The organism is Pseudomonas baetica (assembly GCF_051216495.1).
Taxonomy (GTDB): domain Bacteria; phylum Pseudomonadota; class Gammaproteobacteria; order Pseudomonadales; family Pseudomonadaceae; genus Aquipseudomonas; species Aquipseudomonas baetica_B.
Map to the genome: position 1 here is coordinate 1 of NZ_JBPKAM010000035.1, position 57,671 is coordinate 57,671.

Sequence of the window (57,671 nt, forward strand, 5' to 3'; positions counted from 1 at the left end):
CCCACAGGGGCTGCGCCAAACACATATCCAATGTGGGAGCGAGCCTGCTCGCGAAGGGGGCCGAAAGTACACCCCCATAAACAACAGACAAAAAAAAGGCCCGCATCGCTGCGGGCCTTCTTGTCTACTTCTGAGCTATTCAGCCCCGACGACGCGCCAGTGCGTCGATACGCTCTTCCAGCGGAGGGTGGCTCATGAACATGCGAGCAAACCCTTGCTTGATGCCACCGTTGATGCCAAAGGCATTCAGGGTGTCGGGCATGTGCACCGGCAGCCCCTGTTCGGCGCGCAGGCGCTGCAAGGCACCAATCATCGCGGCAGTACCGGCCAGGTTTGCCCCGGCTTCGTCGGCACGGAATTCCCGTTTGCGCGAGAACCACATGACGATGGCGCTGGCCAGGATACCCAGAACCAGTTCGGCGAAGATGGTCGCCACGTAGTAAGCGATGCCCTGGCCTTCTTCGTTCTTGAAGATCACCTTGTCGACAAAGTTGCCGATGATCCGTGCGAAGAACATGACGAAGGTGTTCACTACGCCCTGGATCAACGCCAGGGTCACCATGTCGCCATTGGCGACGTGGCCGATTTCGTGGGCCAGAACGGCTTTCACTTCATCCGGCGAGAAACGCTCGAGCAAGCCCTGGCTGACCGCGACCAGCGCGTCGTTCTTGTTCCAGCCGGTGGCGAAGGCGTTCGCCTCGTAGGCTGGGAAAATCCCGACTTCGGGCATCTTGATCCCGGCTTCGCGGGACAGTTGCTCGACGGTTTGCAGCAGCCATTGCTCGTGGCGAGTCCGTGGCTGGGTGATGATCTGGGTGCTGGTGCTCATCTTCGCCATCCACTTGGAGATGAATAGCGAGAACAGGGAACCGGCAAAACCAAAGACCGCACAGAAAATCAGCAGCTGATTGAGGTTGAGATCAACCCCGTTGGCCGCCATGAACCCGTTGAAGCCGAAAAGGCTCAGGGTGATGCTGGCAATCAGCACGACCGCCAGGTTAGTGGCCAAAAACAGCAGGATGCGCATCATGGTTGTAGAAATCTCCTTATGCTAAAGATGTAGCGTACTGCGGGGTATATAAGGTGCTGCACCGGGGTATTCAACCGAGTGACTATTTCAAACTGTGTCCTACGGCAATAGCTTAGCTGCTTGAAGGGCATTTCCGATATTGAATAGGGAAGTGTTTGTAAGACGCGATGGGCGTTGTAGGCCCCGCCGTTGTTGGGCGAGAACATGGTCTGTGTGATCGGTCGGTTGGTGGAGCGGTAAGTCCCGGCGGGGCACGAACATGTGTTGCTGAATGAATCACCGTGCAACGCGCGTTGGCGTTGCACGGTGACAGATCGCTTACTGACGATAGGACTTGAGGAAATTTCCGATGCGTCCGATCGCCATGTCCAGGTCATCGACACGCGGCAGGGTCACAACGCGGAAGTGGTCCGGCCATGGCCAGTTGAAAGCCGTGCCTTGCACCACCAGCAGTTTCTCGGAGAGCAGCAGGTCCAGGACGAATTTCTCGTCGTTATGGATCGGACAGACTTTCGGGTCGATGCGCGGGAACGCATACAGTGCGCCCATCGGCTTGACGCAGCTCACGCCCGGGATGTCGTTGAGCAGTTCCCAGGTGCGGTTGCGCTGTTCCAGCAAGCGTCCTGGCGGTAACACCAGATCGTTGATGCTCTGATAGCCACCGAGTGCAGTCTGGATGGCGTGCTGGCTCGGGACGTTGGCACACAGGCGCATGTTGGCCAGCATGTCGATGCCTTCGATGTAGCTCTGGGCGTGGTGTTTCGGGCCGGAAATGGCGATCCAGCCGGAGCGGAAACCGGCGACGCGATAGGACTTGGACAGGCCGTTGAAGGTCAGGCATAGCAAGTCCGGCGCGAGGGATGCGGTGCAGATGTGCACGGCATCGTCGTACAGGATCTTGTCGTAGATCTCATCGGAGAACACCACCAGGTTGTGCTGGCGGGCCAGTTCCAGCATACCTAGCAAAACTTCCTTGGAGTACACCGCACCGGTCGGGTTGTTCGGGTTGATGATCACCAGCGCCTTGGTGTTCGGGGTGATCTTGGCCTTTATGTCGGCCAGGTCCGGCCACCAGTTGGCCTGCTCGTCGCACAGGTAATGCACGGGATTACCACCCGACAGACTCACGGCTGCGGTCCATAGCGGATAGTCCGGGGCCGGCACCAGTACTTCGTCGCCGTTGTTGAGCAGGGCCTGCATCGACATCACGATCAGCTCGGAAACGCCGTTGCCCAGGTAGATGTCTTCAATCCCGACACCTTCCACCTGTTTTTGCTGGTAGTACTGCATGACGGCCTTGCGCGCGCTGAACAGACCCTTGGAATCGCTGTAACCCTGTGCGGTCGGCAGGTTGCGGATCACGTCCTGGAGGATTTCGTCCGGCGCTTCGAAACCAAAGGGTGCCGGGTTGCCGATGTTCAGCTTGAGGATGCGATGACCTTCCTCTTCCAGGCGTTTGGCGTGCTTGAGCACCGGGCCGCGAATGTCATAGCAGACGTTGGCGAGCTTGTTCGATTTGCTGACCTGCATGGCGATGTGTTCCCGAAAATGAACGATCCAGGCGGCGTATGAACAACCGTACTGGGAATCCTGCGTAATCACACAGGCCTGACGCCTTGAGAGCAGCACCCATAAATCCGTTTGAATGCGCGTGGCCTGGCTGCCAGACTGGCGTTTGACGAGGCGCAATCATACGTGCCGCCCGATCCTTGGAAAAGGTACAGATCGGGCTTTTTCAGCCGCCGAGGTGTGATGATGGAAAAGTTGGAAAAAACCCTGGAAGAATGGAAAGCCATGCTCGATCCCGAGCAGTACAACGTGTGCCGTCTCAAGGGCACCGAGCGCCCGTTCTCCGGCAAATATAACGACAGCAAGGTCGACGGTGTTTACCACTGCATCTGCTGCAGCGAGCCGCTGTTTGACTCCAAAACCAAATTTGATTCCGGTTGCGGCTGGCCGAGCTTCTACGCGCCGATCGGCGACAGTGCCATGGTCGAGATCCGCGACACCAGCCACGGCATGATCCGTACCGAAGTGGTTTGCGCCAAATGCGATGCGCACTTGGGGCATGTGTTCCCGGATGGTCCGCCGCCTACCGGTCTGCGTTACTGCATCAACTCGGTGTGCCTGGATCTGGTTCCACGCGGATAAAAAGCCCTCTGTAGGAGCGAGCTCTGCTCGCGATGGGCTTGGGGGCAGCGCGGGGCATCAGGTTTCCCGCGTTATCGTTCACGACCATCGCGAGCAGAGCTCGCTCCTACAGTGGGTCGGTGCCCGATAATTTAAATTGCACGCAATTCAATTGCTCGCTATGTTTGGCTTATCTTCCTGAATCTGGAGCCTTCACCATGAGCGACAATCTGCTAAGCATTCCGTGCACCACGATCAAGGGCGAGCAAAAGACCCTGGCAGACTTCGCCGGCAAAGCGGTGTTGGTGGTCAATACCGCCAGCAAATGCGGTTTTACCCCGCAGTACAAGGGCCTCGAGGAGCTGTGGCAGACCTACAAGGATCAGGGCCTCGTGGTGCTGGGCTTTCCCTGCAATCAATTCGGCAAGCAGGAGCCGGGTAATGAAGGGGCGATCAGCGAGTTCTGCGAGCTGAACTACGGCGTCAGTTTCCCGCTGTTCAAAAAGATCGAGGTCAATGGCGCGGACGCCCATCCGCTGTTCGTGCAGTTGAAAAAACGTGCACCGGGCGTGCTCGGTTCCCAGGGCATCAAGTGGAACTTCACCAAGTTCCTGATCGGTAAGGACGGCCAGTTGGTCAAGCGTTTCGCGCCGGCGACCAAGCCGCAGGACCTGACCCGCGAGATCGAAGCCCTGCTCAAATGAACACGTCCGTCGACTCCCTGAATCTTGACAGTCAGCTCTGCTTCAAGCTGTATGCCGCTTCCCGTGCGGTGATCCGGGCGTACAAGCCGATGCTTGACCAGCTCGGCCTGACTTACCCGCAATACCTGGCGATGCTGGTGTTATGGGAGTGGCAGGAAACCGCGCCGGAGCAGCCGACCGTCAAGGCCTTGGGCGAGCGACTGGCGCTGGACTCCGGCACGCTGACGCCGTTGCTCAAGCGTCTTGAGCAACTGCAACTGGTACAGCGTCAGCGTTCGGCTCGGGATGAGCGCGAGGTGCATTTGAGCCTGTCACCAACGGGGCTGGCGTTGCGCGATCAGGTCGGGCCGTTGAAAGCTCGGCTGTTGTGCGACAGTGGTGTAGACCTGGATCGCCTGAATGAACTGCGCAATGGCCTGGATCATCTGTTGGGGCAAATCAAGGCACTGTCGTAACGGGTATCCAGATATCCAGCAGGGCAGCCAGTTCTTCTCGTCGAAACGGTTTGGCCAGGTAATCGTTCATGCCCGCGGCACGGCAGCGTTCGCGCTCTTCGGACATGGCGTTGGCGGTCAGGGCGACGATGGGCAGTTCCGGCCAGCGTCCGCTGCGGCGGATTTGCCGACTGGCTTCGTAGCCATCCATCACGGGCATGTTGCAGTCCATCAGTACCAGATCGAAATCGCTGCTTTCCAGTTGATCCAGTGCCTCTACACCATGAGCGGCGACAATCACGTCGCATCCGAGTTTGCCGAGCATGCCCTTGGCCACCAGTTGATTGACCGGGTTGTCTTCGACCAGTAGCACCCGTGCGCGGCGTTGCGGCGATTGGGTATCGATCCGGATATCGTCGATGACAGCGATTTCCGGTTGCAGGATGCGCCGCAAGGTCTGGTGCAACGCATTGCGTGCCAAAGGGCGCGCCTGCTGCTGCAAGGGGGCGAGGGCGTTGACTTGTTCAACGGGCATGAAACTGCCGTATGCGGTCACCAGCAAAATCGGTGCGGTGAAGGTGGGGCGCAGGTTGAACAAGCATTCGGGACAATCGGTAATCAACACATCGGGATCCAGACCGATCAATGGCTCGTCAATGGCGCGCTGCTGATACTCCAACCCCCAACCGGGCAGCGCGCTACCCAGCAATTCCGCCAGGCCGCTGCTGGCGGCGGTGATGGCGATGACTTTGCCTTGCAAGGCCGGCGGCGGAAGTGCCCGGGTATGGCGGGGCAGCGGTAATTGCGCACAGAACTGACTGCCAAAACCCGCTTCGGAACTGATGGTCAGGCGCCCTCGCATGGCTTCGCAAAGGTTATAGGTCAGGGCCAGCCCCAGCCCGGTGCCGCCAAACTGTCGGGTAATCCCGGCACCGGCCTGGGTGAAGGGCTGGAAGATCTTGACCTGGGCGTCCTGGGGAATGCCGATGCCTGTGTCGCAGACCTCGATTCTGACACCGTCGCCGAAGGTCGACAGGCGCACATCGACCCGTCCGAAACGGGTGAACTTGAGTGCGTTGGACAGCAGATTGCTGACGATCTGCCGAACCCGGGTCGGATCGCCGAGCACTAATGCCGGGAAATGTGGATCGATCAAGCAGGTCAGTTCGACACTCGGCGCCGCATTCTGCGACAGCAGGTTGGCGGTGTCTTCGACCAGTGCGCCGAGGTCGAAGGGGATGTGTTCGAGCTCGAGCTGACCGGCATCGAATTTCGACAGATCGAGAATATCGTTGAGCAATTCCACCAGCACCTTGCCCGAGTCATGGGCGATGGACAGTTGTTGCTGCTGCTCGGCAGTCAGCGGCCCGTCGAGCGACAGGGCGATCATCCCCAGCAGGCCATTGAGTGGCGTGCGGATTTCATGGCTCATGTTGGCCAGGAACACCGAGCGCGCCTCGGCCATGTCCAGGGCGGTGCTTCGGGCCACTTCCAGCTCCTGGTTGGATTGGCTGAGGCGGGCGTTGATGGCCTTGAGTTCGGCGGTACGTGCCGAGACGATGTTTTCCAGTTGGCTCAGGTAATCGGTGAGGCGATTTTCCGCGTTGCGTCGTTGGTGGATTTCGGTGGCGACATTTTCGAATTGCTGGTTGGCGACTTTCACCAGCACGCCGATTTCATCGTTGGCGTGGCCGGCCGGACATTCCAGGGTGGTCGGTTCAATGCTGCGTGAATCGCGACCGCTGAGTTCGCGGATAACACGTACCAATGGTTTGGTCAGCATCACATAGAACAGCGCCAGCAGGATGCCGGTCAGGATCAGGCTGCGGGCGAAGCCGTTGAGCAAGGTCACTTCGGCGCGACGCAGGAACCGGTACCCGAATGAGTAGGTGTCGACGTCCAGTTGCAGCGTGCCGAGGGATTCGTTGGGCAGGTGGTCCAGATAGAGGCGGTCTTCGAATTGCCGGTTGGCGCCGAACAGCAGGTCACTGAGCACGCGATAGCCGCTTTGCAGGCCCGGTCGCTTGACGTTGGCCAGCACGTTGCCGTTGTTATCGCTCAGTTTCGCGCCAATGATTGCAGGCGAACGCAGCAGGCCCAGGGTCAGCTCCTGAGCGAGTTCGGCGTCGATGTTATAGGCGATGCGTGAAGCCGGGTTGTGGCTGATTTCCAGCAAAGACAGGATTTCACGGTTGATGGAGGCGTCTTCACTGGCATAATCGATGCCTATTTGCAGCAGGCTGAGCAGCGTGCCCAGAATGAAACCGACCAGCACGGTAAGCCGGGCTTGCTTGTAAGACAGCCGGTTGGTGAACTTGATATCCATGGGGTGCTGGACCACTTCCGTTTCCCTTCGCTGCTCAAGCATAGCCGATCATGCATGGAAGCCGATGCTCTCGCGAGCCCTTGTAGAGGGGCTTGGTCCGGACATCGAACGCTGTGTTCTGTCGCTGTATCGCCATCATTACTGTGAACGTGCCCGAGGAGAAGACGTGGATTCCCGATTGAATGCTTTTCTTGAACGCGCCGATGCCGTTCTGGCCCGTATCGAACCGCTGCTGCCCACCCCTCGACAAGCGATCGACTGGACAACCTGCCTGGCGGCACGCTGGCAGCGCGAAGGGCGCAGCGGTTATCTGCTACCGCTGGAAGTCAGTCTCGACATGCGTCTGTCCGACTTGATCGGCGTCGACCGCCAGGTGGAGCAGCTGGGTCGCAACACCCAACAATTTCTGGACGGCATGCCGGCTAACCACGCCTTGCTCTGGGGCTCGCGCGGTACCGGTAAATCGTCGCTGATCCGCGCCTTGCTCGCCGAGCATGCCCAGGCAGGTTTGCGCTTGATCGAGATCGAGCGCGACCACTTGGCAGACTTACCACGGGTCGTCGAGCAGATCGCAAAATTGCCGCAACGATTCGTGGTGTTCTGCGATGACCTGTCATTTGAGTCGGGCGAGGGCGATTATCGCGTCCTCAAGAGCGTGCTCGACGGGTCCCTGGAACAGGCGCCGGACAACGTGTTGCTGTACGCAACTTCCAACCGTCGCCACCTGGTGCCGGAAAAGGAAAGCGATAACGAAAACTGGAAACGGGTCGATGGCGAATTGCACCCCAGCGAGGCGGTGGAAGACAAGATCGCCCTGTCGGATCGCTTTGGTTTGTGGCTGTCGTTCTACCCGTTTACCCAGGAACACTTTCTCAACGTTGTCGAGCACTGGATCGGACAACTGGCCCACAAGGCCGGCCTGAAGTGGCAGCGTACCGAAGAGCTGGACATCCTCGCGGTGCGCTGGGCCACGGGACGCGGCAATCGTAACGGACGTTGCGCGTATCAATTTGCCCGCTATTGGGTTGGGCTGAAACTGTTGGAGCACAAGGCATGATCGATTTACAAAAGAGCGGCCAGGGCCTCGAAGGCTATGGCATGCTGCACGCGCAGCTGGAGTCGCTGCTGGCGGACGAGCGGGACTTCATCGCCAACGCCGCGCAGTTTTCGGCGTTTCTGTTCAATCAGCTTGAAGACCTGAACTGGGCCGGCTTCTACCTCAATCGCAACGAGGAACTGGTGTTGGGCCCGTTCCAGGGACAGATCGCCTGCGTGCGGATTCCGTTCGGTCGGGGCGTGTGCGGGACTGCGGCGGCGACGTTGCAGACGCAATTGGTCGAAGACGTGCATGCGTTTCCCGGGCATATCGCCTGTGACAGTGCCTCGAACAGCGAGCTGGTGGTGCCCTTGGTCAAGGACGGTCGCCTGATTGGCGTGCTGGACCTCGATAGCCCGAAACTGGCGCGTTTCAATGCGCAGGATCAGGCTGGAATCGAGCACCTGGCGGCCATTTTCCTGCGCTTGACCGATTGCTGAATATTGGTCAAACCGTCAGACCAGCCTTGATCAGCAAGCTTGTCGGGTCTACCACATCGATCTGCTGCGGGTCGAGGAACCGCTCGGCATACTGAAGATAGATGTGCGTCTTGATGAACAACCCGAACAACTCCGGGTCGATGTGGGCATCCCGGCACATGGTAGCCATGATGCCCAGCGCTTCGCTCAATGACTTGGCTTTCTTGTAGGGGCGGTCGGAAGCCGTCAGCGCTTCGAAAATATCGGCAATCGCCATCATCCGCGCCGGCAGGCTCATCTCCTCGCGTTTCAAGCGTTTTGGATAACCGGTGCCGTCCATTTTTTCGTGATGGCCACCGGCGATTTCCGCAATGTTGCTCAGGTAACCGGGGAAGGGCAGGTGGTTGAGCATCAGGATCGTCTGCACGATGTGGTGATTGATGATGTAGCGTTCTTCGTTCGTCAGGGTGCCGCGGCGAATGCTCAGGTTATAGAGTTCGCCGCGGTTGTACTTGTAGTGCGGTACATCGAGTTTGAACCCCAAGGGATTATCCGGGGCGATCAGTTCGGTTTCGGGGCGTTCGAACAGATGCTCGGGCTTGTCTGCCAGCAGTGGCTCGGTGACTGGCAATGTCGGTGCAGGATTGCGCGCCTGACGCCGGTTCTCTTCCCAGGAAACGCCCAGCCGATCATCCAGGGTTCGCATCCAGGTACGCTGGCCGATGCTGCGCAGACGTTGCAGGTCTCCATCATCCATCGCCTCGCCACCCAGGTTGCAGCGGGCAATAAAGGCGAAGTCATCGTCGAGACCGGTCAGCGTGGCATCACGCAACTGCGCCAGAGGCTGCTCGTCGCCACCGGCGGCGACCGCTTGCCAGTAGCTGATCCAGGCATCGCGCTTGAGCACTTCGAAGCGGGTACGGATTTCGTGGATGCGGTCGTAAAGGGTTTCCAGTTTCGTGGCTTTATCGACCACGTATTCCGGGGTGGTGATCTTGCCGCAGTCGTGGAGCCAGGCAGCGATGTTTAGCGCCTCCCATTCATCATCGGTGGGCTGATAGCCACTGAAGACTGGATCTTGGCTCGTCGCGGCAGCTTGCGCGAGCATCAGGGTCAGGGCCGGCACGCGCTGACAATGGCCGCCGGTGTAGGGACTTTTGGCGTCAATTGCACCGGCCAACAACTTGATGAACGCATCCAGCAATTGTTTTTGTCGGTTTTGCAGGCGCTGGCTTTCAATACTCACTGCAGCCGCGCCGGATACGGCTTGCAAGAACGCAATGCGGTCCGGTCGAAGTTTTTCCAGATCACTCTGATTGCCGCTGTCGGCCAGCAGAAAGACCAGCAGGCCCACGGTTTCGTTATGTCGATTGTGCAAGCGGATGCCGATCAGATGAACCCTGGGACATTTCAGTGCCAGCAGTACTTTCTGCAAGTCCCCGGCCTGTTCGAAGCCGAGGTTACTGACGACATTGTCGGCGGACGACAATTGTCGCAGCCAGTCAGGGCTCTGCGGGTTTTTAAGTTCGTGGGACCCTATGTCGAATGACGACAGAGCCTGTGCCGTGTCGTTGATGACCAGGCCGTGGGGCTCCATGCGATCGCCGTCACCTTCACGCAGGTAGATCAGACCGGCCTGGGCCTGGCCGATTTTCACGGTTTCAAACAGCACGCGTTGCAGCAACGGGGCAAATCGGGTTTCGGCGCTCAGGCTGTCGGTGATCTGGAAGAAGCTCGCCAGGGTATCTTTCATGCGGGCCATTGATACGCTCAGTTGATCGATTTCGAGCACCGGCGAGCGACGCGATAGCGGAAAATTGAAATCGAAACTGCGAATCGCATCCGCTTCGCGCACCAGTGCGCGCAGGGGGGTGACCAGAATCCGCGAGGTCAACCAGCCCAGCGGCACGCACAACAGTAGCGTCGCCAGCGTAATCAACGCACCTTGCCAGCGCATACGATAGGCATCGACGAGCAATTCATCTTCCGGCACCAACATCGCCAGTTGCAGTCCCTGCGGGCCACCTTCCTGCATGCTGCTGCGGGCCACGATCCATTGGCGTCCCCCGGCATTCAGGCGATTACCTTCAGGAGGAGGGCTGTTGAGCAATGCGCCCAGGCTGGGACTCAGGTCAGCCGCCTTGATCAGGCGAGCCGTCTGATCGTCGATGATCAGGCGACTGGCATCGGGGTAGGCAACGGCATTGCCCTGGGTATCAAACAGCACGATTTCGGTGGCGGGTGTCACCACATGTTTGGCCAGGGTGGCACTGAGTTCGGCCAGGGTCAGGTCCGCGCCCATCACGACTCGCTCACCACTGCGCCGGGCCAGTGTGGTGCCGACGTTGCGGGTGGAGAAAAAGATATAAGGCTCGGTGGTGATCTGATCGTTGTCGCGGCTGGCGCTTGTAAACCACGCGCGACTGCGCGGGTCGTAAGGGTCGTCGGGGTTGTCTTGTCGACTGATGAAGGTCAGGTTCTGGTCGAAGAACAGGGATTGGGAGTGCGCCCGGTCGCTGCTGTCGCGCTCGATACTCCAGACTTGATAAACCGCGCTCTCCGGGGCTTTGAGCAGCGACTTCAGGGCGGCGTTTCGCAGTGGCCGAACCATGAAGAAATCACCGTTGCCGTAGCCCAGATACAGTGACGCCAGGTCAGGGTTGTCAGTGAGCGACTGGCTGAAGGGTCTGAGCAGCGCCAGGCGATGCTCAAGGTCCGGTGCCTGGACCGCAGGGTTGACGACTTGCAGGCTTAGCAGATGGCGGATCGGTTCATAGGTCGCCTTCAAATCGAGGCGCACGTCCTGCTCTATGCGATTGAAGAGTTTTTCGCTGCTGGACAGGATGATCTGTGTGGTATGCCGATAATGGAAAATGCCTAGCACCACGCCGGTCAGCAACAGCAGGCAGGTAAACATCACGCTGATATGAACGTGCAAGGAAAATCGCCGTTGATCCGGACGCAGTGGGTTGGGCATACAGGTCACTCCGTGATGGTTAACACACTGCACAGCGTCCAAGCATAGTTAAGCCAATGTCATTCTGCTTTTGTCGTTTTTCGGATCTGTTGCAACAAGGCCTGATCGAGTTCCAGCAAGGCGCGCTCCACGGCCGCACAGCAGTCGGCGACTTTGCGCGGATGGAATGGGGCGCGGCAGGTTGTTTCGAGCAATTCGCAGCTTTCAATCAATCGAGCGGCCTGAGCGATTCGCGCGGCTCCCTTGATTTTATGGGCCATGTCGAGGAATGCCTGCGGGTCGGTAGAGCCGCAGAGCGCCAGCAGGCCCTGGCGATCCTGACGATTGCTGTTCAACAGTTCAGTCAACAGGCGCTGGTTCAACACCGGGTTGCCACCGGTCAACTGATGCAATCCTTCCAGGCTGAAAGCCGGTGTGATTGAGGTTGGCGCAATGCCTCCAACCCATTGGCTCAGGGCGCTTAGCGTCAGGGGTTTGAACAGACAGTCGTCCATACCTGCAAGCTTGCAGCGTTGAATCTCTTCAGGTTGTGCATTGGCGGTGAACCCCAGGATGGTGCATCGCGGTCGGCGCGTTTGTTTTTCGTGCAGACGAATGTCTCGGACCAGCTCGTAGCCATTCATGACCGGCATGTTGCAGTCAGCGATCACCAGATCGAACACATCGGTTTTCCATGCCTCGAATCCTGCCTGACCGTCCTCCGCGACGCTGTATCGATGACCCAGAAACTCCAGTTGCTGGCACATGAGCAAGCGATTGGCCGCGTGATCATCGACCACCAGGACGTTCAATGGGGTTGCGGCGAGGTGGATCCTTGCATTGGCTCTTTCCATTCCGGACTCTTGTGTCAACGCTGGTAGACACAGCGACATCCGTACTTGAGTGCCGGCACCCGGCTGACTGCTCAGTTGCAGGCTTCCGCCCATGATTTCGCATAGACTGCGGCTGATCACCAGGCCAAGTCCGGTACCGCCTCGGGCTGTTTGTCCAGCATTATCGGCCTGAGCAAAGGGCTCGAACAGGCGCTGCTGATCCTGTGCGCTGATTCCTATGCCACTGTCCCGGACTTGCAGTTGCATCTGCACCTGACCGGGCTCGGTGGTTGGGCGCAGGTCGACGGTAATGCTGACTTCTCCCTGTTCGGTAAACTTGATGGCGTTACTGACCAGATTGGACAGCACCTGCTTGAAGCGCATCGGGTCCAGCAGAACATCGATGGGTGGATTGTCCTGATTGAAATTCAAATTGAGTGCAAGCCCTTTCTGTCGGGCCAGGCCGTCGAAAATACGTACCACCGACGCCACGATTTCTCGCGGATTGACACGTTCCGGGCTCATGCTCAGGTGTCCGGATTCGATGCGTGCGATGTCGAGAATGTCGCCAATCAGTTCCAGCAGATCCTTCGCCGAGTGATACGCCACATCAATGGCCGGACGATCGGGATGTTGGTGTTCGATGCGCTGGAGCGTCAGTTCGAGCAGGCCGATGACCGCATTCATCGGCGTGCGGATCTCGTGGCTCATGGTGGCCAGAAAGGTGCTTTTGGCCCGGTTGGCTTCATCGGCACGCTCTTTTGCGCAACGCAGGTCATCGAGCAGTTGCCGGCGTTCGCTGATGTCTATCCAGCCACCGATGATGCCTTGCACTTCACCGCTTGAGTCACGGTAGGGCAGTATCCAGTGGTAGATCGTCAAGCGGCGACCGCCAATATGCAACGGACGGTCGAGTATCAACGGTCTGCCCTTGGCCACGACTCGCTCGTAGTCGGCCTGATATTCACGGGCTTCAAAGGCGTTGCTCAGGGAGCCCTGAATGACGCTTTTGCCGATGACATCTTCACGTTTCGCGTTGAAAGCTTGCAGGTAGCTGTCATTGCAGCTTTGCAGCAGGCCCTGGCGATCCCTGACATAGATGGGATGTGGCGTGCCGTTGACCAGCGAGCGCATGAATTCGAACTGATCGTTCAATGCGCGCTCGGCGGCCTTGCGTTGATTGATCTGGCGGCGCATGTAAGCGTTCCAGGCCACGGAAATCAGTAACAACACACCGGCACCAATGACGATCTGGTAAAACAGCCGGTGATAGTTGCGCCAGGTGCTTTGCGAGGACGCCGAATAGCCCCGCCAGCGGCTGTTGATGATGCCCAGCTCCTCCGGTGCGATGCTCAGGAGTGCCTTGTTGAGAATGTCATGGAGTTCCTTGGCTCCCTGATTCGTCGCCAGGGAAAAGGCAGCTTGCTCGGTACCGATGGTGGTACTGATCTGCAGGGTGTGCTCGAACAGCCGCGATGAAATGAAATAGTTTGCAATCACCAATGAACTCACCACACCTTCTGCCTGCCCCTCGGCCAGCATCTCCACGGCACTGAATGTATCCGGGGTTTCGATCAGCTTTGTCTTCGGGAATTCGCTGCGCAGATAAGGCAACAACGGATGACCTTGGGCGAGGGCCAGACGTTTGCCTTGAAGCTGCGCAAGATTGGTCGGGCTGTCCGGGGCCTTGCGCGTCAACAGGACAAAGGAGTTTTGCAAGTAGGGGCGACTGAAGTTCAACAGGGTGTCACGTTGAGCGCTGGGCAGCACTGCGGCGATCAGGTCGGCCTGATCATCCTTTACTCGCTGGATCATTTCGCTATCGCTTCGGCTGCGCTGGATGTCGAAACGCAGGCCGGTGCGCAATCTGATCAGCTCAAGCAAATCCGCGGCAACGCCGCGAAAGTTGCCGGCACTGTCGAAAAACGTCAGCGGTGCCAACGCTTCATTGACCACCACGCGCACTACCGGATGCTGTGCAAGCCATCGTTCCTCGCTGTAACTGAGCTCCAGTTTGTGATCCGTGAGCAGAATGTCACTGCCGGCGCTCCAGCGTTTGGCGATGTTTTCTCGAACGCTGACGGGGATGGCCGTGAGCATGGCATTGATGATGCCGAGCAGTTGCGGGTTGTCTTTATGCACCGCGAAACTGAAACCGTGTGCCTCGTGTTTGCCGAAGTTGGCCATGCGGATGTTGTTCAGGTAGCCCTTGTTGATCATGTAATGGGTAGAAATGGTGTCACCGAGAAACACATCGGCCTGATCGAAAGCGACGGCATTGATTGCATTCTGATAGGACGGGTAGGACGTGATAATCGCCTTGGGGTACAGGGCCTTGACTTCCTCCATCGGCAGGTAGTGATACACCATGCTCAGGCGCATGCCGGCCAGGCCATCGGTCAAGGATCGGGTTTCGCCTTCACGGGTCACTAGAACAGGCTGGTCCACGGCATAGGGCGCTGACAATACGATGTCGGGATTACGGGCCTCGAATCCATTGGCTGTACCCAACAGGTCGACTTCGTTGTTTTCAAGCGCTTCAATGGCCGCTCCCCGGGATGCAAAGCGCTGAATCCTGATGGGCAGGCCGATAGCCTTGCCGAGAATACCCGCGTAATCAGCAGTGAAACCTTCATAGTCGCGACCGCTAAGAGTCAGGTCGAAGGGCGGATAATCCGGTGCGGAGGTGCCAAGGATCAGTTCCTGCTTGTTCCTGAGCCACTGCCGTTGTGAGTTGTCGAGCTGGATCTCCAGGTGCCCGACCTCCGAGCGACTCAGCAACGCGTAGTTATCACTGCTGTGTGTTGCGAGCGAGGAGGTGCTCAGGCATAGGCCCATGGTCATCAGTATCAGATAGTCCTTTAAACGAATGGGCATCCTGTCTCTCACACCAATGCGTTGCGTTTTGCCATTTCGATGAGTTCAACCAACGACTTGGCCTTGAGTTTTTGCATGAGGCGTTTTTTATAAGTGCTGACAGTCTTGTTGCTCAGAAACATGCCTTTGGCGATTTCCTTGTTGGTGCGACCTTGAGCAAATAGTTGCAATACCATCAGTTCCCGATCGTTGACAGACTTGAATAGTTCCAGTTCGGCGCAACGCGCTTCGTCACCACGAACCGGGTTCAATGCTTCGCTTGGGAAATAGTTGTAACCCGAAAGTACGGCTTTGATGGCACTGACCAGTTCGCTGAGATCCTCCTGCTTGCAGACATATCCCGAAGCGCCGGATTGCATGCAGCGGATACCAAAAAGTGTCGGGCATTGCGCTGTCAGTACCAATGTTTTCAGAGGCGTACTCATCGCGTTGAAACGGGCCAGGACTTCCAGTCCGTCCAGTTTGGGAATACTGATGTCGAGAATGACCAGGTCGGGCATGCATTCGCGAACCATCTGCATGGCGTCGACTCCGTTGTCAGTTTCACCGACGACTTTGTAGCCTTCGTGTTCAAGCAACATACGAACGGCAAGTCGGATGACAGGGTGATCGTCGACAATAAAAACGGAGTTCATAATCAAATCCCATGCGAACTGAATAAAGCGCGCACCTTAGCTCAGATAGTTGAGGTGGCGTATGAACTGACGTACCTGTAGCAGCAATATAGGAATGTTCCTACAAGAAAAAAGGAATGGGCTTACGCATCAACTAGGATTTTTATGAGGAATAGTGCGAGTTATTTTTTTAATTGAAGTTTTGATATATCGATTTGTGAGATTTTTATTGTTTTTCGTGTGTTGAATTATGGCTGCTTAATTTCGGTGTTGAGGTCAGCATTTGTATGAACTCGGTCTGTTTCAAAGGTTTTGTCAAGCAACCCAGTAATGGAAGCTCATGGGTGTTGGCCACGCATTCAAGTCCGTCCAGTTCGGTGAGCGTCAGGCTACTTAGCAGGATGGCTTGTTTGATCATGCCGTGGCGACTGGCGAACTTGACCAAATCAATCCCGGAAACATCGGGTAGGCACTGATCGCACAAAAGAATATCGAAAGGTTGCTCGGCACCCAGCAAATATTGCAAGGCCCCTTGGGCGCAATTGGTGGTGGTCAAACGGGTGAAGCCGAAACTCTCGAGCAGATATTGTGTTGCCCGAAGTTGAAAGGGGTGATCTTCCACCAGCAAGATGTGCAGATTGTCTTTGATCATATTATTCACGCTTCTTTTATTGAACAAAGGAGGCGTGATTGTTTCGCGCGAATATCGGCCAATCGATCAGTTCACTCGACATCCGTTGTAGGGGAATTCAGCGAGCATTGAATGCACTTGGTTTTTTGGGGCTGATCGGCCATTACGGATGGCGTAATGGCTGACCAACCGTTATCTCTCAGTGACTTGAGCGCCCCGTCATTTCCAGCGCCATGTCGCTCGCATAGCTGTCCGTCATTCCGGCAATGAAATCGATCATTCGCAGAAACGAGGTGTGTAACGAGCCATGCGGATCGGGTGCGTTGTTACCCAACAGGTCGAGCGTTCGCCGGCTCTTGAAGGATGGCGTACGACCGTTGTGTTGTTCCAGGGCTGCGCCGCAAAAAGTGTTGAGCAGGATTTCCAGGGTGGTGTAGGCGCCGATTTCGTGCAGGGTTTTGCGTTTGTCCTGGAAGATTTTTTTGCGAGCCATGTCTTTTGCATTCAGGACACAGCGTTTGGCCGGGCCGTGCATGTGTTCCACCAGATCGCCCGGCAGTGTACCGGCCAGTAATGTGTCCTGCTGCTCGACAAAGGCCCGTGCGGCGGCATTGGTCAGGTGCTCGATGGCTTTGCCACGCAGGATGGCCAGTTTACGTCGGCGAGAATCCCCCGGCCCGAGTTGACGATAGGTTTCCGGCAAATCGTCACCCACCAGATCCAGCAGCAGCGATTCGACTTCAGCGTAATCCAGCAACTCCATTTCCAGGCCGTCTTCGAGGTCGATCAACGCGTAGCAGATATCATCGGCGGCCTCCATCAGGTACACCAGCGGGTGACGCGCCCAGCGCTGTTCTTCGAGTTGCGGCAGGCCAAGTTTCTGGGCGATCTGTTCAAGCAGCGGCAGTTCGCTCTGGTAGCAACCGAACTTGTGTTTCTTGTACCCAAGCGAATCGGCGTGTCTGGCCGTCCATGGGTATTTCAGATAAGTGCCGAGGGTGGCATAGGTCAGTCGCGTGCCGCCGTCGAACTTGTGGTACTCCAGTTGGGTCAGTACCCGAAAACCCTGGGCGTTGCCTTCGAAATTGAGAAAATCATTGCGCTCGGCCTCGCTCATTGCATCGAGCCAGCCGCGACCGGCGGCTTGCTGGAACCAATGACGGATCGCATCTTCCCCGGAGTGGCCGAACGGTGGATTGCCAATGTCATGGGCCAGGCAGGCCGACTGCACCACCATCCCCAGGTCGCTGGGCTCGCACCAGTCGGGCAGGGCGTTGCGGATGGTTTCACCGACGCGCATACCCAGCGAACGGCCGACACAACTGACTTCCAACGAGTGGGTCAGGCGCGTGTGAATATGGTCGTTACTGGAGACCGGATGCACCTGGGTCTTGCGTCCGAGCCGGCGAAAAGCCCCGGAGAAAATGATGCGGTCATGGTCTTTGTGAAATGGACTGCGGCCGAGCTCTTGCGAGCTGTGCAGAGGCTTTCCGAGGCGTTCGCGGGTAAGCAGGGTATGCCAATCCAAGGCGGGTTCTCTCCGTCGGGTGACTTGAGTCTCTAGCTTCCCGTTTCGCACCGGGACCTGCAAGTGGAAACGCCCGCCTAGAGCCCGACGGCATCGATATCGATAAGCAGCAACCGCTCGCCGTTGTCGAAAAACTGCCCGGCGGTGAGGCAATACTGATTGCTGGTGGCGTCGCGATAGGTGTTTGAGAGGGTCAGGCGTCGTTCATCCCAGCCCTCTGCCAGCAAGTGATAGAAGTAGGGGCGCCAGGACCAGTTATGGCCCAGATAGCGATTGTCAGCGACCCAGCTGCTGTTGCGCCACTCCAGGTTCGGCGTCAACTGTGTGCCGTGACGGTCGCATTGATAGAAGCGCAACAGCCAGGGGAAGGCATCGAGTCGGGGCAAGGCACTGAGCGGGGCACGAGCCTGGGCCCAGGCTTGCAGGATCGTCATCAGTTCGCCGAGTTGCTGGCGCATGAGCATCAGGCGGCCGCGCTCTGCCAGTTTCTGCTGAACATAGCGCTGACGCAGTTGTGCAAAGCGCTCGACGAAGGCGTCGCTGGAAAAGAAGTCTTCCCGTGCCTCGGCGAACAGAAAACCCTGCACATAGCGCGAGCCGCACTCCAATGCAAAATTGAGCTGAGTATCGGTTTCCACGCCCTCGGCGATGATCCAGCAGCCGGTTTTTTCTGCCATCTGCGCCAGGGCCTTGACCACGTCGCTGCTCGGCCCACCCAATGCCGCGGCCTGAAACAAGCGCATGTCGAGTTTGAGAATGTCCGGTTGCAGTGCCAGCACACGATCGAGCTGGGAGTAGCCTGCACCGAAGTCATCGATGGCGATCCGTGCACCGGCCAAACGGTAACGTGCCACCACTTGGGCAAGGCGCTGGATGTCACCACCCAGTTCGGTGATCTCGAAGACGATTCTCCGTGGGTCGACATCGTATGTGTTCAGTTGCCTTAGGCTTGGCAGCGGTTGGTCCGGGCGCAAGCGGCTGATCCAGCGCGGAGAAATATTCAGGCTGAGAAACCAGTCGGAAGGTGCCTGGTGCAGACGGCTCAATGCGTCCTCGCGCAGTTGGCGATCCAGGCGGCGCAGGGCCATGGCGTTCGTGCTCGAGTCGGTGAACAAAGGTCCCACCGATGCCAATTGACCGTCTGCCTGACGCAGTCGACCCAACGCCTCCACGCCCGCGATTCGGCCGGTAGCGGTATCGATGAATGGCTGAAAACAGGCGACCGGTTGCCCGTCGATCACAAAGCCTCCTTGGTTGATCTTGTTTTTGGATTAAACCTGATGGCCGGCTAATGCCTGATCGCCACGCAGGATTGAACCTCTCGAAAAAGAGGTTCATCCCGTGGGTGTTGCAAGAATGTAGCCAGAAGTGACAGCTCAGGGTTTGCGCGAGGAGCCTTGCATCACCAGTTTGATCAAGGGTCCCAGCGTGGCGCCAAGCTGAAGCAAGCGAGTCAGGCTACTGATGCCGCCGCCCCTGGCACCCTTGCCGGTCAGAAACCCCAGCAACGTTACCGCCGCCACGCCCCAGAGTGGAGCGTGCTTGATACCGAAGCCTTCCTGCAGGTTTTTCGTCATCCCGCGAACACGCTGCAGGGGTTGCAGCAGATGCGCGGATTCGTGGCGGATTTCCTGGCGGTGCATTTCCATGCGCAGACGGATCAACGTCTTGCGCATTTCCGCGCGCGAGCTGTTGCGAGGCAGTTCAGGCAGGTTCATGGCAGCAGGCGCTCCCTGTCGTTGGCCAGTTCTTCCAGGGTGCCATGGAAGGGTGAGGACTCATCGAAAATCGCCGCTCTCAAGCGAATGCCGCAGAAGACTGCCGCCAAGGCATAGAACACGCAAAGACCAATGATGGCCGCGAGGCGATAAGTGTCCCAAAACAGGATCAGCACCAGCGTCGACAACCCCACCAGCAATAACAGGGCAAACACCAATGCCAGTCCTGCAAACAGCAGCAGGCTGACGGTGCGTGCCTTTTGTTCCTGCAACTCGATGCCGAACAATTCGACATGGCTGTGAAGCAATCCCAGTACGGCGGCGCCCAGGCGCCGCGATGAGGAGCTTGCGCCTGTCATGGACGCGTCAAAATCTTCGGTCGCCATAATCAGCGCCGGGAGGCCAGCAGACCGATAAGAAAACCCACGCCGGCGGCAATGCCGACCGATTGCCATGGGTTGGCCTGTACATAATCTTCGGTGGCGGTGACGGCAGCCTTGCCGCGTTCGCGCAGGGAGTCTTCGGTCAGCTTCAAGGTTTCCCGGGCACGCAGCAGGCTGTCGTGGATCTGCTCGCGCAACTCATCGGCCTGATCACCCGCCAGGGAAGCGGTGTGTTCCAGCAACCGCTCAGTGTCGCTGACCAGTGTCTGAAAGTCGTTCATCAGGATCTCTTGAGCAGTCTTTGCCTTGGTGCTGGCCATTGGTGATCTCCATAGGTGGCGTCTGAATCGTTCGAGTATGAGCCTTGTGCGAAGGTTCAGTACAAATGACTGGTACAACTTTTGCTGTGTCCTGGTGCGCCAGCCTGCGCCACTGCGCTGTTGCTGGGCATGATTTGCGTAAAACTTTAACCCAAACAATCAAAACCCGAGCAATTGTCCCGGTCGTGACTGGCCTTGACGAATCCCGTGCGCCAAAGCGGTTCATCGGGAGTGACGCGCTCGATTGATGGCGTCACAACTTGGTGCATGGATTGCCCGCGCGAACTGCTTTGGTGCTTTTTTCAGCCTTAAGGTCTGCCTAATCCATGGAAAATCTGCAAAGCGCTGTGGACAGCCTGGTCCATAGCTCCAATACGTTGTTCATTCTGATCGGGGCGGTCATGGTGCTGGCCATGCACGCCGGTTTCGCCTTTCTGGAAGTCGGTACGGTTCGGCAAAAAAACCAAGTCAACGCATTGTCGAAGATCCTCAGCGACTTCGCTGTTTCGACCCTGGCTTACTTCTTTATAGGCTATTGGATTTCCTATGGAGTGACCTTTATGCAACCGGCGGCAGTGATCAATGCCGATCACGGTTACGGGTTGGTGAAGTTTTTCTTTTTGCTGACCTTTGCCGCGGCGATCCCGGCGATCATTTCCGGAGGCATCGCCGAGCGTGCGCGATTCGTTCCGCAACTGTGCGCGACCGCGCTGATCGTTGCGTTCATCTATCCCTTCTTCGAAGGCATGATCTGGAACGGCAACTTTGGCTTGCAGGCCTGGTTGCAGGAAAGCTTTGGTGCTGGCTTCCACGATTTTGCCGGCTCGGTCGTTGTGCATGCGATGGGGGGCTGGTTGGCACTGGCGGCAGTTCTGTTGCTCGGGCCACGCAATGGTCGATACCGCGAAGGCCGCCTGGTGGCTTTCGCCCCCTCGAGCATTCCGTTCCTGGCGTTGGGGTCGTGGATTTTGATCGTCGGCTGGTTCGGCTTCAACGTGATGAGTGCGCAAACCCTGCAAGGGGTCAGCGGATTGGTGGCGGTGAACTCGCTGATGGCCATGGTCGGTGGCACGGCGGCGGCGCTGGTTGTCGGACGCAATGACCCGGGCTTTCTGCACAACGGCCCGCTGGCCGGGTTGGTGGCGATCTGTGCCGGCTCCGACCTGATGCACCCTGTGGGCGCGCTGGTGACCGGGGCGATTGCCGGGGCACTGTTTGTCTGGTGCTTTACCGCCGCTCAAGGCAAATGGCACATCGACGATGTGCTGGGTGTCTGGCCGTTGCATGGTCTATGTGGCGTATGGGGCGGGATTGCCTGCGGCATCTTCGGCCAGAATGCATTGGGAGGACTGGGCGGGGTGAGCCTGATCAGCCAGTTGATCGGTACGGCACTGGGCGTGTTGGTGGCATTGGCCGGTGGTTTCGCGGTGTATGGCGCAATCAAGGCTCTCCACGGTCTGCGTTTAAGTCAGGAAGAAGAGTATTACGGGGCGGATTTGTCAGTGCACAAGATCGGCGCGGTCAGTCAGGACTGAGTTCCAGTCTGCTGCGCCGGGCAATGGTTGCCAGGGCGCTCGACGGTTTTTTGGGGCAGGCCTAGAATAGTCACTCAAATTTTTCCGGTTGAGCCCTCATGCTTCCTGAATGTCAGCTGTTCGGCACCCTCGGGTGCCATCTCTGTGAAGTGGCTGAGGCCATGTTGATGCCCTTCGTCGAGCACGGCCTGCTGGTGGAACTGGTGGACATCGCAGACGACGAAAAATGGTTCGCAGATTACAGCTTGCGTATTCCAGTATTACGCCGGGTCGATACGGGGGCTGAGCTGGGTTGGCCGTTCGGCTCCGACGATGTCGTGGCTTTCTTGCGTTAAAGGTTTTTTGTGTTGGCGGCTTCCGCCGGTCGTGCTTTTCGATTGATCCCTTGGCTTAAAGGCTGTGACTCGGGTACTGTATGTGTATACAGTTATCTGGGTTGTTGCACTGCTGTCCCTGATTCAGGGTTGTGCCGTCATATCCGGGAGTGAGAGGGATGAATCGTGGTCAATGTCGAACAATTGAAGGGCAGCGTGAACCGCATGTCGGTGGACGTGGTAAGTGAGGCGGTCCTCGAATTGCGTCTGGACGGGCTGGTAACGGAAGGGAAAACCCCTTTCAACAAACTGCATTTCAATACCTGTTTCGCTGAAATCGAAGCCTTGTTCCAGCGCGCAGGCTATCACCGGCAGCTGGACGTCGTGGGTTACCAGGGTTTGCTGTACGCGTTGTATGACCCCAGTCGTTGGGAAGCGGTCGATGTACTGCGCTGGCTCAAGGAGTACACCGAAGCGGCGGCGCGCACGCCGATACCGGCATGAAAATTCTCCACTAGGTTCGTTCCCGGCGCTGTTGGATAATGTCGCCCTGTATCGAGGGTTAGAGTTTTCGCATGTCCAGTTCATCTTTTTCTGCTGCACACAGTCAGGCCAGCACGCTCTACTTGCCGCCTGGCTCGTGGCAGACCGTTTTCGATTGCTTATGCGAGCATTTCAGCGCCATCAGTCGTGAACAGTGGCTGGACCGAATCGCCCGTGGACGTGTTCTCGACGGGCAAGGCACGCCCATCGCCCTCGATTTGCCTTACAGGGAAGGTCTGCGCATTCACTATTTCCGTGAAGTACCGGACGAAAAGCCGATCCCGGTGGTCGAGTCGATTCTGTACGCGGACGAACATCTGGTAGTGGCGGACAAGCCGCATTTTCTGCCGGTAACACCGGCAGGTGAATACGTTGAACAGACCCTGCTCAGGCGGTTGATCCGTCGCCTGGACAACCCGCACCTGGTGCCATTGCATCGCATCGACCGGCATACGGCGGGACTGGTGTTGTTTTCCGCCAATCCCCGGAGTCGCTCGGCGTATCAGTCGCTGTTTCCTTCGCGGCAGATCGAGAAACGCTACGAGGCCATTGCCCGGGCATTGCCTGAGCTTTCGTTTCCACGGGTTCATAAAAGCCGAATGATCGATGGCGAGCCGTTCTTCCGCATGCAGGAAGGACCGGGTATCCCAAATACTGAAACGGCTGTCGAGGTCAAAGAAAAAAATGGTGATCTCTGGCGTTATGGTCTTTACCCGGTGACGGGCAAGAAGCATCAGCTGCGGGTCCATATGACTGCGTTGGGCGCAAGCATTTGCAACGATCCGTTTTATCCACAGGTACTCAAGGATGTGGAGGACGACTACGCCAATCCGTTGAAACTCCTGGCACAAGGGCTGAAGTTTGTGGACCCGGTCACGGGCCAGGAAAGAGAGTTCGAGAGCACGATCACCCTGAAATGGTGATGTAGCGGATTAGCGTCCGATTCAGTGCGATGTTTGGAAAAATCGAATTTATGGGGTGGTTTGCAGTCATTTGAACAGGCTCCACGAACGTGGCGTTCAAAGACCTCGGAGTCGCAGGGAGATCAGCCGGCGGATCCCAGACTTTCCATGCAAGGAGATACCCATGAAACGTACCGTTTTCGCTGGAATGTTCATTTGCGCTGCAATGTTGGCCTCTCCGGTATTCGCTGCAGGGGAACATGACCTTTGCACGATCAAGCTTCAGGAACTCAGAGATAAGGTGACCACCCTGCCGGCCACGCCTGAAAATACCGCCATGGAAGTCAAACGCATGCAGGCCAGTGCGGAAGCGGCGAACTCGGCGAATGATGACAAGAAATGCATTACCGAAGCCACGCAGGCATTGACGCGCGTGAACACGCTTGCGAAAGAACCGAACCCCTAGGTGACTGTGTCAGAAAAGAAAATGCCCCGATAGGTCGGGGCATTTTTGTATCCGGTAGTCGCCGCGCAGATTACAACTCTTTAACGGTGCGAACCTGATCCTTGTTGATGCGGGTTTGCTTGCCATCCAGTTGTTCGAATTCGTAGAAACCCGAATCCTTGTCATAGTGTGGCGTGTCGACGGCCTGGATTTCGCGACCGTCATTCAAGGTGATCACTGTTGGCGATGCGCAACCGGCGAGGGTAGCGAGGCCTAGTGCAAGCATGAAAGTGGCCAGCGTCCGTTGAGTCATGGGTGTGTCTCCGAAATTGAATACTTTTGGTTACTGAGCGTCAGACGTATGCAATACGTGCAAGTTCCTCGGGTGCAGTCAGTCTGACACAGTGTTGTGCGCGCTTAACAGTTCCGGTGTATTGAGATTGGCCAAGCGCGGGTCGCTGTCTGGACACTGTAGCGCAGTTGCGCCCAGCTTTCGCATGAGTCGTCCCGGGCTACGTTCACCTTCGTTCCAGGCACTGTCGAATTCGCTGCGAAGTGCCACGGGAATCACGCACAGCAGCGGTTCCCAGTGACCATCATGACGCAGCATCAACGGTTTTTCGGGATGTTGGCAGGCAGTTTCGCGCATGCTGGTGAGCAGGGCCTCATCGATGCGCGGCACATCGCATGGCAGGACCAGCAGATGCGTGTGGCGAGCTGCTTTCAGGCCCGCGAGAATACCGGCCAGTGGTCCTGGGAAATCGCCTTCGTCATCATGAACCAGTTGATCGGCATAAGGCGCGTACTTTTCCATATTGCGGTTGCAAGAGATGATCAGATCATCGCTCATCGGGCGCGTTTTTCGATGCAGATGTGCAATCAACGGTTCACCGTGCCATTGCACCAGCCCTTTATCCTGCCCACCCATGCGCTGGCCGCGACCACCCGCCAGGAGCAGAATGGAGCACGGCGGTAAATCTGAAATTGAAGTCATGGCGACTCTCCATGGGGGCGGCGGAAAAATGGGGCGCTGTGATATAACACCGGGCTGTTTCTCCTACAACTGGATGAGCCTATGAAAGCCAAGGCTGATGTACCGTTCGCGCCGCTAAACATTGCAGTGCTGACGGTCAGCGACACCCGTACCCTTGAAACCGATACCTCAGGACAGGTCTTTGTCGATCGCTTGACGGCTGCCGGTCACAACCTGGCCTGCCGGGTGTTGCTCAAAGATGATCTCTACAAAATTCGCGCGCAAGTCGCCAACTGGATTGCCGATGATGTCGTACAGGTGGTGCTGATCACTGGCGGCACCGGTTTCACCGGACGCGATAGTACGCCGGAAGCGGTAAGCTGCCTGCTGGATAAACAAGTCGATGGGTTTGGTGAACTGTTCCGGCAGATCTCGGTGGCGGACATCGGTACGTCGACTGTTCAATCCCGGGCTCTGGCTGGGCTTGCCAATGGTACGCTGGTTTGCTGTTTGCCGGGTTCGACCAATGCTGTACGCACCGGTTGGGACGGTATTCTGGGCGAGCAACTGGATTCGCGGCATCGCCCCTGCAATTTCGTCACTCATCTGAAACAGGCGGCTCCCTGTGAATCCCGCGGGTAAGCCAGGCAAGACCGGCAGCCTGATGCCGGTCGAAGTCGCATTGGCGCGCTTACTGGAAATGGCTGACGCCTCAAGGATTGTCGACCGAGAGCGTTTGCCGTTGGCACAGGTTGAGGGGCGTGTGCTAGCCGATGATCTGGTATCGACGCTGGATCTTCCGCCGTGGCCCAACAGCGCCATGGACGGTTATGCCCTGCGCATGGCCGACTGGAGCGGAGAGCCGCTGGCCGTGAGCCAGAAGATATTTGCCGGGCAGGCACCGACCCCCTTGCAGCCCGGAACCTGTGCTCGAATCTTCACTGGGGCGCCTGTTCCAGCCGGCGCCGACTGTGTCGAAATGCAGGAAAACGCCGAAGTTCAGGCCGATGAGCGAGTACGTTTCACCGAAACATTGACCATCGGACAAAACATTCGTCCACAAGGCCAGGAAACCACGGTTGGTGAACTGATTCTGTCGGCGGGTACGCGATTGGGGCCAATTGAACTGGGTCTGGCCGCTTCGCTCGGCTGCGCCGAACTGGACGTGGTTCGCAAGGTACGCGTTGCGGTTCTGTCGACCGGGGATGAACTGATTGAACCTGGACAGGCGCTAGGGCCAGGACAGATCTATAACAGCAATCGTGTATTGCTCTGTAGCTGGTTGCAGCGTTTAGGCTGTGATGTCATTGACGCTGGAATTCTTCCAGATGATCTGGCTGCTACGCGTACGCGGCTTGGCGAACTGAACAATGTCGATCTGATTCTTTCAACCGGTGGCGTGTCGGTGGGTGAGGCTGATTTCCTGGGCGTTGCCTTAAGGGAGGAGGGGGAGTTGAGTTTGTGGAAACTCGCCATCAAACCTGGCAAACCGCTGACATTCGGCCATTTTCGCGGCGTACCGGTCATCGGCCTGCCCGGCAATCCTGCATCGACGCTGGTGACCTTTGCCTTGTTGGCCAGGCCTTATCTTTTGCGTCGCCAGGGCGTCAAACAAGTGGAGCCGCTGAAGGTGCAAGTGCCTGCAGGGTTTGATTGGCCTGTGGCCGGCAATCGACGTGAGTACTTGCGCGGTCGCCTGGAAAACGGACGGGCCATCATCTACAGGAATCAGAGTTCCGGGGTGTTGCGCAGTGCTGCCTGGGCCGATGGGTTAGTAGAGGTGCTGGAAGATCGGACGCTGGCAGCTGGAGAGGGTGTGTACTTCATTCCGTTGAGTGAAGTCATCGGTTAACCCGTTCGGTAGAGTTGCCCCACAAAACCCGGTTAATAGAGCCGGGTTTTGTGTTCATGGTGGATCAGTGAGCCAGGAGGAGGGTCACGAGCTGGTCGAAACGGCTGTTGGCGATCCAGCCAAGTAGCCCGAGTACCACCACTGCGCCGCCAGCGGCGTAAGCAAGCCTGTGCTTGATGGATTTGACGTCACTGCGAACTTCTTCCATGTCTTTGCGGATGTATTTGAGGTGGGTCTCCAGCTCAACGACACGAGGTTCCATATCGACTTCTCCATTGGGTTTAACGCTGTTTTCGTATTCAGCCTGATGATTGGCCCGTTGCCCTGCGAGCGATGCGACGGGAAATACCGGTAGCTTGAGGTCATCACTGTGCATGGCACGTCCTTGTGTTTGTCCTGCTGATGGCTGAGAACCACAGGCACCAAAGTGTACCAATCACACTTTTTGGTCAATTGAGCCGATTCCTCACGTTTTGTAAGAAAAATCCCGTCGCATAGGACTAACGAATGCTCGACTCAAAATAATCCGATCTCCCGCGAATTTTTATCGAGTCCTGCGCGGTCAACATCTCCCATACGCCATTCAATCCCGGGAGTGACACCTATGAGCGATCGCAAGGCGCTATTGATTCTGCATGGCAAGCAGGCACTCAACGAGGAGGTTCGTGTGGCGGTCGAAAGGCGGCGCGAACAAGGTTGGGAGTTGGCGGTTCGATTGACCTGGGAAGCCGGCGATGCTCAGCGTCTGGTGGGCGAAGCATTGGCCGCAGGCTTCAAGCAGATCATCGCCGGTGGTGGTGACGGCACCCTGCGTGATGTTGCCGAGGCCATGGCTGCACATTCGATGCAGGCCAGCCTGGTACTAATGCCGCTGGGAACCGCCAACGATTTCGCGCGCGCTGCCGGGGTGCCCCTGGAACCGGACAAGGCTCTGGATCTGTTGGACGTGACGCCGAGCGCCGTTGATCTGGGGGAAGTCGGCGGGCAAGTGTTCTTGAACATGGCCACGGGCGGTTTTGGCAGCCAAGTGACGGCCAATACCTCCGAGGAGCTGAAAAAGGTGCTTGGCGGCGCTGCTTATCTGTTCACAGGCCTGTCACGCTTCAGTGAGTTGCACGCCGCTTACGGCGAGCTGCACGGCCCGGACTTTCATTGGTGTGGCGACTTGTTGGCGCTGGGCATCGGCAATGGCCGGCAAGCTGGCGGGGGTCATGTGTTATGCCCGCAGGCACGGGTTGACGACGGGTTGCTCGATATCAGCATTTTGCCGGCCCCGCAGGAAGTGGTCGGCACTTTGAAAAATCTCCTGGCCGATGGCTTCGGGATCGATAGCCTGTTCGTGCGGGCTCGCCTGCCGTGGGTCGAGATCAAGTCGAGTGAAGGCCTCTGCATTAACCTCGACGGCGAACCGCTGGAGGGTAACAGTTTGCGCTTCACGGCGAAGCCGGCAGCGCTTCTGGTGCACTTGCCCGAGGCCTCGCCGCTGTTGGAGACGGCAGACTCTATCAGTCATCCAGACTGATGATCTGCTCGCGTACGGCGAACAGCACCAAGCCAGCCACATCAAAGATCTGCAAGCGCTTCATGATTTGCGAGCGATGGGTTTCAACGGTCTTGACGCTCAGGCCCAGGCCGTTGGCGATTTCCCGGGTGGATTTCCCGCGAACAATCAATCGCAGGATTTCCAGCTGACGCGCCGTCAGATTGTGCGAGTCCCCGGGCTCAGGGTGTTTCTGGTTGCGGGTCAGTGCCTGTGTAATGACGGTGTGGGCAATGGCCGGGCTCAGGTAGCGTTCGTTGTTACGCAAAGCTTCCAGCGCATGTTCCAGTTCGGTGGCCGTGGTGTCCTTGAGTAAATAGCCATGAGCTCCGGACTCCAGCGCCTGCATGATCAGTGCCGGGTCGGTGTGCATCGACAGGATCAGCACCTTGCTTTGTGGACGGATCCGCTTGAGTTGCTGCAAGGCTTCAAGACCACCGGTCTGCTTCATGGAAATATCCAGCAGAACGATATCCGGGGACAAATGCTCGACCATTTCCAGCAATTGCGAGCCGTCATTGGCCTCACCAATAACCGCGTATCCAGGAAGGTCCAGCACCAGGGCGCGCACGCCTGCCCTGATCAGCGAGTGGTCATCCACCAGAAGTAAGTTACAAGTCAATGCATAACCTTATTGGTACTGGCCCGTTCGAGCGCGCGGGGCGCCCAGGGGAAGAGTGCTTCGATTTGAGTGCCTTTGCCCGGTTCGCTGGTTACGGTCAGCGTACCGCCCAGTTGATTAATCCGCTCCGACATACCGGCCATTCCTCGCTGTCCCTCACGGCCCGGGTCTGTGGCGGGGGCGAATCCCCGCCCGTCGTCACGGATCGACAGTGACAGGCCCTGTGGCAAACGTTGCAGGCAGACCAGAAGATTCTCTGCGTGGGCATGCCGCAGCATGTTGGTGACGGCTTCCTGGGTAATGCGAAAGGCGGCCACGGCCATTTCTTCCGGTATCCCGGTCAGGCGTTGACGGCATTCCAGGCTCCAGTGCACGGGGGTATTGGCTAGCGTCTTGAGCAAATGTGCACGCAGACTCGCCTCCAATCCAAGGCTGGTCAATTGCCGGGGATTGAGGATGGCCGACACGTCGCGGACTTTGGCGAGGGTTTCTTCCAGCGTGTCGCAAAGGACGGAGCATTGCCCCTGAAGTTCTTCAGGCATGCGGCGTTTGAGCCAGTCGCTTTGGAGCTTGGCAGCCGTCAGTAACTGGCCGATGTCGTCATGCAGTTCCCGACTGAGCCGGTGGCGTTCGTTTTCCTGGACTTCGAGCAAACGATCGGCCAGCTCCTGCGGTTGAAACTTGATCGACTTGCGCGACAGGCGATATTGCACCCATACACAAACCAAAGCCACCATATTGAGCGCCAGCAACCCCAGTGGCAGGCGGATGGAAAGGGTATATACCAGCAGGCTGCCGAGCGTTGAGCAGGCGCACATCGCCAGCGTGAACCGGCGCGCGTTTTCTCGGGAAGGTGGCCACGTGGCGATTGACTTGAAGCTGGCGTACATAGCGGATGGAGCCAATGAATGTTCGCTGCGGGAAGACCGGTCATGCTCGCTGACAGGCCTCTGTTGTGTAATGTTGTACATTGAAATCAATGACGCATGGTTTCTGTACAAGAAATTCAGCTTGAAACTTGATCGGACTGCAGTCATGGCAATCATATTGCCATTAATTGACGTCAACTAATGGGCGGCATAGTACCACTTAAGATACCGTTGGTCGCGTATCCGATATATGTCCACGGAGTCAGGAAGCAGGGCGTTCCGGGCGTCAGTCCCACATGGGGAAAGTGTACTTGCCGGCTCCGCGAAGAAATCGATTAACGATGGGTCTTTGCCTTTTCATACCAGGCAAAACCCTATTCATGACAGGCATTCAATTGCCCGGAGGAATGGATATTTATTCGAGTTTGTCGTTAATGGGTATGTATTAATCAATTGCGACATGAGTGTGTTCAAGTTACAGCACAATCTTGGTTATAAAATGTGAAGTCCGACACGGTTTCGTGGATTTAAGCCTGACGTTCCAGATAGGGAACGAGGGTGAACGCTTTGGAATTAACCGGGAGTCGGAACTGACTTTGTCCGACCTGGAAGGCAAACGCTTCGATCAAGGTCGTCTGCTCGGTTTCATCGAGGCTCAGTTGACCGGTTTTCTGGTCAATCAGCTCAAGTTGCCAGGCGATCAATGTCAGGCAATCTTTCAGGGCACTCAGGGCCTCGTCGTGCAGTTCCATGTGATTGTGCGCGTGGTTCAGCAAGCCATGAATGTGCAGCGAAAATTCCGAAACGGCTGCCAGTGCAAGGGCGTCCGCCTTGCTCGCCAGTTTGAGCAGGGTGCTGAGCATGCAGTCGATGGCGTCCTTGTCATTGCTGATCAGTTGCAGATGACTCAGGCATTCTTCGGTTTTGGCCAGGAGTGATTCGGCTTCGACAAGAAACTCCGGGACCCGCTTTGCCCATTCTTTACGATTGTCCGGCATGTTTATCTCCACAACGTCATGACTAATGAGGGGATGTCGTGTGTGTCGACGAGGACGATAGTCGTCCCGACGTAACCGTTTCGTCGTGAGATCGCGTTCCGGTCGGCCTGAATCCAGGCTTGGGAACTACTTGAGAGGGTGGTTGGCCACTGACCTGCGATCGCACACAAAAGCCTGACTCCATTCATGCAATGAGAATGGCGTCACATTAATGGCTATTGGATATCGCGAATATCAGGTTGTGCCTGATTGTTGCTCAGGGAATCCCTTACGCAGCGGAACCTATGGCGCAAACAGTGGTCGCGCCGAAGAAATGTAGCAGATGAAAATCACAGCGCCAGTAAAGCATGATGTTAATGTGACATCAATCTTTGAGCGCAGCATTTCACGAGGGGTCAAGATCTGGCAATGACAGCCGATAACCCTTCACTAAGTAGTGAATTCATCAGTACAAGCCCAGGAGTCATTGATGGCTGGCATTCTCGATACGGTAGACCAACGTACGCAACTGGTGGGTGAGAATCGCCTGGAAATTCTCATGTTCCGGCTTGCCGGCCGGCAATTGTTCGCGATCAACGTGTTTAAGGTGCAGGAAGTCCTGCAACTGCCAAAGCTGACACTGATGCCTCAACGTCATCCGTTCGTTTGCGGCGTAGTCAATCTGCGTGGCCAGACCCTGCCGGTGATCGACCTGTCCCAGGCCATTGGCATGCGTCCCCTGGTGCCGGGGCCGAACAGCACGATTATCGTCACCGAGTACAACCGCTCCGTGCAGGCGTTCCTGGTGGGGGGCGTGGACCGTATCGTCAATATGAACTGGGAAGCCATTCTGCCACCGCCGGGCAGCGCCGGTCGCCAGCATTACCTCACGGCCATCAGTAAGGTCGACGATCAGTTGGTTGAAATCATCGACGTGGAAAAAGTCCTGGCGGAAATCGTCCCCTACAACGCCAAGGTGTCCCGCGAAAAACTGGCCGACCCGGTGCTGGAGCGTGCCCGTGGCCGTGAAGTGCTGTTGGTGGATGACTCCAATGTGGCATTGGCGCAATTGCGCGACACCCTGGGTCAGTTGGGCGTGAAAATGCACATCGCCAGTGATGGCTTGAAGGCACTGAACATGCTCAAGGCCTGGGCCGATACCGGCGTGCACATGACCGATAAACTGCTGATGGTCTTCACCGACGCGGAAATGCCGGAGATGGATGGTTATCGCCTGACCACGGAAATCCGCAACGACCCGCGCCTGCGTGGCCTGTATGTGGTGCTGCACACGTCCTTGTCCGGCAGCTTCAACGACTCGATGGTCAAGAAGGTCGGCTGCGACAACTTCCTTTCCAAGTTCCAGCCGGACAAACTGGTCGACGTGGTGCGTCAGCGTCTGATGCTGGACGCGGTGCCCGCCTGATCACGGCACTGATCTTATGGGGGGCTTTGTGGCGAGGGGATTTATCCCCGTTAGGTCGCGAAGCGATCTTGAACCTGTGATTACGGTGTCTCAGATAAGCCGCATTCACCGGGTTTGCGACTGCTTCGCAGCCGAACGGGGATAAATCCCCTCGCCACACAGGCTCGCTCCCACAGTTTTTTCTACGCTTTGATTCGGTGATCAAGCTCGTATAGGGTGACGTTTTTGCCCACAGGGAGCTGGCCATGCTGCGTCTGAGCGCGCTTTACCGTTATCCGTTGAAATCCGGCAAGGGCGAAACCTTGCAGCAGGTTGGCCTGGACAAGCTGGGGCTGGATGGCGATCGGCGCTGGATGCTGGTGGACGAGGCCTGCGGGCGCTTCCTGACCCAGCGGGCAGTGGCACAGATGAGCCAACTGTCCGCGTTGTGGAATGCCGAGGGTGGTCTGACCCTCGATGCGCCCGGCCATTCACCGATCGATATTGCTTTGCCTGGCAACGACGCTCAGCTGCGCGGCGTGACCATCTGGCGCGACACCTTGCGCGTGCCCGATGCTGGCGACGCGGCGGGTGCCTGGGTCAGCGAATTCATCGGCAAGCCGACGCGTCTGGTGCATGTACCCTTGGATCGTGCACGGATGACCGAGGCCGGCTATGGCAAGGACGACGATCAGGTGGCGTTCGCCGATGGTTTCCCCTTGTTGCTGATCGGCCAGGCATCGCTGGAGGATCTGTCGCAACGGGTTGGCCGCCCATTGGAAATGCTGCGTTTTCGCCCGAACCTGGTGATCGAGGGCAGTGCGGCGTATGCCGAGGATGGCTGGAAACGCATTCGCATCGGTGATGTGGAGTTCCGGGTGGTCAAGTCGTGCTCACGCTGCATCCTGACCACCATCGATCCGAAAACCGGTGTGCGCAGCGAAGATCGTGAACCCTTGGCCACCTTGCAGCAGTACCGTGCCGAGGCCGATGGCGCGATGTTTGGCCAGAATCTGGTGAATGATGGCAATGGCCGGCTTGAAGTCGGTATGCCGGTGACGATCCTGGAATGATCGCCCGGAAATGAAAAACGCCCGTGTCTCAAGGACGCGGGCGTTTTTTTGTCGCCGTGAGAACCCGAGGGTTTAACCGCGGTATTCGCACAGGTAAGCGGTGTCGACGGCCACTTTCAGCTGGAACTTGCTGTTGGCTGGCACATTGAACTGGCTGCCGGCGGCGAAGGTTTCCCAGTCGCTGCTGTCCGGCAGTTTGACGGTCAGGGCACCGGACACCACGTGCATGATTTCACGCTGGCTGGTGCCGAATTCGTATTCGCCCGGAGCCATGACGCCGATGGTCGCCGGACCTTCAGCGGTGCCAAAGGCGATCGACTTGACGGTGCCGTCGAAGTACTCGTTGACTTTAAACATGGGCGATTCCTCGAAAAGGGCTAAAAAGGGCCGGCCAGTATGCACAAGGGGGCCGGTGTCGTCACCTCTCCAGAGGAGGGAGAATCTGCGGCAAGAGCCGAGCGGTATTGCGCGCATCCTCCAGTGCCCGGTGCTGCTGCCCGGTAAATTGCAGGCCGGCCAGTTGCAGCGCGCCATTGAGCCCCAGCGGACGCTCCAGTCGGCGGGCCTTGGCAAAGCGTTGCTTGAGGTTGATGTGCGGTACACGGCTCAGGAGGCTGTCGAGTTGCAGATGCTGCCATTCCTGGATTAACTGCTGGCGATCGTAATCGCCCCAACTGACCCAGCCCTCCAGTTGCGAATGGTATCGCCCGAGCCATTGCTCGAATGCCGGCCAGATCTCCTCCAGTGTCCGCGCCGTATCGACATCGGCCTGGGTAATGTGGGTCAGTTGTCGACAAAACGGCGTCAGCAGCGGCCGTCGCAAGGGCCGCACAAAGCACTGGAAGTGATCCACTTCGCGCCCTTTGCGGTCCACCAGGGTGGCGCCGATTTCGATGATTTCCATTTCCGTTACTGGCCACCCACCCTCATCGGTGGTGGCTTCCAGATCAATGACCAGCCATTGAGGCATTGCAGGGTTCCTGGTATCCGCGCCTTGATAGGTTTTGAGCGTAGCCAAACCCGGCGGTTCCGCCTAGCGGCTTATTCAACCTCCAACAAAACCTGACGATTCTTGACCTGATCGCCAACCTGCACCTGCAAGCGCTTGAGTACGCCATCGATGCCAGACTTGAGCGGATGCTCCATTTTCATGGCCTCCAGCACCACCAGCAGTTGACCCTTGCTGACCGGGCTGCCTTCGCTGACCAGCACATCGACGATGGCGCCGTCCATTGGCGCCTTGAGGGTGCCGGAGCTGACACTGGTCTGGCTGTTGACCATGGCCTGGGTCCGGTTCTCCAGTCGCAGGCTTCCCGGACGGGTAAACAGCTGGATTTGCCCGGCATGCAGTCGGTAGGCATGGCGTTGACGGATGCCGTCGATGTCCAGGGTTGCCCAATGTCCATCGCAGTCAATGATCCTCAGTGCCAGGCTGCGGCTGTCGACTTGAATCCGATATGCCTCGCCTTGCATGGCGTTCAATTTTACCGACCACTCCTGATCCTCTACGCCAAGGCGATAGTGCAGCGGGACGCTGGCGTTGTTGCGCCAACCGGCCAACGGGCCGCGATGGGCCTGTGCCGATGCCTGATAGAGCAGGGCGGCGGCAATCGCCAGTTCTTCAGCGCTGGGCACATGAGGATGCAGGCACGGATGATCGGCAAAATGCTGCGCAATGAACCCGGTGCTGAATTGCCCGCTGATGAATTGCGAGTGTTGCAACAGGCTGGCGAGCAGGCGCTGATTACTCTGCACGCCCAGCAATACGCTGTCCTGCACGGCCCGCAACAGCTTGCGCCGGGCTTCTTCACGGGTGGCGCCATGGGCAATGATCTTGCCCAGCATCGGATCATAGAACGGGCTGACATACCGGCCTTCCATCAGGCCATGGTCGATCCGCACACCTGCTTGCAGCGCTGGCTCCCAGGCGTCGATGTGCCCGGTTTGTGGTAGGAAACCGTGGGTTGGGTCTTCGGCATACAGGCGCACTTCCATGGCATGGCCATTGAGTTGTACCTGCTCCTGACGCAGCGGCAGCGGTTGTCCTTCGGCGATGTTCAGTTGCCAGGCCACCAGGTCCAGGCCGGTGATCAGTTCGGTGACCGGGTGCTCCACCTGCAGGCGGGTGTTCATCTCCAGGAAGTAAAACTGTCCCCGTGCATCGAGCAGGAATTCCACGGTGCCCGCGCCCACATAGTTCACGGCGCGACCGGCCTTGAGCGCAGCCTCGCCCATGGCCTCACGCAATGCTGTGGTCATGACCGGGCACGGTGCTTCCTCGATGACTTTCTGATGGCGGCGCTGGATCGAACAATCACGTTCGCCGAGGTAGATCAGGTTACCGTGCTGGTCACCAAACAGTTGAACCTCGACATGCCGTGGCTCGATCAACGCTTGTTCGAGGATCAGCTCGTCGCTGCCAAAACCGTGCAGGGCCTCGGAGCGTGCCGTGCGAATCTGTTCCAGCAGTTCGGCGGCATCGTGCACCAGTCGCATGCCGCGGCCACCACCGCCGGCACTGGCCTTGATCATCAGCGGATAACCAATGCGTTCGGCTTCGCGGCTTAGGGTCGCGTCATCCTGAGCGGCACCCTGGTAGCCCTGAATGCACGGCACTCCGGCCTCGATCATGGCCATTTTCGACAGGCGTTTGCTGCCCATCAGTTCGATGGCTTCGGGGCAGGGGCCAATGAAGGTGATGCCGGCCTCCTGGCAGGCACGGGCGAAACCGGCGTTTTCCGAGAGAAAACCGTAACCTGGATGGATGGCGTCAGCACCCGTGCGGCGGGCCGCGTCGATGATTGCCGGGATGTTCAGGTAAGACTGTTGCACCGGTGCCGGACCGATGTGTACGGCTTCGTCGGCCATTTGCACGTGCAGCGCGTCGGCATCGGCGTCGCTGAACACGGCGACGGTGCGGTAGCCCAGGGCCAGGGCAGTGCGCTGGATGCGGCAGGCGATTTCGCCTCGGTTGGCGATTAGGATTTTTGTGAGGGCGGGCATGTCTTCTCTCTCTCTGGTTGTGCGGTGGCAGTGATGGCCTCTTCGCGAGCAGGCTCGCTCCCACAGGGGGAACGCATTTCAACTGTGGGAGCGAGCCTGCTCGCGAAGCTTTTAAGGCGCCCACCCCGGTTTGCGCTTCTGCACAAAAGCCATGGTCCCCTCGACGCCTTCCTCCCCGATCACCGCTTCGCTAAACCATTGCGCCGCCTGATCCAGCAACTCACTTGAAGGCTGCACCGCACTCGCCAACAACAACTTCTTGGTCGCCGCATTCGCCCCCGGCGCACAGCACAGCACATGGGCCAATACTTCATCGAGGCGCTCAGCCAAAGCCTGCGGATCCTGTTCGACAAAATGCACCAGGCCCATTCGCCGCGCCTGAGTGCCATCGAACCGTGCTGCCGTCAGGGCCAGGCGCCTGGCCTGGGTCAGGCCGATGCGCTGGACCACGAACGGCGCGATCTGCGCCGGCAACAGGCCAAGGCTGGTCTCCGGCAGGCCGAATTGCGCCTGATGATCGGCGATGGCGATATCGCTGACGCAAGCCAGGCCAAAACCACCGCCCAGTACTGCGCCTTGCAGCACGGTGATCACCACTTGCGGTGCCTGTTGGGCTTCCTCCAGCAAGGCACCGAAGGCACGGTTCAGTTCGCGGTACGCCGTCGCGCCCTGGGCGCGGGCGTTGGCCATGTCCTTGATATCGCCGCCAGAACAGAAGTGCCCGCCGGCACCGCCGATCACCAGGGCGCGAACAGCACGGTCTTCGCGCACGGTCGCCAGCACCGCGCGCAGTTCGGCGACCATCTGCAAGCTCATGGCATTGCGGCTGTCCGGGCGATTGAGGGTGATGTGCATTACGCCGTTATGCGGCTCCAGCAACAGCGTCTGGCAATCCGGCAGGCGGCTCATTTCTTTTTCCCCGGCAGGATGCCCATGAGTTTGCAGATGATCCCCAGCATGATTTCGTCGGCCCCGCCGCCGATCGACACCAGCCGCACGTCGCGATAAGCGCGGGCCACCGGGTTATCCCACATGAAGCCCATGCCGCCCCAATACTGCAGGCAGCTGTCGCTGACTTCGCGACCCAGGCGACCGGCCTTGAGTTTGGCCATGGAAGCGAGGCGGGTGACGTCCTGGCCTTTGACGTATTGCTCGGTGGCTTGATAGACCAGCGCCCGCAGGCATTCGATTTCGGTCTGCAATTCGGCCAGGCGGAAGTGAATGACCTGGTTGTCGATCAGCGCACTGCCGAAGGTCTTGCGCTCCTTGCAGTACTCGATGGTGCTGTCGACGCAGTACTCCAGGCCCTTGATCATGTTCGCCGCGCCGAACAGGCGTTCCTCCTGGAACTGCAGCATCTGCATCATGAACCCTGCGCCTTCATGGCCGATGCGGTTGCGTTGCGGTACACGCACATTGTCGAAAAACACCTGGGCGGTTTCCGAACTGCGCATGCCGAGCTTGTCCAGGTGCGAACTGAGGCTGATGCCCGGGGCGTTCATCGGCACCAAGATCAGCGACTTGTTGATGTGCGGCTTGTCGTCCGAGGTGTTGGCCAGCAGGCAGATGAAGTCGGCGCTCGGCGAGTTGGTGATCCACATCTTGCTGCCGTTGATCACGTAGTCGTCGCCATCCTTGCGTGCGGTGGTTTTCAGCCCAGCCACGTCGGAACCGGCGCCTACCTCGGAAACGCCGATACAGCCGACCTGTTCGCCACTGATCGCCGGACGCAGAAACTCGTCGCGCAGTTCATCGGAGCCGAACCGCGCCAGGGCCGGGGTGCACATGTCGGTCTGCACGCCGATGGACATCGGAATGCCACCGCAATGGATGGTGCCGAACTCTTCGGCGGCGACGATCGAGTAGCTGTAGTCCAGACCCATGCCGCCGAATTTTTCCGGTTTGGAAATGCCCAGCAGGCCAAGGTCGCCCGCCTTGCGAAAGATCTCGTGAATTGGAAAGCGCCCGGCTTTTTCCCACTCCTCGACGTAGGGGTTGATCTCGTGATCGACGAATTGGCGGACGGTGCGGCGCAGTGCTTCGTGCTCCTGGGTGAAGATCATTTTTATTGTTCTCCTTTTTAGTCGTGGGCCTGGAACCGTCGACTTAGAAACGTCGACTTAGATACGGGCTATGCCAAAACTGTTGGCTTGCAGTGGCCGCACCTCGGCCTCGTGACAGATATCCAGCAGGTAACCGAGCAGGGTCCGGGTATCCCGTGGATCGATCAAGCCGTCGTCCCACAGGTTGGCACTGCCGTAGAGCGCGGTGGATTGGCTGTCGAGTTTCTGCGCGGTGACCTGCTCCAGCATGTCGAGCATTTTCGGGTCAGGCACCAGCCCGTCCTTGGCCTGTTTGGCCTCGGTGACGATGCGCAGCACCTTGCCGGCCTGGGTGCCGCCCATCACCGCAGTACGGCTGTTGGGCCAGGCGAAGATGAAACGCGGATCGAGGCCGCGGCCACACATCGCGTAGTTGCCGGCGCCATAGGAACCGCCGACCACGATCGTGAGTTTCGGTACCCGGGCATTGGCCACCGCCTGGATCATCTTGGCACCGTGCTTGATCACGCCTTGTTGTTCCGATTCGGTGCCGACCATGAAACCGGTGGTGTTGTGGAAAAACAGCAAGGGTGTCTGGCTCTGGTCGCACAGTTGAATGAACTGTGCCGCCTTACTCGCCCCCTTGGGGGTGATCGGGCCGTTGTTGCCGATGAAGCCGCAGGTGCGCCCCTGGATTTTCAGATGACCGCAGATGGTTTGCTGATCGAACTCGACCTTGAAGTCTAGGAAGTTCGAACCATCGGCGACCCGAGCGATGATTTCGCGAACGTCATACGGTTTTTTCGGGTCATCCGGGATCAGCCCCAGCAGCTCGTCGATGGGGTAGTGGGGTTCTTCCCACTGCGGTTCAGGGCGCCACGGCAACTGATCGTTCCATGACAGCAGGCTGACGATCTCGCGCACCTGGCGCACGCCATCGGCATCGTTTTCGGCCAGGTATTCGGCAGTACCGGCTGTTTGCGCGTGCATTTCGGCGCCGCCCAGTTCTTCGTCGGTGGCGACTTCACCGGTGGCCGCTTTCAACAGCGGAGGGCCTGCAAGAAACAGCTTGGCCTTGCCGCGCACCACCACCACGTAGTCCGACAAGCCCGGCTGATAAGCACCGCCCGCCGTGGCCGAACCGTGCACCACGGTAATCTGCGGCAGGCCCATGGCCGACATCCGCGCTTGATTGGCAAAGCTGCGCGCGCCTTCGACGAAAATCTCCGCCGCGTAGTTGAGGTTGGCGCCGCCGCTTTCGGCGAGGGTGACCACCGGCAGTTTGTTTTCCATGGCGATCTGCTGCAAGCGCAGGGACTTTTTCAGGCCGCTGGGGGAAATGGTCCCGCCCTTGATCGCGCTGTTGTTCGCCACCACCAGCACCCGTACGCCGGACACATAACCGATGCCAGCGATCAGGCCACCGCCGGCTGAGCTGCCATCCTTGTCATCATGGAGTTTGTAGCCGGCCAGGCTCGCCAGTTCGAGGAAGGGTGCCCCGGGGTCCAGCAGCAGATTGAGGCGCTCGCGGGGCAGCAACTGCCCGCGTTTTTCGAATTTGGCCTTGGCCTCGGCAGCCTTGTTCAACAGGTTCTGCTCAAGTGCCTGGACCTGTTCGATCGCACTGAGCATCGCCGCGCGATTGCGGGCGAACGGTTCGCTGTGGGGATCGAGTTGCGACTGAATCACCGGCATGGGTTATTCCTTGTCCTTGAGCACGTCGGGAAGGTAGGCACGGTGGAAGCCGTTATACGACTCGCTGTTGGTCGCCTTGTGAATCGGCCACGCCCGCCCGCCGAGGCTGGCCGCACCATCGATTCGCAAAGTGCTGCCGCTGATGAACGCGGCCGCCGGACTGAGCAGGAAAACGATCGCCGCGCTGACTTCCGATTCGGTGCCAATGCGCTTGAGCGGCACATGTTCGCGCAGGGTCGGGATCACAGCCTTGAAGGCGCCTTCGTAGGTGTCCATGCCGCTGGACGCGATCCAGCCCGGCGCCACCGCGTTGACCCGCACCCCGGCATAACCCCATTCGAAGGCCGCCGTCTTGGTCAGGTTGTCCATGCCCGAGCGCGCGGCACCGGAGTGGCCCATGCCGGGCATGCCGCCCCACATGTCGGCCAGCATGTTGACGATGGCGCCGCCGTGCTTGCTCATGGACTGGTTGAACACTTCCCGGGCCATCAGGAAACCGCCCACCAGATTGGTGCGCATCACGGTTTCGAAACCCTTCTGGTTGATCGAGGCCAGCGGTGACGGAAACTGCCCGCCGGCATTGTTGACCAGGCCATGAATCGGGCCGTGCTTTTTGATCAAGTCGCTGACACGATCCTTGACTGCATCTTCGTCACGGATATCACAGACGATCCAGTCCGCCTGGCCACCGTCTTCGGCAATTTCGACGGCGACGCTTTTCAGTTTGTCGGCCTTGCGCCCGACCAGCAGCACGTGGGCGCCGAGGGCTGCCAGTTCATGGGCGGTGCAGCGACCGATACCGCTACCGCCGCCGGTGACGATGATGGTCTGGCCCGCAAACAGGTCGGCTTTGAAAATCGAATCGTAAGCCATGACAGCAGTCCTCTAAATGAGCTGGTCGGCGATGCGTTTCGGCACCGGAATCTGGATCTCCAGCAGTTGCTGGGCGAAGGCCTTGCCTTGCGGATCGATGCGCAGGCTGGCGACACCTCCACCGCCGAGGGCGTTTTCCAGGAGGAAATTCAAGCTGTGGGTGGCGGGTAAATACCAGCGTTCGACGCGCCCGTGGATAGGGTCGAGGACATGGCTCATCCAGTCGACGATCACTTCCGGGGTCAACGCCTCGGCGATCCATGGCAAATACTCGGGCCGGCGAGCCATGACCCCGATATTGCTGTGATTGCCTTTATCACCGGAGCGGGCCACGGCGAGTTTGATCAGCGCCACGCTGGCGTCGGCCCGCCCTTCCGGTTTGGGCGGTTCGAACGGCGTGGGCAAATCGTGGGTATCGAGTACATCCAGGGCCGGGAGGGCGCAAGGGTGGCGCTCGCCGGCCAGTTCGATCTCCAAGGTGCAGGCGCTTTTGTCGATGAGGAACGAGAACAGGCGGATCAGCGGATACACCGTCGGCCGTCCGCCGACGATGCCGGTCAGCCCCGGCGCCATGCCGGTGGCGGCCTGGGCGATTTCCCGAGAGAACATGATCAGGGCCTGTTTGTTCGGATGGCGCACGGCGAGCTTGATCACCACTTCACGGCTGTCCTGGCGCTGGCCGTGGGGGCCGTAGGTGGCTTCGCTGCCGAGCAGTTCAACGCTGACATCACTGTAGGGCGCCCAGCCACGGCGAGCGAATATTTCCGACGTCTTGTTGATGATCGCTTCACTGACACGTCGGGCCTTGTCGACCGCATCGATACCGGCGATCAAACAACTGGCGGTGCAGCGGAAACCCTCCGGATAGGTGGCGCTGACCTTGTACTGATCGGTCGGCGGCAACCCTTTCGCACCGTGCACCTGCACGGCGTTTTTGCCTTGTTGCACCAGTTTGACTTGAGAGAAATCACACACCACATCGGGCAGCAGATAGGCCTGCGGGTCGCCAATCTCATAGAGCATCTGTTCACCCACCGTGAGCGGTGTGATCAAACCACCGGAGCCTTCGGGTTTGCTGACGATGAACTGGCTGTCGGCGCTGACTTCGACGATGGGAAAACCGATGTGCTCGTAGTCGGGCACGTCGCGCCAATCGGTGAAATTGCCCCCGGTGCACTGCGCGCCACACTCGATGATGTGTCCGGCCAGCGCCGCCTGGGCCAGTTTGTCGTAGTCGTGCCACGACCAGTTGAACTCATGCATCAGCGCGGCGCTGACCACGGCGCTGTCGACGACGCGTCCGGTGATCACGATGTCCGCGCCCAGGCGCAGGGCTTCGACGATCCCGGGTGCGCCGAGGTAGGCGTTGGTCGAGACGCACATCGGGGGTAGCGGGGCGCCGCTGAACATTTCATGAATGCCGCGAGTGGTGAGTTGCTTGAATTGCGGTTGTAGGTCATCTCCCAGCAGCACAGCGATCTTCAAGGCGACCCCGGCCTTGTCGCAGGCTGCTTGCAGGGCGGCAGCGCACGCCTGCGGATTGACCCCGCCGGCATTGCTGATGACGCGAATATTTTGCTCGGCGAGCTGTGTGAGCAGCGGGCTCAGGACTTCGACAAAGTCGCTGGCGTAACCGGCCTGGGGATCTTTCATCCGTGCACCGGCCATGATCGACATCGTGATTTCGGCCAGGTAATCGAAGACCAGATAATCCAGACGCCCGCCGTCCACCAATTGTGCGGCAGCGGTCGAGGTGTCGCCCCAGAACGCGCTGGCGCAGCCGATGCGAATAGTTTTGGGTGCAGTCGAATCCATAACCACCTCCAGCAGTTGTGTACCGAGACTACCAAGCAAGCGCTTGGTTTGTAAATGACTGAAAATATCTTCGGCCCGAGCGCTTGCTTGGTTGCCAATGCCAGCTTAAATTGCCCGCGCAACCGTACGAAACTGTAGGAGCGAGCTCGCTCCTGCATGATGAGTGGCGTATAGATTGATCGACTGTAGGAGAGAACGGGTGGACGAGCAAAAAGCCCTGAGGGTCATGCGTGAATTGGTCGACGACGGCCAGTTGACCGATCCGGACAGCGCCCGTGGCAAGCTGCTGCAAGTGGCGGCCCACCTGTTTCGCAACAAAGGCTACGAGCGCACCACTGTGCGCGATCTGGCCGGTGCCGTGGGCATTCAGTCGGGCAGTATCTTCCATCACTTCAAAAGCAAGGACGAGATCCTGCGAGCGGTGATGGAAGAAACGATCCGCTACAACACCGCATTGATGCGCGCGGCCATTGCCGAGGCGGGTAACGTGCGCGAACGGGTGCTGGCACTGATCCGCTGCGAATTGCAGTCGATCATGGGCGGCAGTGGCGAAGCCATGGCGGTACTGGTCTACGAGTGGCGCTCGCTGTCCGAGGAAGGGCAGGCAAAAGTCCTGGCGTTGCGCGACATCTATGAAGACATCTGGCTGCAGGTGCTGGGTGAGGCCAAGAGCGCCGGTTTAATACGCGGTGATGTGTTCATCACCCGTCGATTCCTTACCGGTGCACTGTCCTGGACCACCACCTGGTTTCGTGCCGAAGGCAGCATGAGCCTCGAGCAGTTGGCCAACGAGGCACTGATTCTGGTGCTGGAGGAAAAACAATAGGATTGTGTTGGTCGGCAGGAAACTGGCTAACTGGGCGAAACCGCCTAGCTTGAATGCATTGATGCAGTATTTTTGGGGAGTGGCTTGTTTTGATGTCTTCGCCCATTCGGACGGCTTCACGGCTTTTGCTTACAGCGTTAGCGGCGTTATGGCTGATTCCGTCCCAGGCTGCACAACTGGTGCGCATCGGTGCCGCACACTTCCCGCCCTATACCGTGCGCCCGGAAAACGGGGCCGACACGGGGTTGTTGCCGCAATTGGTCGAAGCGCTCAACGCCCTGCAAAGCGACTATCAATTTGTGTTGGTGCCCACCTCCATTCCCCGGCGTTTCGGCGACTTCAAGCAGGGCCGGATCGACATGGCCATCTTCGAAAACCCCGCCTGGGGCTGGAAGGAGATTCCGCACGCCGATGTCGACATGGGCCTGGAAGACGCCGAGATTTTTGTCGCGCAACGCCAACCTGAAAGCCAGCCCGTTCGCCAGCAAGACTATTTTGCGGACCTTGCGGGCAAGCGTCTGGCATTGTTCAGCGGTTATCACTACGAATTCGCCAACTTCAATGCCGAACCCAAGTACCTCGCCACCCATTACAACGCCACGTTGACCTATTCCCATGACAGTAACCTGCTGATGGTGTTGCGGGGCCGTGCCGACATTGCCCTGGTCACGCGCTCCTATTTGAGCGACTACTTTCTGCGCAATCTGCAAGTCGCCGATCAGTTGCTGATCTCCGATCGCATCGATCAGGTTTATCACCATTACGCCATCCTGCGCCCAGCCGCGCCGATCACGGGTGAGGCATTCGGCAAACTGCTGCAAGGGCTGCGAGACAATGGCCAGATGCTGAAGATTTTCGACCCGTACAAGATTGCTGTCGTGCCGGTTGCGCACTGACCGATCCAACTCATGTGGGAGCGGTTTCTCTTAAATTTCCTGCTTCGGCTCACGTCACATCGTAGAACTGTCGACGATTATCGTGAGCCCGACCCATGTCCAATCTGAATGACCTGACGGCCCTGGCCTTACCCACAGGCGGCCGACTTGTAGCCGATGAAACCGAAAACCGGCTGAGCCTCAGCCTCGACGATCAACCGCTGATCCAGTTGCGGTTGAACCGCGGACCTGAGCTGCAAGTGCACCCGGAGCAGCGCTTTGGCCCCCCTGACAGCCTGGCGTTCTGGGCCGCCTGTTACTGGCTGTTCGCCCGTGACCCGGCCTGCCAGCACCTGACCTGGCAACTTGATGAGGTCCCGACCCAAGCACTGCTCAGCGGCCTGTTGATTCCAACGCAAACGGCTGGTCAGTATCGCTGCGAACGCACCTTGTTCTGGCAACTGCCGCAGCCTTGGCTTGGGCAGGCGCTGACCGGCAGTTATCCACAGCAGATGATCATCAGCGGCGGCAAGCGTCATCCGCTACGGCCAGTGAAGCCTCGGGGCGAGGTCTATCGACGGTTCGATACACGCTTGGGGATGTGGATTTCCCTGCGTACCGTGGACATCGATCTGGATCTGAGCCGTTTCAACCGTTGGCAGAACAGTCCACGGGTCGCCAGTTTCTGGCAGGAAGAGGGCAGCCTCGAACAGCACCGCGAGTACCTGAGCAAACTCGAAGCTGATCCCCACACCGTGACATTGATCGGTTGCTTCGATGATCAGCCGTTTGCCTATTTCGAAGCCTATTGGGCCAAGGAAGATCGCATCGCACCGTTCTACGAGGCTGGTGATTACGACCGTGGCATTCACATGCTGGTGGGCGAGGAGAATCACCGGGGTCCGCACAAGGTGGCGAGCTGGTTATCGGCGCTGGTGCATTTCCTGTTTCTCGATGACCCGCGTACCCAACGGGTGGTCGCCGAGCCTCGTGCCGACAACGGCAAGATGATCGGCTACATGCAGGCTCAGCGTTTCCACTGCGAAAAGGAATTCGATTTTCCGCATAAGCGCGCGGCGTTGATGGCGCTGGGGCGTGAACGGTTTTTTGATCGGTGTGAGTTGGCTTGATGCATAAGACTCAAGATCTGAATGGATCTTGAGTCCACCTTCGCGAGCAGGCTCGCCCTCACAATGGAACTGTTCTCACAGAACCAATGTGGGAGCGAGCCTGCTCGCGAATGGGGGCGATGAGATGTCGGATCTTAACGACGGGCACTGGCATCCGCACGGCTACCGGACACCTTGCGGCAGTGCACCAGCGCATCGCGAATCATGAAGTTGACCAGGGTCGGCGAGACGCCGAGTTCCTTGGCGATGTCCTTTTGCGGCACGCCGTGCAGGCGATACATCTCGAAGGCGTAGCGGGTGCGGCTTGGCAGCTCGGTGAGTGCGTCGGCGATGTTTTCCAGGGTGGAAAAATTGATGTGCGAGGTTTCCGGTGAAGCTCCCTGAATCACCACGTTCAGACCTTCCTCTTCAGGCCCGGCGTATTTCTGCTCCAGCGCCTGCTTGCGGTAGTGATCGATCGCCAGGTTGCGCACGATCTGGAACAGATAGCTGAGCTGAGCCTTGAACGAGGAGGTGATCTGCGGTGCCGATTGCAGCCGGAAGAACGCATCCTGCACCACATCCTCGGCACGCGAGCGGCAACCGGTGATGCGGGCTGCAATCTTGACCAGAATCAGTCGATTGTCGACGAAGGCCTGGAGTAGCGGCGAATCGCACCTGCTTGTGGACACTTGTTCCGTCATGGAAATCACCCTGCTGCCAAATAGGTTGGTGGGACGGCGAGAAGGCCGGGGCCGTCCTACACATCGAGCGACAAATTATGTTGAATGATAATGATTGTCAATTGAGAAAGAGAAGTAATGCTCCGTGAGGGTGCAGAACGAGAACGGCGACACGCTGACTCATCCCTTCATGCCCGCCGACTAATTATTTCAGGACGCTATCCGTTCTCATTGGTGAATGGCATAGCCCAACTCGCATAACCCTGTAGGAGCGAGCCAGCTCGCGATGGTCGTCAACGATGACGATGGATGCCTGACCCCCCGCGGCGTTCTCCGGTTTTTCGCGAGCAGGCTCGCTCCTACAGGGATCTCGTGACACACGAAAACCGATTCCAATTGCAAGCCGAATTCAGGCAGGAAACCTCATGACCGACGCGTTCGACATCCCCAGCACACTGGTCCAAGCCCTTCAGCGCCGCGCGGCCCTGACGCCGGATCGGGTGGCCTTGCGTTTTCTCGCCGAAACCCGGGATCAGACGGTGGTGCTCAGCTATCGCGAACTGGATCAGCGCGCGCGGACGATTGCTGCTGCGTTGCAGGCCGAAGCCGGATTTGGCGATCGTGCGGTGTTGTTGTTTCCCAGCGGTCCGGATTACGTCGCAGCCTTCTTCGGTTGCCTGTATGCCGGCGTGATTGCCGTGCCGGCTTATCCCCCGGAGTCGACCAAGCGTCATCACCAGGAGCGCCTGCTGTCGATCATCAGCGATGCCGAACCGCGTCTGCTGTTGACCAGCGCCGGCCTGCGCGATGCCTTGCAGCAAATTGAAGGCGCGCCGCCGCTGCTGTGCGTCGACACCCTCGACAGCACGCTGGCCGAGCGCTGGGTCGCGCCGCAGCTTGCAGGCGATCACATTGCCTTCCTGCAATACACCTCCGGTTCCACCGCATTGCCCAAAGGCGTGCAAGTCAGCCACGGCAACCTGGTGGCCAACGAGTTGCTGATCCGCCAGGGGTTCGGCATCGATCTGCACCCCGACGACGTGATCGTCAGCTGGCTGCCGCTGTACCACGACATGGGCCTGATCGGCGGCTTGCTGCAACCGATTTTCAGCGGCGTGCCGTGCGTGTTGATGTCGCCGGCGTACTTCCTTGGTCGCCCGCTGCGTTGGCTGGAAGCGATCAGCGAGTACGGCGGCACCATCAGCGGCGGGCCGGATTTTGCCTTTCGCCTGTGCAGCGAGCGGGTCAGCGAGTCGGCGCTGGAACGGCTCGACCTGAGCGGCTGGCGCGTGGCGTATTCCGGCTCCGAGCCGATTCGCCTCGACACCCTGGAACGCTTCGCGGAGAAGTTCACCGCCTGCGGTTTCACCCAAGACAGTTTCATGGCTTCTTATGGTCTGGCCGAAGCCACGCTGTTCGTGGCCGGCACACCCCGTGGCCAGGGCATCGGCAACCTGCGTGTCGACGATCAGGCCCTGACGCAGAACCGTGCCGAAGCGGGCGAGGGCAGCGCAATCATGAGTTGCGGTATCCGCCAGCCCGATCATGGGGTGCTGATTGTCGACCCGGTGTCGCTCAGTGAACTGACGGACAACGTCGTCGGTGAAGTCTGGGCCAGTGGCCCGAGCATCGCCCATGGTTACTGGCGCAACCCTGAAGCAACCGCCAAAACTTTTGTCCAGCACGCCGGCCAAACCTGGCTGCGCACCGGTGACCTGGGCTTCATGCACGGCGGTGAACTGTTCATCACCGGTCGCCTGAAAGACATGCTGATCGTGCGCGGGCACAACCTTTATCCACAGGACATCGAGCAAACCGTCGAGCGTGAAGTGGAAGTGGTGCGCAAAGGTCGCGTGGCTGCATTTTCTGTGAACATCGACGGTCAGGAAGGCATTGGCATCGCCGCGGAAATCAGCCGCAGCGTGCAAAAAATCCTGCCACCGCAGGCCTTGATCAAGGCGATTCGTCAGGCTGTGGCCGAGGCGTACCAGGAGGCGCCGAGCGTGGTGGTGCTGCTCAACCCCGGCGCGTTGCCCAAGACCTCCAGTGGCAAACTGCAACGCTCGGCGTGCCGCAATCGCCTGGCCGACGGCAGCCTCGACAGCTATGCGGTTTTCCCGTCGACCACTACTGAAGTCGAGGACTCGACTGCGACGACCTCAGATCTGGAAGCGCTGATCGGTCAGATCTGGGCCGAACTGCTGAACGTCAAACAGGTCGGCGCCGACGATCATTTCTTCCTGCTCGGCGGTAACTCCATCGCCGCCACGCAAGTGATCGCCCGGGTGCGTGAAGAACTGGGGCTGGAGCTGAATCTGCGCCTGTTGTTCGAGGCGCCGACCCTGGCCGCGTTCGCTACTGCAGTGGCACAGCAGCAACAGGACGGCGGCAGCGCCCAGGGCGACATCACGCTGTTGTCGCGCAGTGAGGCGATGCCGCAGTCCTTGGCACAAAACCGCCTGTGGATCACCTGGCAACTCGATCCACAGAGCAGTGCCTATAACATCCCCGGTGCGTTGCGCCTGCGCGGCGAGTTGGACGAAGACGCGTTGCGCACAAGTTTCCAGCAACTGATCGAGCGACACGAATCCCTGCGCACCCGCTTCTTTGAACGCGATGGTGTGGCGTTGCAACAAGTCTTAGCCGCCGGTGAGTTCAACCTGCAACGGATCGACCTCAGCGATTTGCCGCTCGCCGAGCGTGAAGCTCGTGCGCAACAGATCCGCGAGGACGAAGCTCGCACCCAGTTCGATCTGGAAAAAGGCCCATTGCTCTGGGTAACGCTGGTGCGTCTGGACGATGAAGACCATCAGCTGTTGGTGACGATGCACCACATCATCGCCGACGGCTGGTCGATGAATGTATTGATCGACGAGTTCTCGCGTCTGTATGCCGCAACTTCCCAAGGTCAGCTCGCTGAACTGGCACCGTTGCCGACCCAATACGCCGATTACGGCAGTTGGCAGCGTCAATGGCTGGCGCAAGGCGAGGGCGAGCGGCAACTGGTGTACTGGAAGGCGCAATTGGGTGACGAGCACCCGGCACTCGAACTGGCTACCGATCATCCGCGTTCGGCCAAACAATCCCACAGCGCCGCCCGCCATAGCGTGCGCCTGACCGCCCCCCTGAGCGAAGCGATTTGCAAAACTGCGCAGGCTCATGAGTCGACAAGCTTCATGTTGTTGCTCGCCGCGTTTCAGACGTTGTTGCATCGCTACAGCGGTCAACGTGACATTCGCGTCGGCGTACCGAATGCCAACCGCCCGCGTCTGGAAACCCAGGGCCTGATCGGCTTCTTCATCAACACCCAAGTGCTGCGCGCCGAGGTGGATTCGCGGCTGCCCTTCATTGAGTTGCTGGGGCAAACCCGCCAAGCGGCGTTGGGGGCGCAAGCGCATCAGGACCTGCCGTTCGAGCAACTGCTCGAAGCCTTCCCGCGGGCCCGTGAACAGGGCCTGTTCCAGGTCATGTTCAACCACCAGCAACGCGACCTCAATGCCTTGAAACGCCTGCCGGGGCTGTTGGCCGAAGAGCTGTCGTGGCACAGCCGCGAAGCCAAGTTCGACTTGCAACTGCACAGCGAAGAAGACCGCAACGGTCGCCTGACCTTGTCCTTCGACTACGCCGATGAGTTGTTCGATGCTGCGACAATTGAGCGCCTGGCCAAGCATTTCAGCCAACTGCTGCAAGCCATTTGCGAGCAACCGGACGCTGCCGTCGGCGACCTGTCACTGTTGAGCGCCGTCGAACACGAACAGCAATCCGCCTGGAGCGTTGCTCCCTGCGATCCGGCGCAACATTGGTTGCCTGAGCTGCTCAACGAACAGGCACGCCAGACCCCGCACCGTACGGCGTTGCTGTGGGACGGCGGCAGTCTCGATTTTGCCGAACTGCACACACGGGCCAATCGACTGGCCCACTACCTGCGCGACAAGGGCGTTGGCCCGGACGTCTGCGTGGCTATCGCCTGCGAGCGTTCGCCGCAACTGTTGATTGGCCTGCTGGCGATCATCAAGGCCGGTGGCGCTTACGTGCCGCTGGACCCGGATTACCCTGCCGAGCGTTTGGCCTACATGCTCGGCGACAGCGGCGTCGATTTGCTGCTGACCCAGACCGCATTGCTTGACCGATTGCCGACCACTGAGGGTGTCAGCGTGATCGCCATGGATGCCCTGCACCTTGAGAGCTGGCCGAGTCATGCGCCGGGCCTGCATTTGCACGGCGAGAACCTGGCCTACGTGATCTACACATCCGGCTCCACCGGGCAGCCGAAAGGCGTCGGCAACACCCACGCGGCGCTGGCCGAACGTCTGCAATGGATGCAGAACACTTATCGCCTGAACGACAGCGACGTGCTGATGCAAAAGGCGCCGATCAGTTTCGATGTGTCGGTGTGGGAGTGCTTCTGGCCGCTGATCACCGGTAGCCGGTTGCTGATTGCCGGCCCTGGCGAGCACCGCGATCCGCACCGTATCGCGCAGCTTGTTCGAGCGTATGGTGTGACCACGCTGCACTTCGTGCCGCCACTGCTGGCGCTGTTCATCGATGAGCCGCTGAGTGTCGAATGCACCAGCCTGCGTCGGGTGTTCTCCGGTGGCGAAGCCTTGCCCGCCGAACTGCGCAACCGCGTGTTGACGCAACTGCCAGCGGTGCAACTGCATAACCGTTACGGCCCGACCGAAACCGCGATCAACGTCACCCATTGGCATTGCAGCGTGACCGATGGCGAGCGTTCGCCGATTGGCCGTCCGCTGGGTAACGTGATTTGCCGCGTACTCGACGGCGATCTCAATCCGGTTCCGGCCGGTGTGCCCGGTGAACTGTGCATCAGTGGTATTGGCCTGGCGCGTGGTTATCTCGGTCGACCCGCGCTGACTGCCGAACGCTTCGTGGTCGATCCGTTGGGCGAGCGGGGCGCGCGCCTGTATCGCACCGGCGACCGGGCGCGCTGGACCGCCGAAGGCGTAATCGAATACCTCGGCCGTCTCGATCAGCAGGTCAAGCTGCGCGGCTTCCGCGTCGAACCGGAAGAAATCGAAGCACGCCTGCTGGCCCAGGACGGTGTCGCCCAGGCTGTGGTCGTGGTGCGAAACACCGCTGCCGGTGGACAGTTGATTGGCTACTACACCGCAATGGACGCCACTGAAGCTGAAGAAATTCAAACCACACGCCTGAAAGCCGCGCTGGCGGCCGAGTTGCCGGAATACATGGTGCCGGCGCAACTGATGCGCCTGGACGCGATGCCCCTGAGCCCGAGCGGCAAACTCGACCGTCGCACCTTGCCGGAACCGCAATGGCAGGTGCGCGAGCATGTCGAGCCAGTCACCGAACTGGAACAACGGATCGCGGCGATCTGGCGCGAAGTCCTGGGCTTGGAACAAGTCGGCCTGCGCGACGACTTCTTCGCCCTCGGCGGTCATTCGCTGCTGGCCACGCAAATCATCTCCCGCACCCGCCAGGCCTGCGACGTCGAGTTGCCGCTGCGTGCCTTGTTCGAGAACAGTGAACTGGGCGGGTTTGCCGAACAGATCCGCCTGATCCAGGCCTGCGGCCACACCAACAAGCAGCCGCCGATCGAGCCAGTCGACCGCAGCCAACCGGTGCCGCTGTCTTATTCCCAGCAACGGATGTGGTTCCTCTGGCAGATGGAGCCGGACAGCCCGGCGTACAACGTCGGCGGCATGGCGCGCCTGCGCGGGGTGCTGGATGTCGGGCGTTTCGAAGCGGCGCTGCAAGCGTTGATCCTGCGCCACGAAACCCTGCGCACCACCTTCCCGAGCATCGACGGCGTGGCCCGACAGCAGGTGCATGCCGAGACGGGTGTGTGCATGGACTGGAAGGATTTCTCGACACTCGAAGCTGACATGCGCGAGCAGAACGTCCAGCAACTGGCCGATGATGAAGCGCACCTGCCGTTCGATCTGGAAACCGGTCCGCTGCTGCGCGCCTGCCTGGTCAAGACCGCCGAGCAAGAGCACTACTTTGTGCTGACCCTGCACCACATCGTCACCGAAGGCTGGGCGATGGACATCTTTGCCCGGGAACTCAGCGCGCTGTACGAAGCCTTCGTCGACGACCGCGAGTCGCCGCTGGCACCGCTGCCGGTGCAGTACCTGGATTACAGCGTCTGGCAGCGTCAGTGGCTGGAATCCGGTGAACGTCAGCGTCAGCTCGACTACTGGACTGCACAACTGGGTCGCGAACATCCACTGCTGGAGTTGCCGGGTGATCGTCCGCGTCCACCGGTGCAAAGTCACCAGGGTGAACTGTTCCGTTTTGATCTGAGTGATGATCTGGCCGCACGGGTTCGCGCATTCAATGCGCAAAACGGCCTGACCCTGTTCATGACCATGACCGCCACACTCGCGACTTTGCTGTACCGCTATAGCGGCCAGACCGACCTGCGCATCGGCGCACCGGTGGCCAACCGCATCCGCCCGGAAAGCGAAGGGTTGATCGGTGCGTTCCTTAATACCCAGGTGCTGCGTTGCCAGCTCGATGGCCAGATGTCGGTCGGCGAGCTGTTCGAGCAAGTGCGTCACACGGTGATCGAAGGCCAGTCCCATCAGGACCTGCCGTTCGATCATCTGGTCGAGGCTTTGCAGCCTCCGCGCAGCGCGGCCTACAACCCGCTGTTCCAGGTGATGTGCAACGTGCAGCGCTGGGAATTCCAGCAGAGCCGCACCCTGGCCGGCATGACCGTCGAGTACCTGGCCAACGATGCCCGTGCGACCAAGTTCGACCTCAACCTGGAAGTCACCGACCTCGACCACCGCTTGGGTTGCTGCCTGACCTACAGCACCGACCTGTTCGACGAGCCGCGTATTGCCCGCATGGCCAGACACTGGCGCAACCTGCTGGAGGCGCTGATCGCCGATTCGCAACAGCGTCTGAGCGAACTGCCGTTGCTCGATGGAGCTGAGCAGCAACAATTGCTCGACAGCCTTGGCGTCGAACCGGGCGAACATCGCCTCGACCAGTGCATCCATCACCTGTTCGCCGAACAGGCGCTGGTACGCAAGGATGCACCGGCCCTGACCTTCGCCGGGCAGACCCTGAGCTATGCCGAACTCGACAGCCGCGCCAATCGCCTGGCCTGGGCGCTGCGCGAGCGTGGTGTCGGCCCGCAGGTCCGCGTGGGCCTGGCGCTGGAGCGCTCGCTTGAAATGGTTGTCGGCCTGTTGGCGATCCTCAAGGCCGGTGGCGCCTACGTGCCGCTGGACCCGGAATACCCGCTCGATCGTTTGCATTACATGATCGAAGACAGCGGCATCGGCCTGCTGTTGAGCGATGCAGTGATGTTCAAGGCGTTGGGTGAGCTGCCGTCTACGGTGGCGCGCTGGTGCCTGGAGGAAGACGCCGCCGCACTGGCCCACTATCCGGCGACTGAGCTGCCCTTCATCAGCCTGCCGCAACATCAGGCGTACCTGATCTACACCTCCGGTTCCACCGGCAAGCCGAAAGGCGTGGTGGTGTCCCACGGCGAGATCGCCATGCACTGCCGCGCCGTGATCGAGCGTTTCGGCATGCGTCCTGACGATTGCGAACTGCATTTCTATTCGATCAACTTCGACGCCGCCACCGAGCGTCTGTTGGTGCCGTTGCTCTGCGGTGCGCAGGTGGTGTTGCGGGCGCAGGGCCAGTGGGATGCCGAAGAAATCTGTGGCCTGATCCGCCGTCATCGCATCAACGTCCTCGGCTTCACACCAAGCTACGGCAGCCAGTTGGCACAATGGCTGGCCACGCAACATGAAAGTCTGCCGGTGCGCATGATCATCACCGGCGGCGAAGCGCTGACTGGCGAGCATTTGCAGCGAATCCGCGAGGCGTTCAAACCGAGCCTGTTCTTCAACGCCTATGGCCCGACCGAAACCGTGGTCATGCCTTTGGCCAGTCTCGCACCCGAGGTTCTGGAAGAGGGCGCCGGCAGCGTGCCGATTGGCAGCGTGATCGGTGACCGTGTGGCGTACATTCTCGATGCCGACCTGGCGTTGGTGCCGCAAGGCGCGACCGGTGAGTTGTACGTCGGTGGCGCCGGCCTGGCCCAGGCCTATCACCAGCGTGCGGGCATCACGTCGGAGCGCTTTGTCGCCGACCCGTTCGCGGCCAAGGGTGGGCGCATGTACCGCACTGGCGACCTGGTGCGCCAGCGTGCCGATGGGCTGGTGGAATACCTGGGGCGAATCGACCATCAGGTGAAGATCCGTGGTTTCCGGATCGAGCTGGGCGAGATTGAAACCCGCTTGCTTGACCATGAATCGGTGCGTGAAGCGGTTGTGCTGGCGCTCGATGCGCCAAGCGGCAAACAGCTTGTTGGTTATCTCGTCACCGACATCGCCGAACAGGATGAAGCGCAGCAGGCGGCATTGCGCGAAGACCTGAAAGCACACCTCAAGGCGCAACTGCCGGACTACATGGTGCCCACCCACCTGATCCTGCTGGCCAGCATGCCGCTGACCGCCAACGGCAAGCTCGACCGCCGCGCGCTGCCAGCGCCGGACCCAGAGCTGAACCGTCAACAGTACGTGGCGCCGAGCAACGAGCTTGAGCTGACCCTGGCGCAGATCTGGTGCGAAGTCCTCAACGTCGAACAGGTCGGCCTCAACGACAATTTCTTCGAACTGGGGGGCGATTCGATTTTGTCGATCCAGGTGGTCAGCCGGGCACGGGCGCAGGGCATTCACTTCAGCCCCCGCGACCTGTTCCAGCATCAGACCGTGCAGTCCCTCGCCGTCGTGGCGTCCCGTACCGAGCAGGTCAATGCAGAGCAGGGCCTGGTCTCGGGCGAATCGCGCCTGACGCCGATCCAGCACTGGTTCTTCGACACCGACATCCCGCAGCGCCAGCACTGGAACCAGGCGTTGCTGCTGCAACCGACCACGACCCTGGAACCTCATCGCCTGGAGCAGGCGTTGCTGGCGGTGATTGAACAGCACGACGCCTTGCGCTTGCGTTTCAGCGAAGTCGGCGGCCAATGGCATGCCGAGCATCAGGCGATTTCCGATGCGCCGGTGTTGTGGCAGGTGCGCGTGACCTCCATGGACAAATGCGCCGCCCTGTTCGCGGACGCCCAGCGCAGCCTCGACCTTGGTGAAGGACCACTGATCCGCGTTCTGCTGGTCGATGGTCCCGAGGGCCAGCAACGGCTGTTCATCGCCATTCACCATTTGGTGGTGGACGGGGTTTCGTGGCGCGTCCTGCTGGACGATCTGCAAACGGTGTATCGCCAACTCGACGCGCAGCAGTCGGTGAAGCTACCGGCGAAAACCAGTGCATTCAAGGATTGGGCGGCACGCTTGCAGGCCTATGCCGGCAGCGAGTCCTTGCGCGAAGAGTTGGGCTGGTGGCAGAGGCAACTGGCCGGGCCGAACGGCGAGCTGCCCTGTGATTGTCCCGAGGGTGGGCGGCAGCATCGGCATGCACAAACCGTCAGCGTGCGCCTTGACGGCGAACGCACCCGACAATTGCTGCAACAGGCGCCGAGCGCCTACCGCACCCAGGTCAACGACCTGTTGTTGACTGCACTGGCCCGCGTACTGTGCCGCTGGAGTGGCCAAGAGTCGGCGCTGATCCAACTGGAAGGTCATGGCCGCGAAACGCTGTTCGACGAGATCGATCTGACCCGCACCGTCGGTTGGTTCACCAGCGCGTATCCGTTGCGCCTGACGCCGGCGCAGGAGCAGGGCGCCTCGATCAAGGCCATCAAGGAACAACTGCGCGCCGTGCCGCACAAAGGCCTCGGTTACGGTGTGCTGCGCTACCTCGCCGACGCGTCGTGCCGACAAGGCATGGCGGCGTTGCCGCAGGCGCCGATCACCTTCAACTACCTCGGTCAGTTCGACCAGAGCTTCGGTGCCGATGCGTTGTTTCGTCCGCTGGATGAAACCATCGGTGCGGCCCACGATCCGCGGGCACCGCTGCCCAACGAGTTGAGCGTCGACGGTCAGGTCTATGGCGGTGAGCTGGTGCTGCGCTGGACCTTCAGCGCCGAGCGCTTTAATCCGCAAACCATCAGTGAGCTGGCCGATGCCTACGTCAGTGAATTGCAGAGCCTGATCGAGCATTGCTTGCGCGACGATGCGGGTGGCCTGACGCCGTCGGACTTCCCGCTGGCGAAACTGAATCAGGCGCAGCTGGACGCGTTACCGGTGGCGGCGGCTGTCATCGAGGACGTTTATCCGCTGACCCCGATGCAGGAAGGCATGCTGCTGCACACCTTGCTGGAGCCGGGCACCGGCCTGTACTACATGCAGGACCGCTACCGCATCAATAGCGAACTCGACCCGCAGCGCTTTGCCCAGGCCTGGCAAGCGGTGATCGCCCGCCATGAAGCCTTGCGCGCTTCGTTCTGCTGGAACGTCGGCGAAGACATGCTGCAAGTTATCCACAAGCCGGGCAGCACGCCGATCGAGTACCTGGACTGGAGCGATATCGCTGAGGCCGAGCAGGAACCGAAGCTACAAACCCTGCTCAAGACCGAACGCGAAACCGGTTTCGATCTGCTCAACCAGGCCCCGTTCCACCTGCGCCTGATCAAGGTCGGCGCGGCGCGTTACTGGTTCATGATGAGCAACCACCACATCCTCATTGATGCCTGGTGCCGTTCGCTGTTGATGAATGACTTCTTTGAGATCTACATGGCCTTCGGCGAAGGCCGCGAAGCTCAGTTGGCCGTGCCGCCGCGTTATCGCGACTACATCGGCTGGCTGCAACGCCAGAGCCTGGCCGAAGCGCGGCAGTGGTGGAAAACCAACCTGCAAGGTTTCGAGCGGACCACGCCGATTCCGAGCGACCGACCGTTCCTGCGCGAACATGCCGGCGACAGCGGCGGCATGATCGTTGGCGACCGCTACACCCGTCTCGACGCTCGCGACGGTGCGCAGCTGCGTGAGTTGGCGCAGGCCCATCAACTGACCATCAACACCTTCGCCCAGGCCGCGTGGGCCCTGGTGCTGCGTCGACTGAGCGGTGATCGCGACGTGCTGTTCGGCGTCACGGTGGCCGGGCGTCCAGTGGAAATGCCGGAGATGCAACGCACCGTCGGCCTGTTCATCAACAGCATCGCGCTGCGGGTGAAAATGCCGCAGGACGACCAGCGTTGCAGCGTGCGCCAGTGGTTGACCGACCTGCTCGACAGCAACATGCAGCTGCGCGAGTACGAATACCTGCCGCTGGTGAACATCCAGGAACAGAGCGAGTTGCCCAAAGGCCAGCCGTTGTTCGACAGCCTGTTCGTGTTCGAAAACGCCCCGGTGGAAGTCTCGGTGCTGGACCGTGCGCAAAGCCTCAACGCGACATCGGATTCGGGCCGCACCCACACCAATTTCCCGCTGACAGCCGTGTGCTATCCAGGGGATGACCTGGGCTTGCACCTGTCCTACGACCAGCGTTACTTCGACGAATCCACGGTCGAGCGCATGCTCGGCGAGTTCAAGCGCCTGTTGCTGGCGCTGGTTGAAGGCTTCCACGGCGACATGGTCGATCTGCCCTTGCTAGGGGCCGAGGAACAGGAATTCCTGATCCATGGCTGCAACCAGAGCGCGCACGACTACCCGCTGGATCAGAGTTACGTGGCCCTGTTCGAAGGGCAGGTGAACGCGCATCCGCAGCGCATTGCCGCCAGTTGCCTGGATCAGCAGCACAGTTACTTTGAACTCAACCAGCGCAGTAACCGCCTCGGTCACGCCTTGATCGCTGCCGG

At 59.3% G+C, this 57,671-nt stretch carries 46 protein-coding genes (1 of these 46 running past the window's edge); 19 read left to right on the top strand and 27 right to left on the bottom strand.

Annotated elements, in window-relative coordinates; all coding sequences use genetic code 11:
• Positions 1–139: 139 nt before the first annotated feature.
• Together htpX and ACSFE6_RS14425 are read right to left on the bottom strand one after the other, a co-directional pair.
• Entirely contained in the window at positions 140–1,030 is an 891-nt protein-coding gene (gene htpX, locus ACSFE6_RS14420) for a protease HtpX (protein WP_007973520.1), read from the bottom strand.
• A gap of 318 nt (positions 1,031–1,348) precedes the next feature.
• On the bottom strand, positions 1,349–2,560 hold the full coding sequence (locus ACSFE6_RS14425) for a pyridoxal phosphate-dependent aminotransferase (RefSeq protein WP_007983502.1): 1,212 nt from the start codon (positions 2,558–2,560) through the stop codon (positions 1,349–1,351).
• A 225-nt stretch (positions 2,561–2,785) separates the two neighbouring features.
• Between ACSFE6_RS14425 and msrB the strand changes: the two genes are divergently transcribed.
• The 3 genes from msrB (at position 2,786) to ACSFE6_RS14440 (ending at position 4,319) form a co-directional block, all read left to right on the top strand.
• Positions 2,786–3,181, top strand: coding sequence for a peptide-methionine (R)-S-oxide reductase MsrB (gene msrB / locus ACSFE6_RS14430; protein WP_435428238.1), 396 nt, complete (start codon positions 2,786–2,788; stop codon positions 3,179–3,181).
• A 197-nt stretch (positions 3,182–3,378) separates the two neighbouring features.
• Positions 3,379–3,864, top strand: coding sequence for a glutathione peroxidase (locus ACSFE6_RS14435; RefSeq protein ID WP_435428239.1), 486 nt, complete (start codon positions 3,379–3,381; stop codon positions 3,862–3,864).
• Entirely contained in the window at positions 3,861–4,319 is a 459-nt protein-coding gene (locus ACSFE6_RS14440) for a MarR family winged helix-turn-helix transcriptional regulator (RefSeq protein ID WP_435428240.1), read from the top strand. Before ACSFE6_RS14435 ends, ACSFE6_RS14440 begins: the two co-directional genes overlap by 4 nt.
• Here the strand turns inward: ACSFE6_RS14440 and ACSFE6_RS14445 are convergent.
• Positions 4,303–6,624 (bottom strand): response regulator, encoded by a 2,322-nt coding sequence (locus ACSFE6_RS14445; protein WP_435428241.1) that lies wholly within the window; start codon positions 6,622–6,624, stop codon positions 4,303–4,305. The two genes, ACSFE6_RS14440 and ACSFE6_RS14445, sit on opposite strands and share 17 nt — an antisense overlap.
• 166 nt (positions 6,625–6,790) lie before the next feature.
• Here ACSFE6_RS14445 and ACSFE6_RS14450 point away from each other — a divergent pair, with 166 nt between their 5' ends.
• Positions 6,791–7,681 carry an ATP-binding protein gene (locus ACSFE6_RS14450; protein WP_435428242.1) on the top strand — a complete coding sequence of 297 codons (891 nt, stop codon included), beginning with the start codon at positions 6,791–6,793 and terminating at the stop codon, positions 7,679–7,681.
• Complete coding sequence (locus tag ACSFE6_RS14455) at positions 7,678–8,160, top strand: GAF domain-containing protein (RefSeq protein ID WP_435428243.1); 483 nt, start codon at positions 7,678–7,680, stop codon at positions 8,158–8,160. Before ACSFE6_RS14450 ends, ACSFE6_RS14455 begins: the two co-directional genes overlap by 4 nt.
• 7 nt (positions 8,161–8,167) lie before the next feature.
• On the opposite strand, the gene ACSFE6_RS14460 is transcribed toward ACSFE6_RS14455, so the two are convergent.
• The 9 genes from ACSFE6_RS14460 to ACSFE6_RS14500 form a co-directional block, all read right to left on the bottom strand.
• Positions 8,168–11,116, bottom strand: coding sequence for an HD domain-containing phosphohydrolase (locus ACSFE6_RS14460; RefSeq protein WP_435428244.1), 2,949 nt, complete (start codon positions 11,114–11,116; stop codon positions 8,168–8,170).
• Positions 11,117–11,175: 59 nt separating this feature from the next.
• Complete coding sequence (locus ACSFE6_RS14465; protein ID WP_435428245.1) at positions 11,176–14,805, bottom strand: transporter substrate-binding domain-containing protein; 3,630 nt, start codon at positions 14,803–14,805, stop codon at positions 11,176–11,178.
• Positions 14,806–14,813: 8 nt separating this feature from the next.
• Entirely contained in the window at positions 14,814–15,440 is a 627-nt protein-coding gene (locus ACSFE6_RS14470) for a response regulator transcription factor (RefSeq protein WP_175389648.1), read from the bottom strand.
• Between the two features lie 205 nt (positions 15,441–15,645).
• Positions 15,646–16,071 (bottom strand): response regulator, encoded by a 426-nt coding sequence (locus tag ACSFE6_RS14475; RefSeq protein ID WP_435428246.1) that lies wholly within the window; start codon positions 16,069–16,071, stop codon positions 15,646–15,648.
• Between the two features lie 178 nt (positions 16,072–16,249).
• Positions 16,250–17,578 carry a deoxyguanosinetriphosphate triphosphohydrolase gene (locus tag ACSFE6_RS14480; RefSeq protein ID WP_435428247.1) on the bottom strand — a complete coding sequence of 443 codons (1,329 nt, stop codon included), beginning with the start codon at positions 17,576–17,578 and terminating at the stop codon, positions 16,250–16,252.
• 77 nt (positions 17,579–17,655) lie between these two features.
• On the bottom strand, positions 17,656–18,819 hold the full coding sequence (locus ACSFE6_RS14485; protein ID WP_435428248.1) for an EAL domain-containing protein: 1,164 nt from the start codon (positions 18,817–18,819) through the stop codon (positions 17,656–17,658).
• Positions 18,820–18,954: 135 nt separating this feature from the next.
• Positions 18,955–19,296 (bottom strand): hypothetical protein, encoded by a 342-nt coding sequence (locus ACSFE6_RS14490; protein ID WP_435428249.1) that lies wholly within the window; start codon positions 19,294–19,296, stop codon positions 18,955–18,957.
• Entirely contained in the window at positions 19,293–19,655 is a 363-nt protein-coding gene (locus ACSFE6_RS14495; RefSeq protein WP_435428250.1) for a phage holin family protein, read from the bottom strand. The genes ACSFE6_RS14490 and ACSFE6_RS14495 overlap by 4 nt, the downstream gene beginning before the upstream one ends.
• A 29-nt stretch (positions 19,656–19,684) precedes the next feature.
• Positions 19,685–19,999: a DUF883 family protein gene (locus ACSFE6_RS14500; RefSeq protein WP_435428251.1), complete on the bottom strand. Its 315-nt coding sequence runs from the start codon at positions 19,997–19,999 to the stop codon at positions 19,685–19,687.
• Positions 20,000–20,325: 326 nt separating this feature from the next.
• Between ACSFE6_RS14500 and ACSFE6_RS14505 the strand changes: the two genes are divergently transcribed.
• From ACSFE6_RS14505 to ACSFE6_RS14525, 5 genes are all read left to right on the top strand, one after another.
• Positions 20,326–21,534 (top strand): ammonium transporter, encoded by a 1,209-nt coding sequence (locus ACSFE6_RS14505; RefSeq protein ID WP_435428252.1) that lies wholly within the window; start codon positions 20,326–20,328, stop codon positions 21,532–21,534.
• A gap of 98 nt (positions 21,535–21,632) precedes the next feature.
• Entirely contained in the window at positions 21,633–21,869 is a 237-nt protein-coding gene (locus ACSFE6_RS14510; RefSeq protein ID WP_435428253.1) for a glutaredoxin family protein, read from the top strand.
• A gap of 165 nt (positions 21,870–22,034) precedes the next feature.
• Entirely contained in the window at positions 22,035–22,352 is a 318-nt protein-coding gene (locus tag ACSFE6_RS14515) for a transcriptional regulator (protein WP_435428254.1), read from the top strand.
• A 71-nt stretch (positions 22,353–22,423) separates the two neighbouring features.
• Complete coding sequence (locus ACSFE6_RS14520; protein WP_435428255.1) at positions 22,424–23,314, top strand: pseudouridine synthase; 891 nt, start codon at positions 22,424–22,426, stop codon at positions 23,312–23,314.
• Positions 23,315–23,477: 163 nt separating this feature from the next.
• The gene (locus ACSFE6_RS14525; protein ID WP_435428256.1) at positions 23,478–23,759 is read left to right on the top strand and encodes a hypothetical protein; all 282 of its coding nucleotides are present in this window, start codon (positions 23,478–23,480) and stop codon (positions 23,757–23,759) included.
• Between the two features lie 70 nt (positions 23,760–23,829).
• On the opposite strand, the gene ACSFE6_RS14530 is transcribed toward ACSFE6_RS14525, so the two are convergent.
• Both ACSFE6_RS14530 and mobA read right to left on the bottom strand, forming a co-directional pair.
• Complete coding sequence (locus tag ACSFE6_RS14530; RefSeq protein ID WP_435428257.1) at positions 23,830–24,051, bottom strand: YgdI/YgdR family lipoprotein; 222 nt, start codon at positions 24,049–24,051, stop codon at positions 23,830–23,832.
• 78 nt (positions 24,052–24,129) lie between these two features.
• Positions 24,130–24,732, bottom strand: a complete 603-nt coding sequence (gene mobA, locus ACSFE6_RS14535) for a molybdenum cofactor guanylyltransferase MobA (RefSeq protein WP_435428258.1) — start codon at positions 24,730–24,732, stop codon at positions 24,130–24,132.
• Between the two features lie 81 nt (positions 24,733–24,813).
• On the opposite strand from mobA, the gene moaB reads away from it, so the two are divergent.
• Positions 24,814–25,353: a molybdenum cofactor biosynthesis protein B gene (gene moaB, locus ACSFE6_RS14540; RefSeq protein ID WP_020796825.1), complete on the top strand. Its 540-nt coding sequence runs from the start codon at positions 24,814–24,816 to the stop codon at positions 25,351–25,353.
• A 22-nt stretch (positions 25,354–25,375) separates the two neighbouring features.
• Complete coding sequence (locus tag ACSFE6_RS14545; RefSeq protein ID WP_435428277.1) at positions 25,376–26,563, top strand: molybdopterin molybdotransferase MoeA; 1,188 nt, start codon at positions 25,376–25,378, stop codon at positions 26,561–26,563.
• Positions 26,564–26,627: 64 nt separating this feature from the next.
• Here ACSFE6_RS14545 and ACSFE6_RS14550 read toward each other — a convergent pair whose 3' ends face one another.
• Positions 26,628–26,939, bottom strand: coding sequence for a hypothetical protein (locus tag ACSFE6_RS14550; RefSeq protein ID WP_435428259.1), 312 nt, complete (start codon positions 26,937–26,939; stop codon positions 26,628–26,630).
• 228 nt (positions 26,940–27,167) lie between these two features.
• Here ACSFE6_RS14550 and yegS point away from each other — a divergent pair, with 228 nt between their 5' ends.
• A complete protein-coding gene (yegS, locus tag ACSFE6_RS14555) occupies positions 27,168–28,085 on the top strand; it encodes a lipid kinase YegS (RefSeq protein WP_435428260.1) in 918 nt (305 codons plus the stop codon).
• Here yegS and ACSFE6_RS14560 read toward each other — a convergent pair.
• The 3 genes from ACSFE6_RS14560 to ACSFE6_RS14570 form a co-directional block, all read right to left on the bottom strand.
• Positions 28,069–28,725 (bottom strand): response regulator transcription factor, encoded by a 657-nt coding sequence (locus ACSFE6_RS14560; RefSeq protein ID WP_435428261.1) that lies wholly within the window; start codon positions 28,723–28,725, stop codon positions 28,069–28,071. The two genes, yegS and ACSFE6_RS14560, sit on opposite strands and share 17 nt — an antisense overlap.
• Positions 28,722–29,615, bottom strand: coding sequence for a sensor histidine kinase (locus tag ACSFE6_RS14565; RefSeq protein WP_435428278.1), 894 nt, complete (start codon positions 29,613–29,615; stop codon positions 28,722–28,724). The genes ACSFE6_RS14560 and ACSFE6_RS14565 overlap by 4 nt, the downstream gene beginning before the upstream one ends.
• Positions 29,616–30,121: 506 nt before the next feature.
• Positions 30,122–30,592 (bottom strand): hypothetical protein, encoded by a 471-nt coding sequence (locus tag ACSFE6_RS14570; protein ID WP_435428262.1) that lies wholly within the window; start codon positions 30,590–30,592, stop codon positions 30,122–30,124.
• A 469-nt stretch (positions 30,593–31,061) separates the two neighbouring features.
• Between ACSFE6_RS14570 and ACSFE6_RS14575 the strand changes: the two genes are divergently transcribed.
• Positions 31,062–31,997, top strand: a complete 936-nt coding sequence (locus ACSFE6_RS14575) for a chemotaxis protein CheV (protein WP_433736349.1) — start codon at positions 31,062–31,064, stop codon at positions 31,995–31,997.
• A 245-nt stretch (positions 31,998–32,242) separates the two neighbouring features.
• Complete coding sequence (locus tag ACSFE6_RS14580) at positions 32,243–33,049, top strand: MOSC domain-containing protein (RefSeq protein WP_435428263.1); 807 nt, start codon at positions 32,243–32,245, stop codon at positions 33,047–33,049.
• A gap of 72 nt (positions 33,050–33,121) precedes the next feature.
• Here ACSFE6_RS14580 and ACSFE6_RS14585 read toward each other — a convergent pair whose 3' ends face one another.
• From ACSFE6_RS14585 to ACSFE6_RS14620, 8 genes are all read right to left on the bottom strand, one after another.
• Positions 33,122–33,406: a pyrimidine/purine nucleoside phosphorylase gene (locus tag ACSFE6_RS14585; protein ID WP_007940055.1), complete on the bottom strand. Its 285-nt coding sequence runs from the start codon at positions 33,404–33,406 to the stop codon at positions 33,122–33,124.
• Between the two features lie 61 nt (positions 33,407–33,467).
• Complete coding sequence (locus tag ACSFE6_RS14590; protein WP_435428264.1) at positions 33,468–34,019, bottom strand: exonuclease domain-containing protein; 552 nt, start codon at positions 34,017–34,019, stop codon at positions 33,468–33,470.
• 71 nt (positions 34,020–34,090) lie between these two features.
• Positions 34,091–36,052: an acetyl/propionyl/methylcrotonyl-CoA carboxylase subunit alpha gene (locus ACSFE6_RS14595; protein ID WP_435428265.1), complete on the bottom strand. Its 1,962-nt coding sequence runs from the start codon at positions 36,050–36,052 to the stop codon at positions 34,091–34,093.
• 111 nt (positions 36,053–36,163) lie between these two features.
• Entirely contained in the window at positions 36,164–36,961 is a 798-nt protein-coding gene (locus tag ACSFE6_RS14600) for an enoyl-CoA hydratase/isomerase family protein (protein ID WP_435428266.1), read from the bottom strand.
• A complete protein-coding gene (gene atuD, locus ACSFE6_RS14605) occupies positions 36,958–38,115 on the bottom strand; it encodes a citronellyl-CoA dehydrogenase (protein WP_435428267.1) in 1,158 nt (385 codons plus the stop codon). Before atuD ends, ACSFE6_RS14600 begins: the two co-directional genes overlap by 4 nt.
• A 57-nt stretch (positions 38,116–38,172) precedes the next feature.
• Positions 38,173–39,789, bottom strand: a complete 1,617-nt coding sequence (atuC, locus tag ACSFE6_RS14610; protein ID WP_435428268.1) for a geranyl-CoA carboxylase subunit beta — start codon at positions 39,787–39,789, stop codon at positions 38,173–38,175.
• A gap of 3 nt (positions 39,790–39,792) precedes the next feature.
• Entirely contained in the window at positions 39,793–40,662 is an 870-nt protein-coding gene (locus tag ACSFE6_RS14615; protein WP_435428269.1) for an SDR family oxidoreductase, read from the bottom strand.
• Positions 40,663–40,674: 12 nt separating this feature from the next.
• A complete protein-coding gene (locus tag ACSFE6_RS14620) occupies positions 40,675–42,477 on the bottom strand; it encodes an acyclic terpene utilization AtuA family protein (RefSeq protein WP_435428270.1) in 1,803 nt (600 codons plus the stop codon).
• A 199-nt stretch (positions 42,478–42,676) separates the two neighbouring features.
• Here ACSFE6_RS14620 and ACSFE6_RS14625 point away from each other — a divergent pair, with 199 nt between their 5' ends.
• The 3 genes from ACSFE6_RS14625 to ACSFE6_RS14635 all read left to right on the top strand — a co-directional run bounded on the left by ACSFE6_RS14625 (position 42,677) and on the right by ACSFE6_RS14635 (position 45,308).
• The gene (locus ACSFE6_RS14625; RefSeq protein ID WP_435428271.1) at positions 42,677–43,303 is read left to right on the top strand and encodes a TetR/AcrR family transcriptional regulator; all 627 of its coding nucleotides are present in this window, start codon (positions 42,677–42,679) and stop codon (positions 43,301–43,303) included.
• A gap of 92 nt (positions 43,304–43,395) precedes the next feature.
• Complete coding sequence (locus tag ACSFE6_RS14630) at positions 43,396–44,199, top strand: substrate-binding periplasmic protein (protein WP_435428272.1); 804 nt, start codon at positions 43,396–43,398, stop codon at positions 44,197–44,199.
• Positions 44,200–44,294: 95 nt separating this feature from the next.
• Positions 44,295–45,308 (top strand): GNAT family N-acetyltransferase, encoded by a 1,014-nt coding sequence (locus tag ACSFE6_RS14635; protein ID WP_435428273.1) that lies wholly within the window; start codon positions 44,295–44,297, stop codon positions 45,306–45,308.
• A 134-nt stretch (positions 45,309–45,442) separates the two neighbouring features.
• Here ACSFE6_RS14635 and ACSFE6_RS14640 read toward each other — a convergent pair whose 3' ends face one another.
• A complete protein-coding gene (locus tag ACSFE6_RS14640; RefSeq protein ID WP_435428274.1) occupies positions 45,443–45,991 on the bottom strand; it encodes an RNA polymerase factor sigma-70 in 549 nt (182 codons plus the stop codon).
• Between the two features lie 404 nt (positions 45,992–46,395).
• Between ACSFE6_RS14640 and ACSFE6_RS14645 the strand changes: the two genes are divergently transcribed.
• On the top strand, positions 46,396–57,671 hold the 5' portion of the coding sequence (locus ACSFE6_RS14645; protein WP_435428275.1) for a non-ribosomal peptide synthetase. The gene runs 1,708 nt beyond the window's last position; only the first 11,276 of its 12,984 coding nucleotides appear in the window; the start codon lies at positions 46,396–46,398; its stop codon lies off the right edge, out of view.

Coding starts and splice junctions, on each gene's coding strand:
- ACSFE6_RS14520 (WP_435428255.1), top strand. CDS start 22,424: ATGTCCAGTTCATCTTTTTCTGCTGCACACAGTCAGGCCAGCACGCTC.
- ACSFE6_RS14435 (WP_435428239.1), top strand. CDS start 3,379: ATGAGCGACAATCTGCTAAGCATTCCGTGCACCACGATCAAGGGCGAG.
- yegS (WP_435428260.1), top strand. CDS start 27,168: ATGAGCGATCGCAAGGCGCTATTGATTCTGCATGGCAAGCAGGCACTC.
- ACSFE6_RS14595 (WP_435428265.1), bottom strand. CDS start 36,052: ATGCCCGCCCTCACAAAAATCCTAATCGCCAACCGAGGCGAAATCGCC.
- ACSFE6_RS14510 (WP_435428253.1), top strand. CDS start 21,633: ATGCTTCCTGAATGTCAGCTGTTCGGCACCCTCGGGTGCCATCTCTGT.
- ACSFE6_RS14600 (WP_435428266.1), bottom strand. CDS start 36,961: ATGAGCCGCCTGCCGGATTGCCAGACGCTGTTGCTGGAGCCGCATAAC.
- msrB (WP_435428238.1), top strand. CDS start 2,786: ATGGAAAAGTTGGAAAAAACCCTGGAAGAATGGAAAGCCATGCTCGAT.
- ACSFE6_RS14425 (WP_007983502.1), bottom strand. CDS start 2,560: ATGCAGGTCAGCAAATCGAACAAGCTCGCCAACGTCTGCTATGACATT.
- ACSFE6_RS14445 (WP_435428241.1), bottom strand. CDS start 6,624: ATGGATATCAAGTTCACCAACCGGCTGTCTTACAAGCAAGCCCGGCTT.
- moaB (WP_020796825.1), top strand. CDS start 24,814: ATGAAAGCCAAGGCTGATGTACCGTTCGCGCCGCTAAACATTGCAGTG.
- ACSFE6_RS14580 (WP_435428263.1), top strand. CDS start 32,243: ATGCTGCGTCTGAGCGCGCTTTACCGTTATCCGTTGAAATCCGGCAAG.
- ACSFE6_RS14490 (WP_435428249.1), bottom strand. CDS start 19,296: ATGAACCTGCCTGAACTGCCTCGCAACAGCTCGCGCGCGGAAATGCGC.
- ACSFE6_RS14640 (WP_435428274.1), bottom strand. CDS start 45,991: ATGACGGAACAAGTGTCCACAAGCAGGTGCGATTCGCCGCTACTCCAG.
- ACSFE6_RS14440 (WP_435428240.1), top strand. CDS start 3,861: ATGAACACGTCCGTCGACTCCCTGAATCTTGACAGTCAGCTCTGCTTC.
- ACSFE6_RS14465 (WP_435428245.1), bottom strand. CDS start 14,805: ATGCCCATTCGTTTAAAGGACTATCTGATACTGATGACCATGGGCCTA.
- mobA (WP_435428258.1), bottom strand. CDS start 24,732: ATGACTTCAATTTCAGATTTACCGCCGTGCTCCATTCTGCTCCTGGCG.
- ACSFE6_RS14505 (WP_435428252.1), top strand. CDS start 20,326: ATGGAAAATCTGCAAAGCGCTGTGGACAGCCTGGTCCATAGCTCCAAT.
- htpX (WP_007973520.1), bottom strand. CDS start 1,030: ATGATGCGCATCCTGCTGTTTTTGGCCACTAACCTGGCGGTCGTGCTG.
- ACSFE6_RS14530 (WP_435428257.1), bottom strand. CDS start 24,051: ATGACTCAACGGACGCTGGCCACTTTCATGCTTGCACTAGGCCTCGCT.
- ACSFE6_RS14570 (WP_435428262.1), bottom strand. CDS start 30,592: ATGCCGGACAATCGTAAAGAATGGGCAAAGCGGGTCCCGGAGTTTCTT.
- ACSFE6_RS14470 (WP_175389648.1), bottom strand. CDS start 15,440: ATGAACTCCGTTTTTATTGTCGACGATCACCCTGTCATCCGACTTGCC.
- ACSFE6_RS14590 (WP_435428264.1), bottom strand. CDS start 34,019: ATGCCTCAATGGCTGGTCATTGATCTGGAAGCCACCACCGATGAGGGT.
- ACSFE6_RS14455 (WP_435428243.1), top strand. CDS start 7,678: ATGATCGATTTACAAAAGAGCGGCCAGGGCCTCGAAGGCTATGGCATG.
- ACSFE6_RS14475 (WP_435428246.1), bottom strand. CDS start 16,071: ATGATCAAAGACAATCTGCACATCTTGCTGGTGGAAGATCACCCCTTT.
- ACSFE6_RS14500 (WP_435428251.1), bottom strand. CDS start 19,999: ATGGCCAGCACCAAGGCAAAGACTGCTCAAGAGATCCTGATGAACGAC.
- ACSFE6_RS14585 (WP_007940055.1), bottom strand. CDS start 33,406: ATGTTTAAAGTCAACGAGTACTTCGACGGCACCGTCAAGTCGATCGCC.
- atuC (WP_435428268.1), bottom strand. CDS start 39,789: ATGCCGGTGATTCAGTCGCAACTCGATCCCCACAGCGAACCGTTCGCC.
- ACSFE6_RS14620 (WP_435428270.1), bottom strand. CDS start 42,477: ATGGATTCGACTGCACCCAAAACTATTCGCATCGGCTGCGCCAGCGCG.
- ACSFE6_RS14635 (WP_435428273.1), top strand. CDS start 44,295: ATGTCCAATCTGAATGACCTGACGGCCCTGGCCTTACCCACAGGCGGC.
- ACSFE6_RS14495 (WP_435428250.1), bottom strand. CDS start 19,655: ATGACAGGCGCAAGCTCCTCATCGCGGCGCCTGGGCGCCGCCGTACTG.
- ACSFE6_RS14615 (WP_435428269.1), bottom strand. CDS start 40,662: ATGGCTTACGATTCGATTTTCAAAGCCGACCTGTTTGCGGGCCAGACC.
- ACSFE6_RS14565 (WP_435428278.1), bottom strand. CDS start 29,615: ATGTACGCCAGCTTCAAGTCAATCGCCACGTGGCCACCTTCCCGAGAA.
- ACSFE6_RS14550 (WP_435428259.1), bottom strand. CDS start 26,939: ATGCACAGTGATGACCTCAAGCTACCGGTATTTCCCGTCGCATCGCTC.
- ACSFE6_RS14575 (WP_433736349.1), top strand. CDS start 31,062: ATGGCTGGCATTCTCGATACGGTAGACCAACGTACGCAACTGGTGGGT.
- atuD (WP_435428267.1), bottom strand. CDS start 38,115: ATGATCTTCACCCAGGAGCACGAAGCACTGCGCCGCACCGTCCGCCAA.
- ACSFE6_RS14525 (WP_435428256.1), top strand. CDS start 23,478: ATGAAACGTACCGTTTTCGCTGGAATGTTCATTTGCGCTGCAATGTTG.
- ACSFE6_RS14460 (WP_435428244.1), bottom strand. CDS start 11,116: ATGCCCAACCCACTGCGTCCGGATCAACGGCGATTTTCCTTGCACGTT.
- ACSFE6_RS14630 (WP_435428272.1), top strand. CDS start 43,396: ATGTCTTCGCCCATTCGGACGGCTTCACGGCTTTTGCTTACAGCGTTA.
- ACSFE6_RS14545 (WP_435428277.1), top strand. CDS start 25,376: ATGCCGGTCGAAGTCGCATTGGCGCGCTTACTGGAAATGGCTGACGCC.